At 35.7% G+C, this 57,671-nt stretch carries 68 protein-coding genes (2 of these 68 only partly in view); 18 read left to right on the top strand and 50 right to left on the bottom strand.

Features of this window, described 5'->3' with window-relative positions; genetic code table 11:
* Both MKX66_RS27690 and MKX66_RS27685 read left to right on the top strand, forming a co-directional pair.
* A protein-coding gene (locus tag MKX66_RS27690) for a site-specific integrase (RefSeq protein WP_341087516.1) crosses the window boundary here: on the top strand, positions 1-666 show its 3' portion. 465 nt of this gene lie to the left of the window's left edge; only the last 666 of its 1,131 coding nucleotides appear in the window; its start codon lies off the left edge, out of view; it ends in the stop codon at positions 664-666.
* Positions 667-800: 134 nt separating this feature from the next.
* The gene (locus tag MKX66_RS27685) at positions 801-2,042 is read left to right on the top strand and encodes a nucleotidyltransferase (RefSeq protein WP_164081469.1); all 1,242 of its coding nucleotides are present in this window, start codon (positions 801-803) and stop codon (positions 2,040-2,042) included.
* 26 nt (positions 2,043-2,068) lie between these two features.
* Here MKX66_RS27685 and MKX66_RS27680 read toward each other — a convergent pair whose 3' ends face one another.
* The gene (locus MKX66_RS27680) at positions 2,069-3,094 is read right to left on the bottom strand and encodes a SepM family pheromone-processing serine protease (RefSeq protein ID WP_002088283.1); all 1,026 of its coding nucleotides are present in this window, start codon (positions 3,092-3,094) and stop codon (positions 2,069-2,071) included.
* Positions 3,087-3,878 (bottom strand): patatin-like phospholipase family protein, encoded by a 792-nt coding sequence (locus MKX66_RS27675; protein WP_002138096.1) that lies wholly within the window; start codon positions 3,876-3,878, stop codon positions 3,087-3,089. Before MKX66_RS27675 ends, MKX66_RS27680 begins: the two co-directional genes overlap by 8 nt.
* A 112-nt stretch (positions 3,879-3,990) precedes the next feature.
* Here MKX66_RS27675 and ylbJ point away from each other — a divergent pair, with 112 nt between their 5' ends.
* Positions 3,991-5,220 (top strand): sporulation integral membrane protein YlbJ, encoded by a 1,230-nt coding sequence (gene ylbJ, locus MKX66_RS27670; protein ID WP_002033736.1) that lies wholly within the window; start codon positions 3,991-3,993, stop codon positions 5,218-5,220.
* Here the strand turns inward: ylbJ and coaD are convergent.
* The gene (gene coaD, locus MKX66_RS27665; protein WP_002142952.1) at positions 5,212-5,703 is read right to left on the bottom strand and encodes a pantetheine-phosphate adenylyltransferase; all 492 of its coding nucleotides are present in this window, start codon (positions 5,701-5,703) and stop codon (positions 5,212-5,214) included. The two genes, ylbJ and coaD, sit on opposite strands and share 9 nt — an antisense overlap.
* Complete coding sequence (gene rsmD / locus MKX66_RS27660) at positions 5,700-6,266, bottom strand: 16S rRNA (guanine(966)-N(2))-methyltransferase RsmD (protein WP_001266992.1); 567 nt, start codon at positions 6,264-6,266, stop codon at positions 5,700-5,702. Before rsmD ends, coaD begins: the two co-directional genes overlap by 4 nt.
* A gap of 529 nt (positions 6,267-6,795) precedes the next feature.
* Here rsmD and MKX66_RS27655 point away from each other — a divergent pair.
* Positions 6,796-7,185, top strand: coding sequence for a DUF7147 family protein (locus MKX66_RS27655; RefSeq protein WP_002014762.1), 390 nt, complete (start codon positions 6,796-6,798; stop codon positions 7,183-7,185).
* 54 nt (positions 7,186-7,239) lie between these two features.
* Here MKX66_RS27655 and MKX66_RS27650 read toward each other — a convergent pair whose 3' ends face one another.
* The 6 genes from MKX66_RS27650 to MKX66_RS27625 all read right to left on the bottom strand — a co-directional run bounded on the left by MKX66_RS27650 (position 7,240) and on the right by MKX66_RS27625 (position 10,755).
* Positions 7,240-7,506 carry a YlbG family protein gene (locus tag MKX66_RS27650; protein WP_002088292.1) on the bottom strand — a complete coding sequence of 89 codons (267 nt, stop codon included), beginning with the start codon at positions 7,504-7,506 and terminating at the stop codon, positions 7,240-7,242.
* A gap of 127 nt (positions 7,507-7,633) precedes the next feature.
* Entirely contained in the window at positions 7,634-8,086 is a 453-nt protein-coding gene (locus MKX66_RS27645) for a YlbF family regulator (protein WP_002014765.1), read from the bottom strand.
* Between the two features lie 116 nt (positions 8,087-8,202).
* Positions 8,203-8,775: a histidine phosphatase family protein gene (locus MKX66_RS27640; RefSeq protein WP_002014767.1), complete on the bottom strand. Its 573-nt coding sequence runs from the start codon at positions 8,773-8,775 to the stop codon at positions 8,203-8,205.
* A gap of 77 nt (positions 8,776-8,852) precedes the next feature.
* Positions 8,853-9,098: a YlbE-like family protein gene (locus tag MKX66_RS27635; protein ID WP_002014770.1), complete on the bottom strand. Its 246-nt coding sequence runs from the start codon at positions 9,096-9,098 to the stop codon at positions 8,853-8,855.
* A gap of 11 nt (positions 9,099-9,109) precedes the next feature.
* Positions 9,110-9,547 carry a YlbD family protein gene (locus tag MKX66_RS27630; protein WP_002014771.1) on the bottom strand — a complete coding sequence of 146 codons (438 nt, stop codon included), beginning with the start codon at positions 9,545-9,547 and terminating at the stop codon, positions 9,110-9,112.
* A gap of 173 nt (positions 9,548-9,720) precedes the next feature.
* Positions 9,721-10,755 (bottom strand): CAP domain-containing protein, encoded by a 1,035-nt coding sequence (locus tag MKX66_RS27625; RefSeq protein WP_215590123.1) that lies wholly within the window; start codon positions 10,753-10,755, stop codon positions 9,721-9,723.
* Between the two features lie 208 nt (positions 10,756-10,963).
* Here MKX66_RS27625 and MKX66_RS27620 point away from each other — a divergent pair, with 208 nt between their 5' ends.
* A complete protein-coding gene (locus MKX66_RS27620; RefSeq protein WP_002014773.1) occupies positions 10,964-11,329 on the top strand; it encodes a YugN family protein in 366 nt (121 codons plus the stop codon).
* A 37-nt stretch (positions 11,330-11,366) separates the two neighbouring features.
* Here the strand turns inward: MKX66_RS27620 and ctaG are convergent, their stop codons facing one another.
* The 6 genes from ctaG to cyoE form a co-directional block, all read right to left on the bottom strand.
* Positions 11,367-12,272 carry a cytochrome c oxidase assembly factor CtaG gene (gene ctaG, locus MKX66_RS27615; protein ID WP_012261616.1) on the bottom strand — a complete coding sequence of 302 codons (906 nt, stop codon included), beginning with the start codon at positions 12,270-12,272 and terminating at the stop codon, positions 11,367-11,369.
* 81 nt (positions 12,273-12,353) lie between these two features.
* Positions 12,354-12,686 (bottom strand): cytochrome c oxidase subunit IVB, encoded by a 333-nt coding sequence (ctaF, locus tag MKX66_RS27610; protein WP_002014776.1) that lies wholly within the window; start codon positions 12,684-12,686, stop codon positions 12,354-12,356.
* 3 nt (positions 12,687-12,689) lie between these two features.
* Positions 12,690-13,313 (bottom strand): cytochrome c oxidase subunit III, encoded by a 624-nt coding sequence (gene ctaE / locus MKX66_RS27605; RefSeq protein ID WP_000557861.1) that lies wholly within the window; start codon positions 13,311-13,313, stop codon positions 12,690-12,692.
* A complete protein-coding gene (gene ctaD / locus MKX66_RS27600; RefSeq protein ID WP_176126945.1) occupies positions 13,313-15,148 on the bottom strand; it encodes a cytochrome c oxidase subunit I in 1,836 nt (611 codons plus the stop codon). The genes ctaE and ctaD overlap by 1 nt, the downstream gene beginning before the upstream one ends.
* Positions 15,149-15,208: 60 nt before the next feature.
* Positions 15,209-16,258, bottom strand: coding sequence for a cytochrome c oxidase subunit II (coxB, locus tag MKX66_RS27595; RefSeq protein ID WP_002088304.1), 1,050 nt, complete (start codon positions 16,256-16,258; stop codon positions 15,209-15,211).
* A 93-nt stretch (positions 16,259-16,351) separates the two neighbouring features.
* Positions 16,352-17,275, bottom strand: coding sequence for a heme o synthase (gene cyoE, locus MKX66_RS27590; protein WP_002033731.1), 924 nt, complete (start codon positions 17,273-17,275; stop codon positions 16,352-16,354).
* 497 nt (positions 17,276-17,772) lie between these two features.
* On the opposite strand from cyoE, the gene ctaA reads away from it, so the two are divergent.
* Positions 17,773-18,708, top strand: a complete 936-nt coding sequence (gene ctaA / locus MKX66_RS27585; protein ID WP_002088309.1) for a heme A synthase — start codon at positions 17,773-17,775, stop codon at positions 18,706-18,708.
* Positions 18,709-18,794: 86 nt separating this feature from the next.
* Here the strand turns inward: ctaA and pyc are convergent, their stop codons facing one another.
* From pyc to MKX66_RS27570, 3 genes are all read right to left on the bottom strand, one after another.
* A complete protein-coding gene (pyc, locus tag MKX66_RS27580) occupies positions 18,795-22,241 on the bottom strand; it encodes a pyruvate carboxylase (protein ID WP_012261618.1) in 3,447 nt (1,148 codons plus the stop codon).
* A 333-nt stretch (positions 22,242-22,574) separates the two neighbouring features.
* On the bottom strand, positions 22,575-23,756 hold the full coding sequence (locus MKX66_RS27575; RefSeq protein WP_002033727.1) for an FtsW/RodA/SpoVE family cell cycle protein: 1,182 nt from the start codon (positions 23,754-23,756) through the stop codon (positions 22,575-22,577).
* A gap of 125 nt (positions 23,757-23,881) precedes the next feature.
* Entirely contained in the window at positions 23,882-24,169 is a 288-nt protein-coding gene (locus MKX66_RS27570) for a YlaN family protein (RefSeq protein ID WP_002190534.1), read from the bottom strand.
* A 150-nt stretch (positions 24,170-24,319) separates the two neighbouring features.
* Between MKX66_RS27570 and MKX66_RS27565 the strand changes: the two genes are divergently transcribed.
* Positions 24,320-24,817 (top strand): hypothetical protein, encoded by a 498-nt coding sequence (locus MKX66_RS27565; protein ID WP_016100695.1) that lies wholly within the window; start codon positions 24,320-24,322, stop codon positions 24,815-24,817.
* 49 nt (positions 24,818-24,866) lie between these two features.
* Here MKX66_RS27565 and MKX66_RS27560 read toward each other — a convergent pair whose 3' ends face one another.
* Both MKX66_RS27560 and MKX66_RS27555 read right to left on the bottom strand, forming a co-directional pair.
* Positions 24,867-26,195 carry a PhoH family protein gene (locus MKX66_RS27560; RefSeq protein ID WP_002088317.1) on the bottom strand — a complete coding sequence of 443 codons (1,329 nt, stop codon included), beginning with the start codon at positions 26,193-26,195 and terminating at the stop codon, positions 24,867-24,869.
* Between the two features lie 246 nt (positions 26,196-26,441).
* Complete coding sequence (locus tag MKX66_RS27555; RefSeq protein WP_002033724.1) at positions 26,442-26,897, bottom strand: pyridoxamine 5'-phosphate oxidase family protein; 456 nt, start codon at positions 26,895-26,897, stop codon at positions 26,442-26,444.
* A gap of 145 nt (positions 26,898-27,042) precedes the next feature.
* Between MKX66_RS27555 and MKX66_RS27550 the strand changes: the two genes are divergently transcribed.
* A complete protein-coding gene (locus tag MKX66_RS27550) occupies positions 27,043-27,243 on the top strand; it encodes a YlaI family protein (protein ID WP_002094429.1) in 201 nt (66 codons plus the stop codon).
* A gap of 35 nt (positions 27,244-27,278) precedes the next feature.
* Here the strand turns inward: MKX66_RS27550 and MKX66_RS27545 are convergent, their stop codons facing one another.
* The 3 genes from MKX66_RS27545 to typA form a co-directional block, all read right to left on the bottom strand.
* Positions 27,279-27,554 carry a hypothetical protein gene (locus MKX66_RS27545; protein ID WP_002033723.1) on the bottom strand — a complete coding sequence of 92 codons (276 nt, stop codon included), beginning with the start codon at positions 27,552-27,554 and terminating at the stop codon, positions 27,279-27,281.
* Positions 27,555-27,568: 14 nt separating this feature from the next.
* The gene (locus tag MKX66_RS27540) at positions 27,569-27,871 is read right to left on the bottom strand and encodes a YlaH-like family protein (RefSeq protein ID WP_000893662.1); all 303 of its coding nucleotides are present in this window, start codon (positions 27,869-27,871) and stop codon (positions 27,569-27,571) included.
* A gap of 157 nt (positions 27,872-28,028) precedes the next feature.
* Complete coding sequence (gene typA / locus MKX66_RS27535) at positions 28,029-29,873, bottom strand: translational GTPase TypA (RefSeq protein ID WP_002014867.1); 1,845 nt, start codon at positions 29,871-29,873, stop codon at positions 28,029-28,031.
* Positions 29,874-30,013: 140 nt separating this feature from the next.
* Between typA and MKX66_RS27530 the strand changes: the two genes are divergently transcribed.
* Positions 30,014-30,193: a DUF5325 family protein gene (locus MKX66_RS27530; RefSeq protein ID WP_000400127.1), complete on the top strand. Its 180-nt coding sequence runs from the start codon at positions 30,014-30,016 to the stop codon at positions 30,191-30,193.
* 44 nt (positions 30,194-30,237) lie between these two features.
* On the opposite strand, the gene MKX66_RS27525 is transcribed toward MKX66_RS27530, so the two are convergent.
* Positions 30,238-31,029, bottom strand: coding sequence for an inositol monophosphatase family protein (locus MKX66_RS27525; protein WP_002033721.1), 792 nt, complete (start codon positions 31,027-31,029; stop codon positions 30,238-30,240).
* A gap of 88 nt (positions 31,030-31,117) precedes the next feature.
* Positions 31,118-31,306, bottom strand: a complete 189-nt coding sequence (locus MKX66_RS27520) for a hypothetical protein (protein ID WP_002121995.1) — start codon at positions 31,304-31,306, stop codon at positions 31,118-31,120.
* 205 nt (positions 31,307-31,511) lie between these two features.
* Here MKX66_RS27520 and MKX66_RS27515 point away from each other — a divergent pair, with 205 nt between their 5' ends.
* Positions 31,512-32,138, top strand: coding sequence for a YktB family protein (locus MKX66_RS27515; RefSeq protein WP_002014864.1), 627 nt, complete (start codon positions 31,512-31,514; stop codon positions 32,136-32,138).
* An 80-nt stretch (positions 32,139-32,218) separates the two neighbouring features.
* Here the strand turns inward: MKX66_RS27515 and MKX66_RS27510 are convergent, their stop codons facing one another.
* Positions 32,219-32,488 carry a UPF0223 family protein gene (locus tag MKX66_RS27510; protein WP_002014862.1) on the bottom strand — a complete coding sequence of 90 codons (270 nt, stop codon included), beginning with the start codon at positions 32,486-32,488 and terminating at the stop codon, positions 32,219-32,221.
* 383 nt (positions 32,489-32,871) lie between these two features.
* Between MKX66_RS27510 and speA the strand changes: the two genes are divergently transcribed.
* Together speA and MKX66_RS27500 are read left to right on the top strand one after the other, a co-directional pair.
* Positions 32,872-34,344, top strand: coding sequence for an arginine decarboxylase (gene speA / locus MKX66_RS27505; RefSeq protein WP_002128878.1), 1,473 nt, complete (start codon positions 32,872-32,874; stop codon positions 34,342-34,344).
* Between the two features lie 618 nt (positions 34,345-34,962).
* On the top strand, positions 34,963-35,793 hold the full coding sequence (locus MKX66_RS27500) for a protein-glutamine gamma-glutamyltransferase (RefSeq protein WP_002066931.1): 831 nt from the start codon (positions 34,963-34,965) through the stop codon (positions 35,791-35,793).
* A gap of 37 nt (positions 35,794-35,830) precedes the next feature.
* Here the strand turns inward: MKX66_RS27500 and MKX66_RS27495 are convergent, their stop codons facing one another.
* The 4 genes from MKX66_RS27495 to MKX66_RS27480 form a co-directional block, all read right to left on the bottom strand.
* Entirely contained in the window at positions 35,831-35,959 is a 129-nt protein-coding gene (locus MKX66_RS27495; protein ID WP_002142969.1) for a GapA-binding peptide SR1P, read from the bottom strand.
* A 44-nt stretch (positions 35,960-36,003) separates the two neighbouring features.
* Positions 36,004-36,132, bottom strand: coding sequence for a GapA-binding peptide SR1P (locus MKX66_RS27490; RefSeq protein ID WP_002033839.1), 129 nt, complete (start codon positions 36,130-36,132; stop codon positions 36,004-36,006).
* 59 nt (positions 36,133-36,191) lie between these two features.
* Positions 36,192-36,320, bottom strand: coding sequence for a GapA-binding peptide SR1P (locus MKX66_RS27485; RefSeq protein ID WP_000536778.1), 129 nt, complete (start codon positions 36,318-36,320; stop codon positions 36,192-36,194).
* Positions 36,321-36,515: 195 nt separating this feature from the next.
* Positions 36,516-36,812 (bottom strand): DUF3055 domain-containing protein, encoded by a 297-nt coding sequence (locus MKX66_RS27480; protein ID WP_000462037.1) that lies wholly within the window; start codon positions 36,810-36,812, stop codon positions 36,516-36,518.
* A gap of 134 nt (positions 36,813-36,946) precedes the next feature.
* On the opposite strand from MKX66_RS27480, the gene MKX66_RS27475 reads away from it, so the two are divergent.
* Positions 36,947-37,339 (top strand): DUF1885 family protein, encoded by a 393-nt coding sequence (locus MKX66_RS27475; protein WP_002014853.1) that lies wholly within the window; start codon positions 36,947-36,949, stop codon positions 37,337-37,339.
* A gap of 1 nt (position 37,340) precedes the next feature.
* On the opposite strand, the gene MKX66_RS27470 is transcribed toward MKX66_RS27475, so the two are convergent.
* The 5 genes from MKX66_RS27470 to pdhA all read right to left on the bottom strand — a co-directional run bounded on the left by MKX66_RS27470 (position 37,341) and on the right by pdhA (position 42,681).
* A complete protein-coding gene (locus MKX66_RS27470; protein ID WP_002088334.1) occupies positions 37,341-37,568 on the bottom strand; it encodes a hypothetical protein in 228 nt (75 codons plus the stop codon).
* Between the two features lie 212 nt (positions 37,569-37,780).
* Positions 37,781-39,193 carry a dihydrolipoyl dehydrogenase gene (gene lpdA / locus MKX66_RS27465; protein WP_002014851.1) on the bottom strand — a complete coding sequence of 471 codons (1,413 nt, stop codon included), beginning with the start codon at positions 39,191-39,193 and terminating at the stop codon, positions 37,781-37,783.
* Between the two features lie 5 nt (positions 39,194-39,198).
* Positions 39,199-40,491 carry a pyruvate dehydrogenase complex dihydrolipoyllysine-residue acetyltransferase gene (gene pdhC, locus MKX66_RS27460; protein WP_002033838.1) on the bottom strand — a complete coding sequence of 431 codons (1,293 nt, stop codon included), beginning with the start codon at positions 40,489-40,491 and terminating at the stop codon, positions 39,199-39,201.
* Between the two features lie 93 nt (positions 40,492-40,584).
* On the bottom strand, positions 40,585-41,562 hold the full coding sequence (gene pdhB, locus MKX66_RS27455; protein WP_002033837.1) for a pyruvate dehydrogenase complex E1 component subunit beta: 978 nt from the start codon (positions 41,560-41,562) through the stop codon (positions 40,585-40,587).
* A 3-nt stretch (positions 41,563-41,565) separates the two neighbouring features.
* Entirely contained in the window at positions 41,566-42,681 is a 1,116-nt protein-coding gene (pdhA, locus tag MKX66_RS27450; RefSeq protein WP_000536893.1) for a pyruvate dehydrogenase E1 component subunit alpha, read from the bottom strand.
* A gap of 513 nt (positions 42,682-43,194) precedes the next feature.
* Between pdhA and MKX66_RS27445 the strand changes: the two genes are divergently transcribed.
* Entirely contained in the window at positions 43,195-43,344 is a 150-nt protein-coding gene (locus MKX66_RS27445; RefSeq protein WP_002014847.1) for a YjcZ family sporulation protein, read from the top strand.
* A gap of 167 nt (positions 43,345-43,511) precedes the next feature.
* Positions 43,512-44,066 (top strand): peptide deformylase, encoded by a 555-nt coding sequence (gene def, locus MKX66_RS27440; protein WP_002014846.1) that lies wholly within the window; start codon positions 43,512-43,514, stop codon positions 44,064-44,066.
* Positions 44,067-44,128: 62 nt separating this feature from the next.
* Here def and MKX66_RS27435 read toward each other — a convergent pair whose 3' ends face one another.
* A complete protein-coding gene (locus tag MKX66_RS27435) occupies positions 44,129-44,902 on the bottom strand; it encodes a Cof-type HAD-IIB family hydrolase (RefSeq protein WP_215590125.1) in 774 nt (257 codons plus the stop codon).
* A 548-nt stretch (positions 44,903-45,450) separates the two neighbouring features.
* Between MKX66_RS27435 and MKX66_RS27430 the strand changes: the two genes are divergently transcribed.
* Together MKX66_RS27430 and rnjA are read left to right on the top strand one after the other, a co-directional pair.
* The gene (locus MKX66_RS27430; RefSeq protein WP_000576436.1) at positions 45,451-45,663 is read left to right on the top strand and encodes a DNA-dependent RNA polymerase subunit epsilon; all 213 of its coding nucleotides are present in this window, start codon (positions 45,451-45,453) and stop codon (positions 45,661-45,663) included.
* A 4-nt stretch (positions 45,664-45,667) separates the two neighbouring features.
* Positions 45,668-47,335 (top strand): ribonuclease J1, encoded by a 1,668-nt coding sequence (rnjA, locus tag MKX66_RS27425; protein WP_002033834.1) that lies wholly within the window; start codon positions 45,668-45,670, stop codon positions 47,333-47,335.
* Positions 47,336-47,373: 38 nt separating this feature from the next.
* On the opposite strand, the gene MKX66_RS27420 is transcribed toward rnjA, so the two are convergent.
* The 10 genes from MKX66_RS27420 to MKX66_RS27375 all read right to left on the bottom strand — a co-directional run bounded on the left by MKX66_RS27420 (position 47,374) and on the right by MKX66_RS27375 (position 54,407).
* Complete coding sequence (locus MKX66_RS27420; protein ID WP_000504033.1) at positions 47,374-48,039, bottom strand: potassium channel family protein; 666 nt, start codon at positions 48,037-48,039, stop codon at positions 47,374-47,376.
* A gap of 83 nt (positions 48,040-48,122) precedes the next feature.
* Complete coding sequence (locus MKX66_RS27415) at positions 48,123-48,989, bottom strand: hypothetical protein (protein WP_002014843.1); 867 nt, start codon at positions 48,987-48,989, stop codon at positions 48,123-48,125.
* Positions 48,990-49,262: 273 nt separating this feature from the next.
* Entirely contained in the window at positions 49,263-50,393 is a 1,131-nt protein-coding gene (locus MKX66_RS27410; RefSeq protein WP_215590126.1) for an N-acetyldiaminopimelate deacetylase, read from the bottom strand.
* Between the two features lie 61 nt (positions 50,394-50,454).
* Positions 50,455-51,177: a 2,3,4,5-tetrahydropyridine-2,6-dicarboxylate N-acetyltransferase gene (dapD, locus tag MKX66_RS27405; RefSeq protein WP_002014841.1), complete on the bottom strand. Its 723-nt coding sequence runs from the start codon at positions 51,175-51,177 to the stop codon at positions 50,455-50,457.
* A gap of 71 nt (positions 51,178-51,248) precedes the next feature.
* The gene (locus MKX66_RS27400) at positions 51,249-52,133 is read right to left on the bottom strand and encodes a LysR family transcriptional regulator (RefSeq protein WP_002014840.1); all 885 of its coding nucleotides are present in this window, start codon (positions 52,131-52,133) and stop codon (positions 51,249-51,251) included.
* Between the two features lie 177 nt (positions 52,134-52,310).
* Positions 52,311-52,754: a cyclic-di-AMP-binding protein CbpB gene (cbpB, locus tag MKX66_RS27395; RefSeq protein WP_002014839.1), complete on the bottom strand. Its 444-nt coding sequence runs from the start codon at positions 52,752-52,754 to the stop codon at positions 52,311-52,313.
* Positions 52,755-52,923: 169 nt separating this feature from the next.
* A complete protein-coding gene (gene abbA, locus MKX66_RS27390; RefSeq protein ID WP_215590127.1) occupies positions 52,924-53,115 on the bottom strand; it encodes an antirepressor AbbA in 192 nt (63 codons plus the stop codon).
* 127 nt (positions 53,116-53,242) lie between these two features.
* The gene (locus tag MKX66_RS27385; protein WP_341087507.1) at positions 53,243-53,761 is read right to left on the bottom strand and encodes a ribonuclease H-like YkuK family protein; all 519 of its coding nucleotides are present in this window, start codon (positions 53,759-53,761) and stop codon (positions 53,243-53,245) included.
* Positions 53,762-53,835: 74 nt separating this feature from the next.
* Positions 53,836-53,985, bottom strand: coding sequence for a hypothetical protein (locus tag MKX66_RS27380; protein WP_002033828.1), 150 nt, complete (start codon positions 53,983-53,985; stop codon positions 53,836-53,838).
* A 185-nt stretch (positions 53,986-54,170) separates the two neighbouring features.
* Positions 54,171-54,407 (bottom strand): YkuJ family protein, encoded by a 237-nt coding sequence (locus MKX66_RS27375; protein ID WP_000055151.1) that lies wholly within the window; start codon positions 54,405-54,407, stop codon positions 54,171-54,173.
* Positions 54,408-54,639: 232 nt separating this feature from the next.
* On the opposite strand from MKX66_RS27375, the gene MKX66_RS27370 reads away from it, so the two are divergent.
* Positions 54,640-54,876, top strand: coding sequence for a glutaredoxin domain-containing protein (locus tag MKX66_RS27370; protein ID WP_341087506.1), 237 nt, complete (start codon positions 54,640-54,642; stop codon positions 54,874-54,876).
* A gap of 25 nt (positions 54,877-54,901) precedes the next feature.
* On the opposite strand, the gene MKX66_RS27365 is transcribed toward MKX66_RS27370, so the two are convergent.
* From MKX66_RS27365 to fadH, 3 genes are all read right to left on the bottom strand, one after another.
* Entirely contained in the window at positions 54,902-55,390 is a 489-nt protein-coding gene (locus MKX66_RS27365; RefSeq protein ID WP_002014834.1) for a DUF3993 domain-containing protein, read from the bottom strand.
* 183 nt (positions 55,391-55,573) lie between these two features.
* Positions 55,574-56,791 carry an EAL domain-containing protein gene (locus MKX66_RS27360; protein ID WP_002033827.1) on the bottom strand — a complete coding sequence of 406 codons (1,218 nt, stop codon included), beginning with the start codon at positions 56,789-56,791 and terminating at the stop codon, positions 55,574-55,576.
* Positions 56,792-57,047: 256 nt separating this feature from the next.
* A protein-coding gene (gene fadH, locus MKX66_RS27355; protein WP_002142976.1) for a 2,4-dienoyl-CoA reductase crosses the window boundary here: on the bottom strand, positions 57,048-57,671 show its 3' portion. 141 nt of this gene lie beyond the right edge of the window; the window shows 624 of its 765 coding nt (coding positions 142-765); the start codon falls outside the window, past its right edge; its stop codon occupies positions 57,048-57,050.

Genomic DNA, 57,671 nt, shown 5'->3' with positions numbered 1-57,671 from the left:
GCAAAGCGGCCAAAAGTTAAAAAGAAAGCGCAAGCTAGTTGGACAGTTGAAGAAGCAATGAAGTTTATGGAGTATGCAAAAATACAAGGAAGCTACTATATTGCATTTGTTTTAGCTTTGCATACAGGTATGCGTATCGGTGAAGTATTAGCTTTACAGTGGGATGATATTAATTTCGAAAACAAGACTACTCATGTACAACGAACGTTAACACTCGTGGATGGTAAATATGAATTAGGTGAAACAAAAACAGAAGCATCAAATCGTGTGATTCCGATGACGGAAGAGTTAATGGAAGAATTACTAGGATATCAAAACCAAAAAAAAGAAAATCCCTTTGATTTATTAATTTGTACGAGAAATAAAAAAATCGTGCATCCATATACGATACGTTATCAAATGAAAGCTTTGTGCGAAGCAATAGACGTACCGTATATTAGATTCCACGATATCCGAAGAACGTTTACAACTATTTTAATCGATTCTGGTGCAAATGCAAAGGTTGTTTCAAAATTACTTGGTCATACAAATGTTTCTACAACTTTAAATATTTATACTGATGTTTATGAAGAACGTCAAATTGAGGTAACTGAAATGCTAGGAAATGTACTAAAAAGTGGTCGAAGTGGTCAAAAAGTGGTCAGTGATGAAACCAAAGAGGGTTAAACCCCATGTTATAAGTGATATAATGCATTTATAGTGTAAGTTTTTTCTTTACACTATAATGAAGTCATCATAGGAAATAATATATAGACTATCACGTTTTCCAAAAAGATGCTACATCGAAAGGAGAGATTACCATAAAATCCAGTGGTATTGTTGTTGAATATAACCCTTTTCATAACGGTCATGCTTATCATGTGCAACAAACAAAAAAGTTAACACAGTCTGATATTATTATCGCCGTTATGAGTGGTCCTTTTTTGCAGCGTGGTGAGCCCGCACTCATCTCCAAATGGTATCGTACCAAAATGGCCTTAACAAACGGCGTAGACCTCGTTGTAGAGCTTCCATATGCATTCGCAACACAAAAGGCCGAAACTTTCGCAAATGGCGCAATTTCGATTTTAAACGCCCTTGGTGTTTCTGAAATTTGTTTCGGTAGTGAAGATGGACAAGCTGAAAATTTCTACAATACCATCGCTATACAAAAAAATGAAGAAGAGACTTTTAATCGTCTTGTGAAGCAATTTATGAATGCAGGTAATAGTTATGCGAAAGCTACATCTGAAGCCTTTCTACACATCTTACCACCCGAAAAAAACGTAGATATGTCACAACCAAATAACATTTTAGGCTTACAGTACATTAAAGCAATTCTCTTACAAAACAGTTCGATGCAAGCACAAACTATAAAAAGATTCGCCTCTCATTATCATGATGAAACATTTCACGATCAACATATTGCAAGTGCAACAAGTATTCGCAAACAGCTATTTAATGAAAACAGTTCCTCTACAACTATTGAGCCTTTTATCCCGAAAATGACTGCTTCTCTTTTAGAAAACTACAAGCAAAACTACGGGACGTTACATAACTGGGAAAAATACTTTTCATTTTTTAAATACAAACTTATGACGATGTCTTCAGAGGACTTACAACATATATATGAAATGGAAGAAGGTTTAGAGCATCGTATTTTATCAAAAATACAAAACAGTTCATCTTTCTATTCATTCATGGAAGCATTAAAAACAAAACGTTATACATGGACTAGATTGCAAAGAGCTTGTACACATATTTTAACAAATACAACGAAGGAAGAAATACACAAAGCAAATATAGAGCAACATGCGCCGTATATCCGTCTTCTCGGAATGTCACAAAAAGGACAAACTTATCTTTCTAGAAATAAGAAAAAAATAGAACTCCCAATCCTTACTCATACAAAAACATTCGAACATCCAACTTTAGACATAGAACGAAAATCAAATGCTGTATATTTCTCCATAATGCAAGAACCTTTGCGGACACAACTGCTAAAACAAGACGCAACGCATCATCCAATTCGTTATGATGAAATAACGAAAAAATTCCTATAAGAAAAACCTCTCTTCTTCAGAGAGGTTTACTTTGTTTTACCCATTTTTTCCAAATAAGTTAATGCATCATCCAGTGTGTCCACCGGTACAATTTTCATCTTCGTTTTAATATCTTTCGCAGCTTCAAGAGCATCTTTATAATTCGATTTCTCTACACCTTTTTCATTTGGCGCAAAAAACACTTCAGCTCCCGCATCACTAGCAGCTACTACTTTTTGCTGAATACCACCAATTGGACCAATTTCTCCTTTATCATTGATTGTACCTGTTCCAGCTATTTCATGTCCGTTTGTTAAATCTTCTTCAACGAGCTGATTATAAATTTCTAGTGTAAACATTAACCCCGCTGATGGACCGCCGATTTCATGGGAATCGATTTTCACTTTCGGGTCTACTACTAACTCTCTTTCCGTAACGATAGAGACCCCTATACCGACGCGTCCATTCCCATTAGGGATCGTCTTTACATTTAAATTTTCTTTAAACTGTTTTCCGCCCCGCTTGTATTCAATATTTACTGTGTCCCCTTCTTTTTTCCCTGTCATATACTCAATAAATTGTTCCGTCTTGTCGAATATTTTTCCATCGACAGCTATAATAACATCTCCAAGCTTAAGCTTTCCCTCTGACGGCATACCCTTTGCTACACCAGCAACTAGTACACCTTTATTTTCAAAAGAAACAGAGCGATTTGCACGTTTATAAGCATTATAGATTGCTGCATTTTGCGAATCTTTCATTGCATAATTTTGGCGAAATTGATATTCTTCATCACTCTCGCCTTTTTGCAATATTTCTTCCGCCTTCGAAACGTGTGTATATTTATTAAATTGCGCGGCTATTAAGTTCACCACATTAGCAGGTCCCATTGAGACAGTGACAAGCATGAAATCACCAGACTCTTTAGTTCCACCGTCAACTTGCACATACGGCGCTAATTTCGCGGCCATACCTGGTTTTGTCACATAATACGGCAAGCGCACATAAACAAGTAGCATCGCCAATATAACCCCTATTAAAATTGCATATATAAACCGAAAACGCTTAAACATTATGTTTCTCCTTCCACTGCTCAATTAGTAAATAAATGTTTGAAATATGTTGTTCCGCTTCCACTTCTCCGACCCTAATAATGTCTTCAATATGTGTAAAAGCACGCGAACTAAATTGTTCCACTGCTGGCCGCATCATTAAATCTGATGCTATTTGCCGATTCATCACAAGTTCATGTTGCATAATTTCAATACTTTGCATAATTACATCATAAATCGATGTAACCTCTCCATTCACCTTAATTGGAGATACATCAACAGCAATAACAATATCAGCACCTAAATCTTTTACAACCGATACGGGAATACGGTCAATTACCCCTCCATCCACTAATAAGCGGCCATCTATTTTTTCTGGAACAAACACCCCTGGTACAGATATACTAGCTCGAACCGCCTCCGCAATCGGACCACTTGTAAAAACAACTTTCTCCCCCTTCAAAATGTCAGTAGCCACAACAGCTGTCGGGATATCTAACTCTTCTAAATTTTTATTATATGTAAACATTTTAATCATATCTTTAATACGTTTTCCAGCAATAAATCCCATTTTAGGAACTGTAAAATCCAAATAATATTTCCTTTTAAAAACAGCGGCCAATCTATACAGTCTTTCAACGTCACAACTCGCTGCATAAAATGTACCAATTAACGCTCCTATACTACTACCTGCTATCATGTGAATAGGGATGCCAGCTTCCCTTAACACTTTTATTACCCCTATGTGAGCAAAACCTTTTGCACCTCCGGATCCAAGCGCTAAACCGATTTTTGGTTCCTTCATTTTTCTCACCCTTTAATTTTTTTCATTCCTTTTTCATACTTATGGTCTAAATTCACCACATATCCACGTATACTGAAATGAACGTTTTTGGGACAAAGGGGGATTTTCTTACATGTACGAAAAATGGAAAACTGCTTTTCTTACCATATCAATGTTGTTTTTAACCTTTTCTCTTGTACTTCACCCCCAAGATGCTTTGCAAGCTTCAATTCGCGGGTTAAATATATGGTGGGAAGTTGTATTCCCTTCACTACTACCGTTTTTCATCATTGCGGAACTTCTAATCAGTATTGGTATTGTAAAATTTATCGGTGTTATATTAGAACCACTAATGCGTCCACTGTTTCGTGTTCCAGGGGTAGGCGGATTTGTTTGGGCAATGGGAATGGCTTCAGGATTCCCCGCTGGCGCCAAATTAAGCGCTAGACTACGCAAGAGCAATCAACTAACACAAATTGAAGCGGAACGACTCGTATCTTTCACAAATTCTTCTAATCCACTTTTTATTTTCGGAGCGGTTTCTATTGGTTTTTTCAATAATCCGAAATTAGGACTCGTATTAGCAGCAGCACATTATATAAGTAACTTTATCGTCGGATTACTTATGCGCTTTTATGGTAATAACGATACTTACATAAAAGACAAACATACAAATCAAAAGCGTGCCTTTCAAAACCCTTTTTCCATCCTCCACCAAACACGTATGCAAGAAAAAAGACCAATCGGAAAACTACTCGGTGACGCTATCGTTTCTTCTATTCAAACATTGCTCATGATTGGTGGGTTTATTATTTTATTCTCTGTTTTAAATAAAATGATTACTGTTTTCAAAATTACAGAAGCGCTTTCTTTTATTATGCAACATATTTTATCATTCTTCCAACTTACATCCCAATTTAGTATTCCGATATTATCCGGTATTTTTGAAATGACGCTTGGAAGCCAAATGATTAGTCAAATTAATGAATCAACACTTCTTCAACAAGCGATGGTAACAAGCTTCATTTTAGCATTTAGCGGTCTTTCTATTCAGGCACAAGTAGCAAGCATATTAGCGGAGACAGATATCCGCTTTAAACCATATTTTTTAGCTCGAATTATCCAAAGTATTCTCGCTCCTATTTTCACTTTTATATTTTGGGGACCATTTTATGAAAAAGTTCATTCTTTCTCGCCTACGCAAGAAGATCTTCCCGTATTTTTATTGAATCATTCTTATACACTAACTGATATTTGGACATCATTTATACACTACGGACCAATCTTCACCTTATTTTGTTTATATTTGTATGTCATCTTATTGTTTTTACGCATTCATAAAGAAAAACCCCGTTCACTTTAACGGGGTTTTAAACTTTTCTTTTAAAGCACGCTCTACAATCGGAGGAACAAGGTCTACTACACTCCCACCATATCTCGCAACTTCTTTCACAATACTTGAACTTAAAAATGAATATTGATTATTTGTCATAATGAAGAAGGTTTCGATACTTTCGTCTAGTTTTCGATTCATTGAAGTAATTTGCATCTCATATTCAAAATCAGAAACTGCTCGTAAACCACGTAATATTGCATTTGCATTACGCATTTTTGCATATTCCACCAATAATCCACTATGTGAATCAACTTTTACATTCGGAATATCCTTTGTCGCCTCTCGAATTAACTCTAGGCGTTCTTCTACCGAAAAGAATGGTTTTTTTGATGAATTGTTTAAAACAACTACATATACTTCATCAAATACTTTTGCTCCCCTTTTAATAATATCCAAATGTCCAAGGGTAATTGGATCAAAACTCCCTGAAGAAATAGCTATACTTGTCATTCTGTCCCCTCACCTTCATACTTATAAATCGAAATTGCTGTAATCCCGTAGTTTTCTGCCCGTACTTTTACAAGTTCTCCTATAGAATCAGGTAAAACCACGTCATCCCCATGCTCTGCCATAATGATGCCATCTTTATTTAACAATCCATGTTGATCCATTACACTAACTAAAGACACAATTTTTTGAGCTTTATATGGAGGGTCTATTAGTATAAGATCGAATGAGATTTCACGCTTTATAAGCGCCTTTACCGCACGCTCTGCATCATTTCGGTACACTTCAGCTTGTTCTTGTAGTCTACAGCTTTCTAAATTTTGATGAATGACTTTTATCGCTTTACTATCTCGGTCAACAAAAATCGCTTTATCAATCCCTCTACTTATGGCCTCAATTCCAAGACCACCGCTACCACCAAATAAATCAAGAGCGATACCACCATCATAATAAGGACCTATCATATTAAAAATAGATTCTTTCACTTTATCTGTCGTTGGACGCGTTGTATTACCAGGTACCGCTTTAAGTGGGTGCCCTTTACATTTTCCTGAAACTACTCTCATCTGTTGTCACTACCTTTATTTCAATCTATAGAGCGATTACAGCAAATTCATTTCAATTCGGTAACCGCTACCGATTCATACTATTTCATACATTTTTTCATTAATCTGTTATTTAACTAATTGAAAACCTCAGTTAAAATAATCGCTCGCTATTTCTTTCATATCCATTTCACTATTTGCAAGCAACAACCCTCTATGTACATCAGTTCCACTTTACCTTTTTTATCCTATCATAAAATAAAAAAAAGAAAAATAAAAAGCCTAACATAAATTTTAATTTCATTATGTATATCTTCATTTTAGATTGGACATAAATAAATATAACAACATCATTTTCGATGTTGTTGCCAACCGCGGAGAAGACTTACGTTTCCCCATAAGTTCTTCCTCCGGTTTCTCCTCTCCCTTTGCCTTCTTACTAGTAGTACATACTAGTATTAGAAGGGCCCTGCTTTGCAGGGTTTTTTTATTTGTCTACTTTTCATTTAAAAAGTGAGGTGGTACAGTAAAAGAAAGAGGAGGAAAAAATATGATTCAACGCTTTATAGAACTCGGAGAAGGCTACTCTGACTTATATGAATTACTTGAAATTGCCAAAACAAACCAAGAACGTGTAACACATATGTTACAATTCGAAACTGTAAAAAACGAAAAAAAAGTGTGTTCACTTGTTGTAATACTAAAACCGACAACTACTGGTGATTTCCAACCATTATACATATGTCGTGAAGGCATTCCTGTACTTGAAAATAAAAAAAGTAAACGTGTCGTTTTATTTGAAGAAATGGCGGAACAAATAGGGAAAAAGGTTACTCCCTTTACTGTAAAACCATCAACAACTTTCCCTGAAAAAGAACTATTTTTTAATCATCTAATTGGTATTTTACGAATGAACAATTTCATTCCTCCAATGAAATAACACGTTATTTCAAGTGAAAAATCCCCTGCTAAATTTAGCAGGGGATTTTTTTACTTAGCTATAATCGTATTCTTTTGCCCGATCAGGACGCGAATTTTCGAATTCCGTTTTTAAAAATGGGCGATACGACTGTTCTACTTTTTTTACAAAAGGAAGTTTATTCAATTTTTGCATCATATGCTCAATTTGTTCCATATCACAATATACAACGGCATATTTCAAACGTTTTGATATGTAATGAATGTTACCATATTTCCTTAAAATCTTGGCATGTTTCAATGAATGTAAATAAACAATCATACTTTGTCGTTGCCCGAACATAATCTTCTCCATCTTCTCCTTTTAAAAACTTATATTCTTATATTTTATGAAAACCAATCATAAATTTATGACATTAAAGAACAAACTCTGTATACGTTTTCTTCTATATTCTAAAAAACGGGGTAAATTACCCCGTTTTTTTACAACCACAACCGCCTCCGGTACCACAACCACCGCCACAGCCACCCGCATCAAAAAACGGATTTCCTGTTGGAACTTTAACGGAAGAAGATACCTCAGAACCAATTGCTACACTAACTTCATCTAATAACTTCTGTAAAGCTGTTTCTGCTCTTTTAAAAGTTGCAACCTTATCATGCATATCTACAGAACGCTTTAATTCCCTCATTTTCGTCGAAACGAAAGTATAATCAGGATGATATTTACCAAAACGTTGCACTTCTTCGTATCGCTCTTTCATCGCTGTAAATTGCTGAATTAGCGTCTGGACTTCTATATCTTCTTGTAAATCCTTATAATACTTACGGTAATCTTCTGCTATATCTGAACAGATGATCGCTTTTGCAAGCTGCTCTGCCTTATCTAAAATCAATACGCTTTCCAGCGTCGCTACAATCATGAGAGACACCTCCGAGTATTCATCATAACACATTTGGAACAGAACTACTAATTGAAGTGTCTCACCTAAAAGAAAGATATGATTCTAATTACTTTTCATACAATCTCCTTGCACTCTTATACACTAATATGCTCCGCAATATTATATTTAAGAACATCCCATTTCCCGCTATTCTCTTTCACGTAGCTAATACATGCGTTTTTTAACGGCGTTTTAAATGTAATTTCATTTGGTGCAATTGCGTGTAAAATAGCTTTTATTGCATGTGAATGCGCAACAATGATAATACGTTTATCTCCATGTGCTGCTGCAACCTGTTGTAAAGCCGTAAAACAGCGCTCTACGATTTCTTCATCCTGTTCCATTCCTTCTACATTACCTTCTGTAATTAACTCTCTAACGGCCGCAACTGGTTTCCCAGAAGCTTCCCCAAAATTACGTTCCATAAATCGCTCATCTAATAAAATAGATGGTAATCCAATAGCCCCAGCAATTTCCTTAGCTGTTTCTTGCGCTCTAATTAACGGGCTACTTATAATTATATCCCACGATTCCGCTTGCAAGGCAGCTGCACTTTGACTCGCTTGCTTCTTCCCAACTTCATTGAGTGGAATATCTTCGCGCCCTTGAATAATCTCTTGAAAGTTCCAATCAGTTTGTCCATGTCGTACTAAACAAATTTCCGTCATGCTGCAACTCCTTTTTTAAATAATCCGATTCTATTGTAACAAAAGTTTTGCATAACGGACATAGTTTTCCCTTCCAATTACGTCGTATTTTGCTGCTTCATATACTGGAACATATCAATCATAATTGAAGCAACGGCCAATTGATTTTGAAATTTTTCCACTTTATCTGGTATCGTTTTTTTGAAATGCTGCATGGCAGCTAACTCAAAAGCTTCTTTTTCTTCTGGGTTACGCGTCAATTTCCGGTACCAGTATGGCTGTTCCCGAATATAGCGAGCTAAATCCTCATCAGCTTTTATAAACTCCATAAGCTCTGCTCTCATTCTCTTTCCCCCTAATCCTTTTGAAAGAAAAAAGGATTATTTTCAGAAGTACTTTGTTCTTGCTGCGCACGGTTTCCTTGAAATTGTTGAATAACTTGTTGCACGCTACCAATCGCACTCGTTACATTTGCTAAATGATGTTGCATTTGTTCTACGTCTAGCTTTTTAAAGAAAGAAAGCATTTGCCCCATCACATCAGCAGTTTTTTCCTCTTCTGTTCGATTTTCTTTTTCTTCTTTATTTTCTTTTACCGAAGAAAAAGCAGGTGCTCCATCAGGTCTATATGCTGTCCATATTTGATCTTCTTCACCAAGTAAGTACCATTCTTCATAAAATTGCTGCCAAGTTTTTTGACCACCTCTAACCTCATGAACCATTTTAGGGTGATGGTTTACAAACTCTTTAAACTGTTGAACCGATGGATGTAACGGCCCTTTTGTTGTTGGCATAATCCTCACCTCTTCATGTATATCTACTATATTGTAAGAAAAAAAAGGCACATGGTTCGCCTATTTTTAGACGATTCATGCACCTTTTTATCTTCCTATTTGTGGACAATTAAAGCCCGATTGGTGAAGACTAATAATCAATGAAGGATGCCCCGACTGATTAAAGTTTCATTTTATTTTCGGATAAAGTTTTGAGTATAAAATTTATCATATACCCCAACACCTAATCCAGTAAATTGTTCGTTTAATAAATTCTTTCTATGCCCCTCACTATTTAACCAACCCTGTACCGCCGCAATTCCATCACTATGTTGCGCCGCTATATTCTCACCAGCAAGTTGAAAAGCCACTTGCCCACGTTGCAAGCGATCTCCTAACGTACCAAAAGTAGGTGAATCGTGCGAAAAATAATTATTATCCTTCATATCTTTACTATGGCCAAATGCAACATCTGCAGTTTGTTGATCCAATGTTAACAACGGTAATTGATGACGACTCCGAATAATATTTGTTAAATCGAGAATTTGTTGCATATTTCCATTTTCTACTTGCTTCATTTTTTCTGGCGTCAGCGACTGTTCCGCTATTAATTCACCTGAATAAACAAGTTGATATGGTCTTTGTCGTAATAACGTTTCATCATCCATATAACGAAGACCAACAAGCTCATGTGTAAAGTGATCAAAGTATAATTGTGCCCATCCATCTTCTACAGGTACTAGCGGTTGTTCCATTACTTCCGTATCAGATAACTCAAATTGATAACTATTCTTTCCTCTTTTTAATGAAATCTCATGTGAAAGTGGATTCTTTTTATATACCTCTTCATACTTTTCATTTATATAATAGGGAGCCACCTTAACTTGCTCACCAGCAACATACGCCGTTACAACTTTACGTTCAGCAACTCCAAATTGAACATACTGAGCTAAATCTTGATTATACACCCACCATTCATATCCATAAGCAGACGGCTCTATTCGAGATGGTTCGCCCCACTTCGCTAATAAATTCTCAGAGTCCCCGCCAAGCATATTTAAAACAGTGTCTGTGGATTCTTCATTTACTTGCTTCTTCTTTTTCACAATTTTATTTTCTTGCTTAGAGTGAGATGGGGTTAATATATATTGTGACACGAGTAACTTCCCGTATAAATCAACAGCTAAAATTAAAAATGTAATCATTACGATACGCAATAATTTCTTCAAACGATATACCTCCTGAACAAAGCATAAAATCGAGATATACACAAATCCTTTTATTTCCTTTTTTTGTGTGTACCGTACTCTTTTCACTATATCATATTTTCATGAAAAAAGTCTGGATTATCCCTTTTCTCGCAATACGAATTGCACTTTCTTATTATTCGTACTATTATAAAAATAATGAACTAACATTAAAATAAGGAGGTATTCTATGCAATTTACAAATACAAACTTTACTGATGCAGTCGTTGATCTAACTCTTTTAACTGAGATTATGGAAAACAATCATTTTGTACTTGCCGGACAATGGGACTACGAACGCGTTACATATGATTATAAATTTGAAATATTAAAGGATATTTATTATTTACGTGTACAAGGATTTGCTGTTGAAGGTGACATCGGCGGCAGACACGCTCAAGTAAAACTATTGCCACCCTTATTAGGAAAACATTATTATCCTCATGGCGTTGAATATGGCGATGATGAGATTTTTCCAACGAATGTACTTCAAAAAAGCGAACAACTCCTACAAAATATTGAAAAAGAGTTAAAAGAATTTCAAATTATTGAATAACAAAAAAAACTAGCGCATTAACACGATGCGCTAGTTTTTATTTCGTCTGCAAATAAGGAGGTAACTCTTGCAGCTGCTCTTTATCCTTTTCACGCTCTCTACGTGCCCATTTAAAGAACACATAACCGATAATCGTACCGTACACTATTTCCTGGACAATTTTCATAATAATACCACCTGTTTGCTGGTCTTGTACTACCGGCATCCAATGTAAAAATTCTGGTCCAGTTATATTTAAATCTGATAAAGTACCCGCCGGTACACAGAGTTCCATTGCCTTCATCCAAGCTGCCGAATCTGTATATGTTGCAAATAATGGTGCAGTCGCAAAAATTATTAACGCACAAGCTGGCGTTAATAAAATACCATTAGCAAACATGTAACCAAGCTTCTTAATATCACTTAAAGTTTGATATTCTGGCAGTGGATTTAACATCGGCCACCACATCATCATTGCTGCAAAAAACAATATAGCAAGGCAAATAGGATGCGCTATTTGACTTTGTTTTACTGCATCAAAAACAATTGGCAAATGATAAAAAGAAAACAGGCCATTAAATACAAACAACGCAATAAGCGGCTTAGCAAAAAACTTTATCACAATTTGAACGAACTTAAAAGAAGTAATATATCGATATAACCAAACAGGTATACCAAGCAGTAATAACGGAGGCACCGCAATATACATTACTGCCATCTCAAACATATGTGCACTAAATATGATATGACCAATTAAATCAATAGGTCCTCCCTTTACAACATACAAAAGAACAATCCCGGTCGTAAAATAAAAAATTTGCTTCTTACTTACCTTCGTCGCATTTTCAAATCGCGTTCTATACGGTCCAATAATTAAAAAATAACTAATAAGAATCGAGATCATAAATAATAAAAAAATTGGACTCCATAAAGCTTGAAAACCAAATACCCATAAGTTTTCCATTTCCACACCTACCTTTTCAAAATTCTTATATTTCATATAAAAAGAGGGCTTTGATATATCAGAGCCCCCTACTATCACTGTTTAAATCCACACAATTGTCATAAAGGCTAATATTGTTAATAAACCAATTAACAATCCAGAGTACAAGAAGAAACTCGCCGCTTCATGCCCTTTATGACTCATATGCATGAAATAATATAACTGAAATATAACTTGAATGACTGCTAACAATAATATAAATGGAACCGAAAAAATCGGGCTAAATGTTTTCGGATATGCCACCGCTGCAAATGCAACTAATGTTAAAAAAATCATTAGTGAAAATGTAACAACTTGGTGCTTCATTTCCTCTGCACTTTTTCTCTTCCGATAAACAAGATCCACCTTAGGATTATTCGTTTGCTTAACCGCCATTGTTTATCCCACCATTCCCATCAAATATACTACAGTGAAAATAAACACCCAAACTACGTCAATAAAGTGCCAATAAATTGATGCAACATAAAACTTTGGTGCGTTGTATAAATTTAAGCCTCTCTTCGCGTTTCTAAAGATTAATGTTAAAATCCAACATAATCCAAACAACACGTGGAGCCCGTGTGTACCAACAAGAGCATAAAATGCAGAACCAAATGCACTACTTCTCATAGTATGCTTAAATTCATGCGTATAATGATAAAACTCATATATTTCAAACCCCAAAAACCCTAAGCCAAGCAACACTGTTACAAGTAACCAAAGTTGCATTTTCTTAAAATTAAAATTTTTCATATGATACATTGCGTATACACTCGTTAAACTACTTGTTAACAAAAGCATCGTCATAATGAAAACGAGTGGCATTTGAAACATCTCTTGAGATGTTGGTCCACCATTTGTAGAGTTCTTTAACGCTAAATATGTGCCAAATAAGGAAGCGAACAACACTGTTTCGCCTCCAAGAAATAACCAAAAACCAACAAACTTATTTTTCCCCTCAAGGGTTGCTTTTTCAGGCTCTGCTGGAAATGTTTCATTCGTTAATTTCTCATCTACATGCATTACGCCTTGCCCCCCTTATCATCTAAATCTTCCTTATGAATATGATATCCATGATCATCAATTACTGAACGAAGGAACATTGTACCAAACGTAATGATTAAACCGATAATCGCTACTAATAACCAAAATTTATCTTTGCCACCCTGCATATACATCGCACCGAATGCTGCTATGAATAAGCCTAGAGAAATGATAAATGGTGAAAATGAAGCATTTGGCATATGAATATCACCGGCCGGTTCCGCTGCTGTCATCTCTTTATTACCTTCACGTTTTTCAATCCAAAACGGATCTAACCCGCGAACAAATGGCAATTGTTTAAAATTGTATTCCGGTGTAGGTGCTGGCATTGTCCATTCTAATGTACGTCCATCCCATGGATCACGGCCAGCCTTCTCTTTTGATACCGTTGTTTTTATTACATTGAATAAAAGAACAATCGTTCCAAGAGCCATAAACACAGCTCCGATAGAACTAATCATATTCCCCATTTCCAACCCTTGGCCCTCAAGATATGTGTAGTAACGACGTGGCATACCGATTAGACCTAGAAAATGCTGAATAAAGAATGTTAAATGGAAACCGATAAAGAATAACCAAAATGTTATCTTACCTAATGTTTCATTTAATACTTTATTAAACATAAGTGGCCAATAATAATGCGCACCTGCAAGTAAACCAAATACAACACCACCAACAATTACATAATGAAAGTGTGCTACTACGAAATAGTTATCATGAAACTGATAATCAGCTGGTGCAGAAGCAAGCATAACACCTGTAACTCCACCCATAACGAAGGATGGAATAAAAGCTACCGCCCACATCATTGGTGTTGTAAACCTAATACTTCCACCCCACATTGTAAAGAGCCAGTTAAATATTTTAATACCCGTTGGAACTGCAATCGCCATTGTTGCAACCGAGAAGATAGCATTTGCAACAGGCCCAAGACCAACAGTAAACATATGATGCGCCCATACCATAAATCCTAAAAACCCTATTAATACTGTCGCGAACACCATAGAGGAATAACCGAATAATCGTTTTTTCGAAAATGTGGCGAAGATTTCTGAGAATATTCCGAAAGCTGGGAGTATAAGAATGTATACTTCCGGATGACCGAAGATCCAGAATAAATGCTCCCATATAATCGTGTTCCCGCCTAGTGCCGGATTAAAGAAACTTGTGCCAAATAAACGATCTAACATTAAAAGTCCTAATCCTACAGTTAATGGTGGAAATGCAAATAAAATAAGTGAAGATGTTACAAATGTTGTCCATGTAAACATCGGCATGCGCATGTACGTCATCCCTGGCGCGCGCATATTAATAATTGTAACAAGGAAGTTAATACCTCCAATTAATGTACCAATACCTGATATTTGCAAGCCGAGTACATAAAAATCAACACCATGTCCTTTAGAGGCTAAAGCTAAAGATGCATACGATGTCCACCCTGCATCAGGCGCTCCTCCTAAAAACCAACTTAAATTTAAAAATAATCCACCAAAGAAAAATAACCAAAATCCGAGCGAATTCAAAAACGGGAACGCCACATCACGTGCTCCAATTTGAAGTGGTACAGCGGCGTTCATAAATGCAAACACGAGTGGCATAGCTGCGAGGAAAATCATTGTTGTACCGTGCATCGTTAATACTTGATTATAAGCATCCCCAACAAGAAAAGCATTGTTAGGAATCGCTAACTGCAGGCGAATAAATAGTGCTTCTATTCCACCTATTACAAAAAACAATCCACCTGCAATTAAATAGAGAATGGCAATCTTTTTATGGTCTACTGTCGTTAAATAATCCCATATGACAGCACCCATCCCCTGTTTTTTTGCTACAGAACTCACGTTTTCAACCTCCCCTTCGCAAATGATCCCTCTTTATTTTTCAATCTTTAACGTTTGTAAATATGCATTTAATGCATTAATTTGATCATCCGTTAAGTTGCCATATTTACCAGTCATTTTATTACCTGGTTTCATATTTTCAGGATCTTTGAGCCATTTTTTTAAGTTCTCTTCATTATTTTCGGCAATACCAGCAACCATATCGCGATCTGCGAAGTTTGCTAAGTTCGGTGCGATACGAGCAGAAGGTGGTCTACTATCATTTGATCCAACTGCATGACAACCAATACAGCTTTTATTAAATATTTCTTGACCCTCTTGCGCCTTTGTAGAAGCTACTTCTTTTTTTCCATCAATCTTCTTCATGTCAGCAAGCCACTTTTTGTACTCGCTTTCATCCAGAGCTTTCACTTTGAACTGCATTAAAGAATGTGATGGGCCACAAAACTCTGTACAAAAACCATTATAAGTGCCCGATTTATCTGCCTTTAACCACATTTTGTTTACATTATCTGTATTTGTATCCATTTTCCCAGCTAAAGATGGAACCCAAAACGAATGTTTAATATCGGCACCCTTCAAATTCAAATACACTTTCTTACCTGTGGGGATAACTAAATCTTGAGAAGTTACTATTTTTTCTGATTTATAAGAAAATTCCCACCAATAAAGATTCGCTGTTACATCAACAACGATAGTATCTTTATCAATATTCTTTTTCTCCATCGCACTTACATCAGCAAGCTTGAATGTATATGTAACAGTCGGAACAGCCAAGATTAACAAAAGAATAATCGGAATGACTGTCCATATAATTTCTAGTTTGTGATTTCCTTCAACTTGCTCTGGAATATAATCTTCCTCACCCTTTTTTTGTCGGAAACGCACAATTACATATAAGAAAATAATAGTAACTACAAGTACTACTCCTACCATGATTGCACTCGCTAGCAAGAGCAAATCATATTGCATTTTTGCTACTTCCCCTTGCGGAATTAAAGTAGACTGAAAAGCTTTACCGCATCCCCCTAACAGTAAAGCCAGCAGTGAAACGAACGAAAGCAGTCGCCACTGTTTCTTCATACAAACAACCCCCACTTTCTTTGTGAATTAGATTGTACTTTATAGTTAAGTAAAGTAAATCTCAACGTAAAGAAATCCAATCATGTCGTTGTCTTAGAAGAATGTAACTACAATCATTGACACAAATAAGATTGTTAAGTAATTCAGGGAATAAACAAACATTTTTACGGACCACTTGATGTCATCTTGCTGACGGAAGCCATAAAGCCCTAATGCGATCCATCCGATGTTAAGCAATGTTGCAATTACCATGAATGTTATTCCAAGTCCACTCATATAAAATGGTAGTGGTAATAAACATACTGTCCAAATCATAATCTGACGTTTCGTAATATCAAATCCCTGTACAACAGGAAGCATTGGGATTCCTGCATTTCGATATTCATCAACACGCTTCATCGCTAATGCGAGGAAATGTGGGATTTGCCAAATAAACATAATTAAAAATAACATCCAAGCAATTGGATGATTTAAAGACGGATCAATTGCCGCCCATCCAATTAAAGGTGGAACTGCTCCTGATATACTACCTACAACAGTATTTAACGTATATTTTCTCTTCGTCCATAACGTATATAAAACAACATATGTGAAGGCACCAATAAATGAGATTAACACTGCCATCGGTGTAGTAAGTAATAAAAATGCAAAGCCAAGAAGTAAAATTACAAGTCCAAATGCAAGTGCAAAGCCAGGTTTATATTTACCTGTTACCGTTGGACGATTTTTTGTTCTTTCCATTAATGGATCGATATCTCGGTCAATGTAGTTATTTAAACAACATACCCCTGCCATAATTAATGCCGAACCAACGATTGTGAAAAATAACTTATCTAGATTGTCCATAACACTCAATCCATTAAAATGTAAAGCCAACCAAAATCCTGTAAATACAGTAAGTGTATTTGAGTTTACAATCCCCATTTTAACGAGCGCTGATAAATCTTGTAACCGAGTTGTTTCCGGTACAATTGAAACAGCTGACTCATCATGCAGCTCACTTGTTGCATGGTTCATCACTTTAACCCCCTCTTAAACCTATCATCTTTCTAAGCATATATTTCATGTGAAATATTTCGCTTCTATATAGCAATATTATTACAGTAGAAATATTGTTAACCCATTCTACTACTAATCTACGCCCATACTCCAATATATTAAATCACATTTCCCGAACATTTTGTGAAGAAAACATGAACTTTTTGTGTCAAACATTAAAAAACTTTATTCTAATTTATCCTTATCATAACATGATGTTATCTTCTATAATAAACTATTTTGTCATATTTAGCATGTATTCTCCCCATTTCTTTTCAAAATAGCCTGAATTCCTCCTAAAATATGTATTTTAAATCCCATTTTTTTCTTTATAATACGTACGTTGTCCTCGCCCTCCATTTCTTTGCTATTTTATTATTTTTTATATATCATAGGACTGTAGCACGTTTTATTCTATACATAATGGAATGAAAATATTTCGCAATAACTTCATAGCAGAAAGATGGTGAAAGAGATTGCAACGCTTTATTAAATGGTTAGCAGTCATTACAAGTCTCGATTTATTAGTAGTTTTACTAGGAGGCGCTTTAGTTACAAAAACGGGTTCAGGCCAAGGATGCGGCAAATCATGGCCTCTTTGTAACGGTGAATTTGTTCCATCTAATTTATCAATGGAGACTATTATTGAGCTAAGTCACCGCTTAACATCTGGATCAGCCGGAATCCTTGTTACTCTTCTTTGTATCTTGTCCTGGAAATATTATAAACATGTGCGCGAAACAAAGACGTTAGCAATTTTATCCTTCGTATTTTTAGTTGCACAAGCATTAATGGGGGCGGCGGCGGTTGTTTGGGGTCAAATGCCTGCTGTATTAGCTATTCATTTCGGTATTTCCTTAATTTCATTTGCTTCTGTCATCTTGTTAACGTGTCTTATTTTTGAAATTGATCAGAAATTTGATGCACGTTCACTTATTATGGACAAAAAAATGAAATTTCATATTTATGGTGTAACAATTTACAGTTATATCGTTGTCTACACAGGAGCTTTAGTACGTCACGAACGAGCTACCTTAGCCTGTCCAGACTTCCCTTTATGTAGCAAAAGTAGACCTATGCCAACTCAACTACATGAGTGGGTTCAAATGGGACATAGAGTTGCAGCGATGTTAATTTTCGCTTGGATACTATATGCGATGATTATCGCTATTCGCCATTACAAGCAGCAGCGTGTAGTATACTGGGGATGGATTATTTCATTTATCCTTGTTACACTTCAAGCTATAGTAGGGATTTTGGTCGTATTTACAAATGCTAGTTTAGCAATGGCATTATTACATTCGCTCTTCATTTCTTGCCTGTTTGCTGTACTATGCTATTTAGTTATGATAGGTACAAGAAGTACAGTCAATGCAAAAGAAACTGAATCAACTTCTAAGCAAACAAAATAAAGTAAAACTATAATACCTTGCCAATTCGGCAAGGTATTATTTACACACAAAAAAGAGCTGCTTTCGCACAGCTCTTTTTCTTTATTTTAATGATCTAATTCAATGAGTAAATCTCCCGTTTGAATTGCATCCCCATCATTTACATATACTTTTTTCACTTTACCACTAAATGGCGCTTGAACCGTCGTTTCCATTTTCATAGCTTCTGTAATTGCCATGGAATCACCTTTTTTCACTTCATCGCCTTCTTTTACAACTACTTTAATAACAGTTCCCGGCATCGTTGCGCTAATATGATTTGGATTTTCACGATTCCCCTTCACACGCTGTGCAACAGTTGATTTCACGTTTTCATCTTTCACTACGATTTCACGCGGTTGTCCATTAAACTCCAGGTAAAGCACACGATTTCCATCTGGCTGTGGCTCCCCAATGGAAACTAGTTTAACCATCAATGTTTTACCTTGCTCGATTTCCACATCAATTTCTTCACCAAGTCTCATACCATAGAAGAATGTCGGTGTATCAAGCACAGATACATTTCCATAAATCCCAGCAACTTTTTCGTAGTCCATAAATACTTTTGGATACAATGCATATGCGACTACATCAAAAATTGTTACTTCGCGTCCAAGTTTGTGGAATAACTCTTCTTTTAAAGCATCGAAATCTACTGGTTCTAATAATTCACCCGGTCTTACTGTTAATGGCTCTTTCCCTTTTAAAATAATTTTTTGTAATTCTTTCGGGAAACCACCATATGGTTGTCCTAAATCTCCAGAGAACATTTCAACAACAGATCCTGGGAAGTCCATAGCATGTCCACGTTCTAAAATATCTTGTTCTGTTAGGTGATTTTGAACCATAAATAATGCCATATCACCGACAACTTTAGATGATGGTGTTACTTTTACAATGTCGCCAAACATATCATTAACACGGCGATACATCACTTTAACTTCATCAAAGCGATCTCCTAAGCCAACCGCTTTTGCTTGTTGTTGAAGATTACTATACTGTCCACCCGGCATTTCATGCATATATACCTCTGTGTGAGGAGCATTCATACCACTTTCAAATGGAGCATAATATTTTCGTACATCTTCCCAATAATGAGATAGTTTTTCTAATGAGTCTATATTAACATCTGGCTGTCTTTCGTTTCCACCTAACGCATAGTATAGTGTATTCGCACTTGGTTGTGACGTTTGACCAGCCATTGAACTCACCGCTACATCGACAATATCAACACCTGCTTCAATTGCCTTCGTATACGTTAAAATACCATTTCCGCTCGTATCGTGTGTGTGCAGGTGAATTGGAATCGACACCGTCTCTTTTAATGCTGAAACTAAATCATATGCTGCGTTTGGCTTTAGTAAGCCCGCCATATCTTTAATTCCTAAAATGTGAGCTCCTGATGCTTCCAACTCTTTTGCTAAATTTTTATAATAATTTAAATCATATTTACTGCGTAACGGATCATGAATGTCTCCTGTGTAACACATTGTTGCTTCTGCAATCTTACCAGTATCTCGTACAGCATCAATTGCAACTCTCATGCCTTCTACCCAGTTTAAGCTATCAAAAATACGGAACACATCAATTCCGGCTTGCGCGGAACATTCTACAAATTTTTGAATTAAATTATCTGGATAGTTTTTGTATCCAACTGCGTTTGAAGAACGAAGTAACATTTGGAATAAAACGTTTGGCATTTTTTCACGAAGATCTAGTAATCGTTCCCATGGATCTTCTTTCAAGAAACGATATGCAACATCAAACGTTGCACCGCCCCACATTTCTGCTGAGAATAAGTTTGGTAACATTCTCGCTGTCGGCTCTGCAATGTGATGTAAATCTTTTGTACGAACACGAGTTGCAAGTAATGACTGATGTGCATCACGGAATGTTGTATCAGTTAAAAGTACACGCTTTTGATCTTGTACCCACTTTACTAATCCATCCGCTCCACGCTCATCCAAAATTTGTTTCGTTCCATTTTGCATTGGCTCTGAGTGTATCACATTTGGTATACGAGCATCTGGGAAAATTGGTTTCTCTTTTTTCCCTACTCCAGGGAAGCCATTTACTGTTACTGTACCAATATAATTTAACATTTTTGTTCCGCGGTCTTTACGTTTCGGGAACAAGAATAGTTCAGGTGACGCGTCAATAAATGAAGTGTCATATTCTCCTGATAAGAAGTTTTTATGTTTTACTACATTCTCTAGGAATGGAATATTTGTTTTAATACCACGAATACGGAATTCTTTTAAGTTACGTTCCATTTTTGCAGCGGCTTGTTCAAAAGTAAGTGCCCAAGTAGTAACTTTTACAAGTAAAGAATCGTAGTACGGTGTAATAACTGCACCTTGGAAACTATTACCTGTATCAAGACGAACACCAAAACCACCGCCTGATCGGTACGCCATAATCTTTCCTGTATCAGGCATAAAGTTATTAAGTGGGTCTTCTGTTGTTACACGAGATTGGATTGCAAATCCATGCACAACCACTTCCTCTTGCTTAGGAACACCTACCATTTTGCTATGTAATGCATGTCCATCAGCTATTAAAATTTGCGATTGAACGATATCCACTCCTGTAATCATCTCTGTAATCGTATGTTCAACTTGAACACGTGGGTTTACTTCAATGAAGTAAAACTCATCACCTTTTACAAGGAATTCTACCGTTCCAGCATTTAAATAATTTACATTTTTCGTTAACTTTACTGCAGCATCACAAATACGCTGACGCAAATCATCTGAAAGCGACACGCTCGGTGCAATTTCAACTACTTTTTGATGGCGTCGTTGTACAGAGCAATCACGCTCATACAAATGAACAACATTACCTTCTTCATCTGCTAAAATTTGTACTTCTATATGTTTAGGTTTTTCAACGAATTTTTCAACGTACACTTCATCATTACCAAAGGCTGCTTTTGCTTCTGATTTCGCGCGATTATACGATTCTCTTAACTCTTCACTAGCACGTACAATACGCATACCGCGACCGCCGCCACCAAGGGATGCTTTAATAATAATCGGGTAATCATACTTTTCAGCAAATTCTTCAACTTCTTCTATTGAATTTACTGGACCATCACTACCAGGAATAATTGGAATTTGTGCTAGCTGCGCTTGTGTTCTTGCTTTAACTTTATCTCCAAACATGTCTAAATGCTTACTTTTTGGACCGATAAAGATAATCCCTTCTTCTTCACAACGTTTTGCAAATTGAATATTTTCTGACAAGAAACCATATCCAGGGTGGATTGCATCTACATGATTACTTTTCGCAATCTCAATAATGCCTTCAATATCTAGATAAGCATCAATTGGCTTTTTCCCTTCCCCAACTAAATAGGACTCATCGGCTTTATAGCGATGATAAGAACCGCTATCCTCTTTAGAATAGATCGCAACTGTGTTTAATCCAAGTTCTGAACATGCTCGGAACACACGAATTGCTATCTCTCCACGGTTAGCTACCAATACTTTTTGAATACGTTGCAGCTTTGTCATGATTTTCCCCCTCTATTTTCCTACCACTCTAGAGATAAAATACATACACACTCTAAAGAGCGTGAAGTTCTTCACTTTCTACATTATATTATACTTAGAAAGCTTCACTTTATTTTTATCCATCATACCTTATTTTTCAACAAATGATAAGTTTTCTGATCGATTTGTTTCACAAAAATAGTATAGCATACCTCTTCCTTTTCTAACAACAATATTGTATATCACATTCACTTAAATGTAATATACTTTTCGTTTTATAACAATCAATATTGTATCACATTTAAAATCTAACAAAATAAAAAACACATTGAACTCTAGAGCTCAATGTGTTTTTTATTTTACAACAACAAGATGCGGTCCACCTTGTTCTATTTCGTTAGTCAATTTGTTTTGTTGTTTCTCTTGTCGTTTTACATAACTAGCAATATTTAACAGTATACCCATTGCAAGTAAATTAGCCAATAAAGAACTACCACCATAACTTATAAACGGTAATGGTACCCCTGTAAGCGGTATTAACCCAGACATACCACCAACATTTATAAAAGTTTGAACTCCAAACAAACTTGCAATTCCAATTGCTATTAAACTTCCAAACGGATCTCTGCACTTTTGTGCAACCCTAAATGCCCGAATAATAATAAGTAGTAAACAGATTAAAATGACAGCTACGCCTATAAATCCAAGTTCTTCAGATATAATTGCCATAATAAAATCTGTTTGCGGTTCTGGTAAGTATCCATATTTTTGCACACTGTTCCCTAACCCTCGACCATTTAGCCCTCCTGAAGCAATTCCAATAAAAGAATTTATTAATTGGAACCCATCATTTTGAGGATCGTTAAATGGATCAAGAAAAACTGAAAACCGAGCTTTTTGGTACTGACTTAACTTATAGTTCCCAATAAAATATAACGCTGGAATCCATATTATAGACGTTAAGAGGAATCGCTTTATACTTAAATTAACATTAACTCCTGAACAAAAGAACATAATCAGTACAGTTCCACCTATTAGTATATCGGTCCCTAAGTCATTTTGAAGTAAAATTAATCCCATCGCTCCACCGACAACAGCTAGAGGAGGAATTATCCCTTGTACAAAAGCTGTTTGCGTTTCTTGTTTCTTAGCAAAAAAGTTTGCTAGCGTAATAATAACCGTTATTTTCACAAACTCAGCTGGTTGTATACCTAATATCCATCCTTTTGCACCATTTATGACCTGACCGAAAAGAAAGGCTGCTGCTAATAGACCAATACTCCCTATTCCCATTGCGATCAAAACTATTCGCTTTCTCCACAACTTATAAGGAATGGCAACTATAATCGCTAACATTATCGTTCCAACAGCTAGAGCAAATAATTGTTTTTTAAAAAAGTAATCTGCTGGCCAGTTATGTCTCGACGAAATCGCAACAATGGAACTAGAACTATATACCATTATTACTCCCAGCACACATAAGATAACAAGAGGAAGTAATAAGGAATAATCCATCGATTTCCATACTTTTTTCATTTCATTTCCTCTTTCTGTTTCAATTTAATTATTGTTGTATTCCATATGTATATAGGTTCTTCCTTCTTTATTATACAAATAAAAAGCCCAAACTATTTCAGTTTGAGCCCCCTTATTTGAACCCGTTATTGTTGTTTGTTTGTAAATGCTTCATGAAGTGCAGACAACTCACGTTCGAGCTCTCCTAACATTGCTTTCCCTTGTTCTTCTCCAATAAGATCAAGGCGAACCGCAAAATCGACCTCGCGGGATAGTCCAAACATTTGTGTGTCTAAAACTTCTTCATATAATGGACATTGCGGCATTGTAAGATTGTCCATTTGTACCTTAATAAGTCTTAAAATCTTCTCTGCATCCGCTTGTAGAAGGGCTAGTGCCTTTTCCTGATGATTTGATACTGTCTCAGACGCCAAATTGATTCCCTCCGTTTCCGTCCTACTCTCTCATATCTATTAATATTAGCGATAGTTTTAATAAATTGCAATAGAAACATTTTTTGTGACAACAGTGCCTAATACTATTATACTGAAAAGTGGGAGTATAACACAAATGGGGGAACAACAATGAGCGAAATTTTATTTATTAATGGAAAAGTTCGTTTTCCAATCACTATCGATCCAACTGTATGGATTTTCGATGATCGAAAAATAGATTTGACAACTTACTTTGATGAAACTAGAGAAGACTCATCCGAATTAGAAACATACTTAAAACATACTTCAGAGCATTGGGATCGCGAAATCCGTGATGGTGCTGCCTTCCCGCCAATACAACAAAGTGTAAAGAAATATAAAAAAGAACAGCTTATTAACGGGACATTTGGCATACCACTTCATCCATTTCTAAAAAATGCTGAAATTTTAGAAGATGCTACTCATGTCGAAATTGCAACCACAGACAATACAATTACACTTCCGTTAGAAACAGCCCATAAAGCTATTCTCGGTTTTTCAAAAGAAGGTAAACCATTACGAGAAGACGGGCCTGTTCATCTATATTTCCATGATGGATCTAATAGACAAAATCCGATTCGTAACATCCGTAAATTTACAATCATTTAAATTGTATAATTAAAAGGCAAAAAAGGAGTGAGCTTAAGCTCACTCCTTTTTATAATAAATCCGCTGCTAGTTGTGCTAAATTAGAACGCTCTCCTTTAACAAACTTTACATGACCACTAATACGTTGTTCTTTAAACTTCTCTACAACATATGTTAAACCGTTATTATATTCATCTAAATACGGGTGATCAATTTGCTGAGGATCCCCCATTAATACAATCTTACTTTTTTCGCCTACCCTTGTTAATATCGTCTTTACTTCATGCTTCGTTAAATTTTGTGCCTCGTCAATTATAATGAATTGGTCTGGAATACTTCTCCCGCGTATATAGGTAAGCGCTTCTACTTCAATCGAACCCATTCCAGCTAAAATAGCATCTAGCTCCCCAGGCTTTTTCGTATTGAATAAATACTCTAGATTATCAAAAATCGGCTGCATCCACGGTCTTAATTTTTCCTCTTTCTCTCCTGGTAAATAGCCTATATCTTTCCCTACCGGTACAATTGGTCTCGCGACAAGTAGCTTTTTATATAATCCTAAATCTTCCGTTTGCATTAGTCCCGAAGCTAATGCAAGTAACGTTTTTCCTGTACCGGCTTTCCCTGTTAACGTTACAAGTGGAATATCTTCCCGAAGTAGCAATTCTAATCCCATAATTTGCTGCACGTTTCGTGGGCGTATCCCCCACACTTGTTCATTGTGAAAAATAAGTTTTTTTACCTTCTTACCTAAATGATCCACAATCCCAAGTGCAGAACTAGAACCCCCTAGTGCATCTTTCATTACAACAAACTGATTTGGATAAAAAGGATGATTTGCGATTTCAGATAAAGGCAGTTCACCTTTTTCATAAAAATAATCTAACTGTTCTTTTGATATATACCCTTCTAAAAATCCTGAATATATATTTTCCACTTCGATTACTCGGTCACTTAAATAATCTTCGGCCTGCAATCCGATTGCATCAGCTTTTACCCTTACGAGTACATCTTTACTTACTAAAATAACTGATTTCCCGTCCTCTTTTTCTTGTTCTTCTAAAGAGAGGTTTTTCGCTACCGCTAAAATTCGATTATCATTTGTTTTTTCTACAAAAATATCTTGCAGTTGAACAAACGAGCGATGATTTAATTCAATACGAAATGTACCGCCGTTTTCTAACGGAATACTTTCATGCAGCTTCCCTATTTCGCGAAATTTGTCGATTAACTTAGATACATAGCGAGCATTTCGTCCTACTTCATCCATATAACGTTTTTTCGAATCAACCTCTTCTAATACAACTGCTGGAATCACTACTTCATTTGTTGCAAATGAAAAAATAGATAAAGGATCCTGCAAAAGTACATTCGTATCTAACACATAAATTTTATCCAACCTGTTACCCCCTGACTCCACTTTTAAATTTGTAGAACAAGGGTTTCATCCATAAAATATGGACGAACCATTGTTATAATTATATGTACCGTAAAAACGAGGTAGAATCGAAACTCATAGAAATTAAACCTTTTCTTTATTTTTTATTCATTTCTATTCAATATATTACTTTTTATTATAATTTTTCACATTAAATCACAATACTCACTTGTAAAAGTTTATGAACGATGTTCCTATTCATCTTCTTTATAATTCTTTCATTCCTACTAATACTTGGTTATCAAGCTTTTTAGCTGCTCGAAGATCATATGTTTTTTCATATGTTGGTTCAGTAGCAAGTTTCGCACCATAAAACATAACATCACGAACTTCTTGTACATTCACTTCTACTACCGTTAATTTTAGAGGAATCCCTTCCATTCTATCTGTTAAAATTTTACTTTCGCCACTTATGGAAAATACGGATTCATTCGCCATTATAGTCAATACAACCCCTGCACTATGCCGTATATTCCCCACAATACGTGAGCGTTGATCTACCGCAAATCGAATACTAGTTTCACTCACTGCATATACCCAAGAAATAGCACTTACGTTAGGAATTTGTTTTTCGAAATCTGTTGTTGCTATCATAACGATACACTCTTTACGCAAAGATTGTACTAAATCACCTGTCAATGTAGGCTCAACTACATTCGCCATATTTCCACCTCCAAATATTATTTATATATCCTTATCATAACCTATTTTTCGAATTGCGAAAATATTATTTTTTCCCGCTATTATTCAAAAACATTATGCTTCCATGATATACTTATACTGATAGAATTCGTATTGAGGTGACGAAATGAGAGTCAGATGTATGATTTGTGATAAAAAAGATATGTTAGATGACGAAAATCCTATGGCAAAAAAACTGCGTAATCGCCCTATTCATACATATATGTGCATGGAATGTACGGAACGCATTGCAGAGCGTACTATGGAACGCCATGCAAGTGGTAATTTCCGATTATATCGTGATAAAAAAGTAGAAGACGATTGGTAAACCGTAAATAAGTCCTTAATCATATAGATAAGGACTTATTTGTATTTTTCTGGTTCACGATTCATCTGATCCAAAAAACAATCAATGGCTTCTACTGGAAATCTTGCACACCTTATTTCTCCATCAATTTCATATGTAATTAAATACATTTCCTCGTTCTTTTCCACTTCTACATTTCGTAATTTATGCTCTTCATATATCATATTTCGAAATAATACATACGTTTCTTGTGCAGCGCTATCATCTGGACGCGCTTCCGCAACCGTTTTAATTGTTAACCAATTATATAGTGCATCTTGTACCGAGCGCATGAAACTCCCCCTTTTCACCCTGCCTTTTGTTGTTTCGCTTGACGTAAACGTAATCTATAAATTCCAAGTACAATCGCCGCTACAACGAGCCCCTCTCCAACTGGTAAAAAAACTGCAAAGAAAGTTAATACCGTGCATCCAATTGCTAAAGATATGTATATTACTATATTTTTTAGCACTGATAGCTTCCTTGCAAATCCTAAATTATATACAAGTGCACTCAATATAATAATTGTTCCATAAAGTAACCACATCCCTAGTTCTGGATTTTCATCAACTTTGCACAATTTCGCGAAAAATGACATTCTTTCTAACACTATCTTTCCTCCCTTCTCATAAAAACAAATTTTCTTTATGTACTTAATACAAGAGTAACTCGCAAAAAAAATACTGTCCACAAAAAAGAATAAATATTCTAAAAATAAACAAAATAAAAAAACAACTACCTTTATAAAGGTAGTTGTTTTTTTATTTTTACGCTTCTACAGATTTCTTTTTCTTAGCAGCTCTTTCGCGCTCACTCTTATCAAGAATCTTTTTACGTAGACGAATTGATTCTGGAGTTACTTCACAGAACTCATCATCGTTTAAGTACTCTAATGACTCTTCTAAAGTCATTAAGCGTGGTTTTTTCATTGTTGAAGTTTGATCTTTCGTTGCAGAACGAATATTCGTTTGTTGTTTCATTTTTACAACGTTAACTGTTAAATCATTCTCACGTGTATGTTCTCCAACGATCATACCAGCATATACTTCTGTACCTGGTTCAACGAAGATTACACCACGGTCTTCAACTTGCATAATACCGTATTGTGATGCTTTTCCTGCTTCAAGTGAAACTAGAACACCTTGACGACGTCCACCCACTTGTCCAGCATGTACTGGTTGGTAGCAATCAAATGTGTGGTTTAAAATACCATAACCACGAGTTAATGTTAGGAATTCTGTTGTGTAACCAATTAACCCACGTGCTGGAACCATGAAAGTAAGGCGAACTTGACCGTTTCCGTTATTCACCATATCTAACATTTCACCTTTACGTGCGCCCATTGATTCCATAATAGAACCAGTGTATTCTTCAGGAACATCGATTTGTACGCGCTCTACAGGCTCACTTCTTACGCCATCGACATCTTTAATAATTACTTCAGGCTTAGATACTTGTAGTTCATAACCTTCACGACGCATGTTTTCAATTAAGATAGATAAATGTAACTCTCCGCGTCCAGATACGATCCATGCATCAGGAGAATCTGTATTATCTACACGTAAACTTACATCTGTCTCTAATTGTGAACGAAGACGCTCTTCAATTTTACGAGAAGTAATGAATTTACCTTCACGACCTGCAAATGGGCTGTTATTTACAAGGAATGTCATTTGTAATGTTGGCTCATCAATACGTAATAATGGTAAAGCCTCTTCATGCTCAACCGGACATACCGTTTCACCTACGTTAATGTCTTCCATACCTGAAACAGCTACTAAATCTCCAGCTTTTGCTTCTTCAATTTCTTGACGTTTTAATCCAATGTAACCAAATAATTTAGTTACACGGAATTGTTTTACACTTCCGTCAACTTTCATTAATGCAACTTGTTGTCCTACTTTCATTGTACCGCGGAATACGCGTCCAACCCCAATACGACCAACATAGTCATTGTAATCAAGAAGTGCTACTTGGAATTGAAGTGGCTCTTCGCTGTTATCAATTGGTGCTGGAATATGTTCAATGATTGTGTCAAACAATGATTTCATATTCTCTTCTTGATTTGCTGGATTTGAATCTAAGCTTGCTGTTCCGTTCATTGCTGATGCAAATACAACTGGGAACTCTAATTGATCTTCGTTTGCACCAAGTTCGATGAATAAGTCAACTACTTCATCAACTACTTCATCAGGGCGAGCGAAGTCACGGTCAATTTTGTTTACAACAACGATTGGAGTTAAGTTTTGCTCAAGAGCTTTCTTTAAAACAAATCGTGTTTGTGGCATACAACCTTCATATGCATCAACTACAAGTAGAACACCATCAACCATTTTCATGATACGTTCTACTTCTCCACCGAAGTCAGCGTGACCAGGTGTATCTAAAATGTTAATTCTTTTATCTTCATAGTGAATCGCAGTATTCTTCGCTAAAATTGTAATACCACGTTCTCTTTCTAGATCATTTGAGTCCATTGCGCGTTCTTCAATATGTTCATTCGCACGGAACGTCCCCGCTTGACGTAATAACTGGTCAACAAGTGTTGTTTTACCATGGTCAACGTGGGCAATAATTGCTATATTTCGTAAATCTTGTCGTTTTTTCAACATGTCCAACTCCTAATGTCTTTTTAATCCTTCTCTATTATAAGAGCGAAGGGGATACAATGGCAATCAAAATAAAATCAAGAATGAAAATATAGTTGTATTCTTACTTTTGTGAAAGTAAAATAAGATTGGAGGGTGAAGAAATGGAACACATTCAATATCGCTTTTTATTAACAGCAATTATCGGTGTTATCTTCTTAATTGGTATCGGAATTATGATTGCTGAAAATAGTCCCATCGGCATTATTATTTGCATTATCGGCACATTTGTTACAGTTGGATACGGTTTTGTAACAAAAAGAAAAATGCGTAAATCGCAATAACATTAAAAAGTAAGAAGCTTCTTTATGCCTCTTACTTTTTTTCATTATTGCGATACAAATGGTAATAATTCTTCGTATACTCCTGGTTTTGCCACTAACACACTGCTTTTCTCTACAATAGAAAGAGGCGTTCCCAAGAACGTTGTCACTTTACCGCCAACTTCCTCTACAATAATCTGTCCCCCGCCAAAGTCCCATGGCGATAAGCGCGGTGTTACATATGCGTCTAATCTTCCTGTGGCAACATATACCATTTCTAACGCTGCACAACCATATGACCTCGTACCTCTCGCCTTCTTAACGAGCATCATCATTTTTTCCATATTAAGCAATGGATTATCAGTAAGCCATATCGCATTCAAAGCTATAACTCCATGCTCTACCGTTCCTTTTTCCAACATGGGAATAGCTAAATCATTGCAAAAAGCCCCTTCTCCCTTTACCGCATGATATAGTTCGTCATGAACTGGATCATAAATAAGACCAATCTTTCCGATACCGTTCTCATAAATCCCGATTGAGATTGCGAAATTTCTTTTTTGATGAACAAAGTTCATCGTGCCATCAATTGGATCAATTAACCAAACAACCCCATTAGAAGAGGTAATCTCATCTCCATAGCCTTCTTCTCCTAAAATATTATGAGCCGGGAATGTTTCTTTAATTTTCCCAATTAAAAACTGCTCCGTTTCTCGGTCCATATTTGTTACTAGATCAGCTGCATTTGACTTTGTTTCTATAATAAGTGTTTTTTTCAGTGACGCCATTAATTGTTCTCCGGCTTCTCGAATCCACTGTTTCGCGTGTGTATCGATGTCTTTCCATACTTCTTGCATGTTTAAACACTCCGATCTATACTGTTCACAGAAAAAACGAACCCTTTATAAGGTTCGCACCAACTAATTATTTATACATATACTATTATTACGCTTCTAAACGGATCATTTCAAGTCTTAACACTTCTAATTTTTGTACGCACTCTTCTTTTTTCTGTTTGTCGTTATCCATCATCGCATCATATAAAGTTGCTAATTCATAATCTAGCTCCAAACGTAGCACCGGAATTCTCTTTTCAGCATCTGTTCTCTTTAACGCATTAATCACCTGTCTCATTTTTTTGCCTCCTCCCAATATTCGTCTGCCCTCGGACTAGAATTGATTCAATTTTCTGATTTTTTGTTTTATACTATACTATGTTGGATAAATCATCTATGCAACAAAATTATATTTTTTTATTTAAATTTTTTTGTGATGTTTTTTTTATGAATAGTACAAGCTATGCTAAAATTAAAACAAAATAGGAGTTGGAGGAACAATCATGACACTACAAACATTCACATCAACTGATTTTGAAGTCTTTACTGTTGATGGTCTTGAAGAACGAATGAGCGCAATTAAAACGAATATTCATCCTAAGCTAGAAGCTTTAGGGGAACAATTTGCAGAATATTTATCACAACAAACTGATGAAAACTTTTTCTACCATGTAGCAAAACATGCACGCCGCAAAGTCAATCCACCAAACGATACTTGGGTTGCTTTTTCAACAAATAAACGTGGATATAAAATGTTACCACACTTTCAAATTGGTTTATGGGGTACTCACGCCTTCATATACTTTGGTTTAATCTATGAGTGTCCACAAAAAGTGGAGACGGCTCACGCCTTCTTAGAACATTTAAATGATTTAAAAACAAATATTCCAAATGACTTCGTTTGGTCCATTGACCATACTAAACCAGGTGTAAAACTACATAAAACGCTTGAAACGGAAGACTTACAAAAGATGATTGAACGTTTAGCTACTGTGAAAAAAGCAGAGTTATTAGTCGGTATTCATATATCACCAGAGGAGTTTTCAGCAATGACCAACGAACAATTCCTTGCTAAGATTGAATCTACGATGCAACCACTCCTTCCTTTATATGCACTTTGTAATCGATAGTAGAAAACGGACAATTTATATTGTCCGTTTTTAGTTGTTATCACATTATAGCACTTTGCATTTTAATTTTCAAAATATTTTTACATTTTTACAATCTTTTTTTCCGCTACTTCTTTTGCTCTTTGAATCGTACGATATATAGAATATCCACTTACTTCTTGAAATTCTTTATCAATTTTTTTCTCCGCTGCCTTCGATGGCACAATCTCTTTAAAACGACGATATAATTCCATCAAATCTTCTCTCAAAACTCCTTTTTCATATACCTTTTCAATCGCTTCATAAAACTTTACAACTGCTACCATTTCTTCATTTGACCAATTGTAATCAAGTGGATATTGATATTCCATTTTTGCACCTCATTCAGTATTCTTTCTTTTTCCATTATGCTACCTTTAAGACAACCTTTTATTCTTCACTATAGCCACTCTGCATTATACACCATTTATCCATTTCAATGGAATTGTCTTCCTCTTTGCAGTATTTAAAATATAACTATTAAACATACTCACCTTGAAAATGCGATTTTTCTATACATCTATAATTATTGGTGATATAATGCTTTTGTTTTATAGAGAATAAAGTGAGACTACCATCCCAAAAAAGGCTTTTGCGAATGGCAGAAAAACAAGTCAAGTTCTAAAAGTTTGTCATCTTAATTTCCTTTTAGAATCAGATGAAATCATATAAAACAAACTCTAATAAATATTACGAAGAAGAAGGGGTGTATAGATTGTCCCAATACGAAACACCATTGTTTACCGCTTTAGTTGAGCACAGTAAGCGAAATCCAGTTCAATTCCATATTCCTGGTCATAAAAAAGGACAGGGCATGGATCCTACATTTCGCGAATTTATTGGGCATAATGCATTAGCAATTGATTTAATTAATATTGCGCCGCTCGATGATTTACATCATCCAAAAGGTATGATTAAAGAAGCACAGGATTTAGCAGCCGCTGCTTTCGGTGCAGATCATACGTTCTTTTCTATTCAAGGTACAAGTGGTGCAATTATGACAATGGTGATGAGCGTGTGCGGTCCTGGGGATAAAATCCTCGTGCCACGGAATGTGCATAAATCAGTAATGTCAGCTATTATTTTCTCAGGTGCAAAACCAATTTTCATGCATCCTGAGATTGATCCGAAGCTCGGTATTTCACATGGGATCACAATTCAATCTGTCAAAAAGGCTCTTGAAGAGCACTCAGATGCGAAAGGCTTACTTGTTATAAATCCAACATATTTTGGGTTTGCTGCAGATTTAGAGCAGATTGTAGAATTAGCTCATTCTTACGATATTCCTGTACTTGTTGATGAGGCTCACGGTGTTCATATCCATTTTCATGATGAACTACCAATATCAGCTATGCAAGCAGGTGCAGATATGGCAGCAACAAGTGTTCACAAATTAGGTGGGTCTTTAACCCAAAGCTCTATTCTTAATGTAAAAGAAGGTCTTGTGAACGTAAAGCATGTCCAATCCATTATTAGCATGCTTACGACTACATCAACTTCTTACATTTTGTTAGCATCCCTTGATGTTGCTAGAAAACGTCTTGCTACAGAAGGAACAGCTCTCATAGAACAAACAATACAATTAGCTGAGCATGTTCGTGATGCTATTAATGCTATTGAGCATCTTTATTGTCCCGGAAAAGAAATGCTAGGAACAGATGCTACTTTTAACTATGATCCTACAAAGATAATTGTATCTGTAAAAGATTTAGGTATTACAGGCCATCAGGCTGAAGTATGGCTTAGAGAACATTACAACATTGAAGTAGAACTCTCTGATTTATATAACATACTTTGTCTTATCACATTTGGAGATACAGAAAGTGAAACAGATACACTTATTACAGCATTACAAGATTTAGCAGCAACATATAGAAATAGAGCAGACAAAGGTGTTCAAGTACAAGTAGAAATACCTGAAATACCTGTGCTAGCACTTTCTCCTAGAGATGCCTTTTATTCAGAAACAGAAGTCATTCCATTTGAAAACGCAGCAGGTCGTATTATAGCTGATTTTGTTATGGTTTATCCGCCAGGGATTCCAATCTTTACTCCGGGGGAAATTATTACACAAGATAACTTAGAGTATATTCTTAAAAATTTAGAAGCTGGGTTACCTGTACAAGGTCCTGAAGATATGACATTACAAACATTACGTGTTATTAAAGAGTACAAGCCTATCAGTTGATAGGCTTTTCTTTCACCTTTTTTCTCTTTTTTTCATACGATACTAAAGAATTTGACATTCCCACCCTAATGGGGCAAGCTGACTAACATCAGTGGGATTCTTGCTACCTAAGGCGAAGTCCATTTCTGGTATCGCTGACGTGCAAGATTGCGGTGTGCCATCACCACTCTCACAACAGACCGTATAGGTTCGTGAGCTACTGTACTATACCATACCGTACAGATTCGTGTTCAGGTGTTTTAGCGTCTTGTTCTTGACGACACATATCATTTTACCGATAGCTTGAATTCGGCTATCGAACTCCCTATGCTATCTTTTTTCAAAGAACACATTGGCGTTTTAAAGACTTGTACTTGTCTGTAGTTAAAGTCTACCAAAATATAAAGTGAAACTTTAATCAGTGGGGTTTTGTTCATCCCCACTGATTATTAGCCTTCACCAATCGGGCGTTTACGGGCAGCAGGGCTCCAGCCGAATTTTGAGGTGGAATTCTTACTGCCCGCAAATAGCGGGATAAATGTTTTTCTATGAAAAAGCGATACTTTCATCCTATGTCTAAAGTCCAATATAGGCTTTCCCGTATCGCGAAATCTGTAACGTATAGGTGGGGATACCATTATGATTGTGATAGGCCGTTCTATTGTACACCCTTATATCACAAATGAATATGAGCCATTTGCAGCTGAAAAACAACAGATTTTATCCATAATGGCGGGAAATCAAGAAGTTTATTCCTTCCGAACAGCCGATGAACTCAGCTTTGATCTTAATTTACGAGTTAATATTATTACTTCCGCGCTAGAACTTTTTCAAAGTGGATTTCAGTTTCGTACGTTTCAACAATCTTTTTGCAACCCTCAGTTTTGGGAAAGAACATCACTTGGCGGATTTCAACTACTCCCAAACATAGCCCCTTCCATTGCCATCCAAGATATTTTTAAAAACGGAAAACTATATGGAACTGAATGTGCCACCGCAATGATTATCATTTTTTACAAAGCATTACTATCATTATATGAGGAAAAAACTTTCAACCGTCTATTCGCAAACCTCTTACTTTATACATGGGACTACGATCGCGACTTAAAGCTCATAACAAAAACGAGTGGCGATATCGTTCCAGGTGACCTCGTTTACTTTAAAAATCCACAAGTTAATCCAGCTACGATTGAGTGGCAAGGAGAAAATACAATCTATCTAGGAAACTTCTTTTTTTACGGACATGGCGTAGGCGTAAAAACGAAAGAGGAAATTATTTATTCATTAAATGAACGAAGGATTCCTTATGCTTTTATTTCAGCTTATTTAACCGATTTTATTACTCGTATTGATAGCCGTATGATGAGTCAATATGCCCCTCCTAACACACCACAAACATCAATAGGATTTATTCCTATTAGAGATGATGCAATTGTTGCAACAGTCGGGCATACAACTACAATCTATTAAAAAAACGCCTACATGTGTAGGCGTTTTTTCTTAATTATTAAGCTTTTGTATGTTCTGTATGGTCACATTCGCAATGAGATCCACATTTCCCATAAAGTACTGTTGATTTTTCATCTTCAAAATGTGCGATTGTTCCTTCACAAACTTGGCATACGATTGTTCCCATTTTCATTTCCCCCTGAGTTTAAAGAATAATCTACTTATATATGATTAAGCTTTCGCATTGTCTCTACTAGCACAGTCACAATTGGAACCACATTTCCCATAAAGTACTGTCGTTTTCTCATCTTCAAAATGTCCGATTGTTCCTTCACAAACTTGGCATACGATTGTTCCCATTTTTCATTTCCCCCTAAGTTTATGGTCCTAAAAACTTTTAGCTGTCAATTTCCTATCAATTATTGGGCTTTTGTATGTTCTGTGTGATCACATCCGCAAGATCCACATTTCCCGTAAAGTACCGTTACTTTCTCATCCTCGAAGTGTGCAATTGTACCTTCACAATCTTGACATACGATTGTTCCCATTTTTCATTTCCCCCTAAGTTTATAATCCCAAAAACTTTTGTAACCGCTTAACTTTCTGTCTTTATTTTAATATGTTATACTTTTTACGTCAATAGGTTTTTAGTATAACACATTAAATATTTTAAAATTAAATTAGTATGCGATATTAACACAAAAAAACAGCCATATCTCATACGTACGACTGTTTCTTGTTAATTATTCTTCATACTCCGCATGCAAAGAAGTAGACGGAACAAGAAATTTAAAAAACTGAGCTAACTCCTCCGCCTCCTCTTCCGATCCTAACTTAAAAGTTTCCTGTATATATGGAACATTTTCTACATCATCTCTCCCAAGCAAAGTAGATCTCCCTGTTTGCATACAAACAATAAGTGGCTTTCCAAAAAACATATTTGTATAAATAACTCCAAAATCATAACGTGTATCATGCGTCATAAATCCTAAAAATCGTACCTTCACACTTTCATGCTCATCATACAATTTTTCAAACATGAGTTTCCACCTTTCTAAATAACACTTCCTACTCATTAATATATTAAACAAAAAAAGTAATACTCCTTTTAATTGTCAAAAAATTCAGTAGGATGTAGAATGATATTATTCTACTAAGCTAAGGGGGAATTTGTATGCAACACGCCTTTATCACACTTGTACCTAAATCCAATCAACAATCTGTTTCAATAGAAGATGTTAAACACCTTTTTCATAACTATAAAACCGTTACTTCCAAGACTGGTGATCAAATTAATTATGCTTATACAAATACAGCTTTTCCTTATGAAATATTAGATACATCAGCAACAACATTAAAACTCCAATCGAGTCACGATCGATATGATTCTATTTATGTTGGGATTGGAATAGAAAAGGAACAATCTTTTATTCAGGTTTCTTTGCCTACTACAGCAACATTTGGTGATAAAGGAAAAGCAAATGAATTTAGCCGTTTTCTAGCGAAGAAATTAGAAGGAGAGTTACAACTATTTAATGGAAGAACAATGTATTTCTATAAACGTTAATTTAAAAAATAGAGAATATGATTAAAAAAAGTATGCAATTTGAACACGTAAGGAATAATGCCTGCTTTCTTACGTGTAATACAAAACATGCAATCACATATGCCAAATAAAGAAATACGAAAAAGAGAATTACTTTATAATGAAACTTATCACCATTCGATAATGTTAATACAATGGAAAAACCACTCCATAATAGAAAATGATAAAATATAACATGTAATATTCTCATGGAACCTTCTCCTTTGACATGCTCTATTTTATTAATATATGGGATTAAGTTTGAATCAATTACATATTATATAACGGCATATATGCTAACGGTTCATTTAAAGTATTATATATTCATTCGACAAGTACATATAAAGACCTTGCAAGTCATTTTATGAAAATAAAAATACCCCATCTCTTTAAATAAGAGATGGGGTATTTACATTACTTAAATTATTTTACAATGTGAATTGGCATTCCAAGAGCAACTTCCGCTGCTTCCATTGTGATTTCACCTAATGTTGGGTGAGCATGGATTGTTTGAGCGATATCTTCAGCTGTCATTCCAGCTTCGATAGCTAAACCAATCTCAGAGATAATATCAGAAGCACCTGCACCTGCAACTTGTGCACCTACAAGAAGACCATCTTCTTTACGCGTTACAAGTTGTAAGAAACCGTCAGTGCTGTTTAATGATAACGCACGACCGTTTGCAGCGAATGGGAACTTAGATACAGCTACTGTCATTCCTGCTTCTTCAGCTTGTTTCTTAGTGTAACCAACAGATGCTAATTCTGGATCAGTGAAGCATACTGCAGGAATTCCGATGTAATCGATTGCTGATGCATGGCCACTAATTACTTCAACAGCTACTTTACCTTCGTAAGAAGCTTTGTGAGCTAATGGTGGTCCAGGAACGATATCACCGATTGCATAGATGTTTGAAATATTTGTACGGCATTGCTCATCAATTTCGATAATGCCACGGTCAGTCATTTTAATTCCAACTTGCTCAAGACCGATTTCTTGAGTGTTTGGACGACGACCTACAGTTACTAATACGTAATCTGCTTCTACAGTTTGGATTTCACCGTTAACTTCAAAGCTAACTTTTACGCCAGTTTCTGTTTCTTCAACGCCTTTAGCCATAGCTTTTGTATGGATATTTACGTTACCTTTTTTCTGTAGAGCACGTTTAACAACAGAGCTCATAGCTTTTTCGAAACCAGCTAAGATTTCGTCGCCAGCTTCTACTACAGTAACTTCTGTACCGAAGTTAGCATATGCAGTACCTAATTCCATACCGATGTAACCGCCGCCGATTACAACAAGTTTTTTAGGAATTTCAGGTAAGCTTAAAGCGCCTGTAGAGTTGATAACACGTTTAGAGTATTTGAATCCTGGAATTTCGATTGGTGTAGAACCAGTTGCAAGAACAGCATTTTTAAACGTATAAGTTTGTGCTGCATCTTCAGTCATTACGCGTAATGTGTTAGCATCTACGAAGTAAGCTTCACCGCGAATGATTTCAACTTTGTTACCTTTAAGAAGGCCTTCAACACCGCCAGTTAATTTCTTAACTACGCCGTTTTTCCATTCTTGAACTTTTGTAAAGTCAACTTTTACGTTCTCTGCAGTGATACCCATGTCATCAGAATGCATTGCATTCTCATAACGATGACCTGCATTGATTAACGCTTTTGAAGGAATACATCCAACGTTTAAGCATACGCCACCAAGGTTAGATTTTTCAATAATCGCTACCTTTTGACCTAATTGTGCTGCACGAATTGCCGCAACGTATCCACCAGGACCTGCACCAACAACGACTGTATCTAATTCAATTGGGAAATCTCCTACTACCATTGTTATTACGCCTCCATTACTAATAATTGTGGGTCATTCAATAGACGTTTAATTTGGTTTAATGCTTTTTGAGCAGTTGCGCCGTCAATTAAACGATGGTCAAAGCTTAGAGATAATGCTAATACTGGAGCTGCAACGATTTCACCGTTTTTCACAACTGGTTTCTCAGCGATACGGCCGATACCAAGGATTGCTACTTCTGGGTGATTGATAACTGGAGTGAACCATTGTCCACCTGCAGAACCAATGTTTGTAATTGTGCAAGAAGCACCTTTCATTTCAGTTGGAGCTAAACGACCATCACGTGCTTTACCAGCAAGTTCATTGATCTCGTTAGAGATAGTAAAGATAGATTTACGATCTGTATCTTTAACAACTGGTACTAATAGACCTTTGTCTGTATCAGCTGCGATACCGATGTTGAAGTAATGTTTATGAACGATTTCTTGAGAAGCATCGTCTAAAGCAGTATTCAACATTGGGAATTCACGTAATGCAGATGTTAAAGCTTTTACAACGTATGGAAGGTAAGTTAATTTAATACCTTTGTCAGCTGCAACAGCTTTGAACTTCTTACGGTGAGCAACAAGTTCTGTTACATCTACTTCATCCATTAATGTTACGTGAGGAGCTGTATGCTTAGAGTTAACCATTGCTTTCGCAATCGCTTTACGGATACCACTCATTTTCTCACGAGTTTCTGGATATTCACCAGCTGGGATTGGTTGTGCTTTTGGTGCTTCTTCTTTCGCTGCTGCTGCTGGAGTAGCTTCTACTGCTGCTGGAGCCTCAGTTGCTGCTACAGTTTGTCCACCATTTGCAAATGCATCGATGTCAGTTTTCACAACACGGCCGTTCTTACCAGAACCAGCTACTTTATGAATGTCTACACCTTTTTCACGAGCATATTTACGAACAGATGGCATAGCGATTACACGCTCATTTACTACTTCTGCAGTTGCTGCTGGAGTAGTTTCCGCTGCTGGAGCTTCTACTGCTGCTTCTTCAGCTTTTGGAGCTTCATCATGATCGTCACCTTTAAATTTAAGGTTTTCGTATCCAGGAGCATCAAATTTAATTAATGTATCTCCTACAATTGCAACTGTTCCTTCTTCTACAAGTACTTCAAGTACTTTACCTTTAACAGGAGAAGGGATTTCTACTACTGCTTTATCATTTTGTACTTCAAGAAGTACATCATCTTCATTTACTTCATCGCCTGGTTTAATAAACCATTTTACGATTTCACCTTCGTGGATACCTTCACCGATATCTGGTAGTTTAAATTCAAATGCCACGGAATTCAGCCCCCTGATTCATTTCATTATTATGGAATATGTACAAAAGAAACCAGCATGTGCTGATTTCTTTTGCACATGAAAAACTAAAAATTAGAAGTTCATTACTTTGTTAACAGCTTCAACAATATCTTTATGGTTTGGTAACCATACGCTCTCAGCTTGAGAGAATGGGAATACTGTATCAGCAGCTGCAACACGTACAACTGGAGCTTCTAAGTTTAAGATTGCACGGTCGTTAATTTCCGCTACAACGTTAGCTGCAATACCAGCTTGTTTTTGAGCTTCTTGAACTACAACTACGCGGCCTGTTTTTTCAACAGAAGCGATGATTGTTTCGATATCTAATGGTTGAACTGTACGTAAGTCAACAACCTCTAAAGAGATACCTTCTTTTTCAAGTTCTTCAGCAGCTTTTAATGCAGCATGAACCATAGCACCATAAGCGATAACAGATACATCTGTACCTTCACGTTTGATGTCAGCTTTGCCTAAATCAATTGTGTAATCACCTTCTGGTACATCTTGACGGAATGAACGGTACAATTTCATATGCTCTAAGTAGATAACTGGATCGTTGTCACGAATCGCAGAGATTAAAAGACCTTTTGCATCGTATGGAGTAGATGGAATAACAACTTTTAGACCAGGTTGTTGTGCCACTAATCCTTCTAAGCTATCAGCATGTAGTTCAGGAGTATGAACACCACCACCGAATGGAGAACGAATTGTTACTGGAGCAGTCCAACGTCCACCAGAACGGTAACGCATACGAGCTAATTGACCAGAAACTGAATCCATTACTTCAAAAATGAAACCGAAGAATTGGATTTCTGGAACTGGACGGAAGCCTTCAAGTGCAAGTCCAACTGCAAGTCCACCAATACCAGACTCTGCAAGTGGAGTATCCATTACACGATCTTCACCGAATTCAGCTTGTAAACCTTCAGTAGCACGGAATACTCCGCCGTTTACACCAACGTCTTCACCAAACACAAGTACGTTAGGATCATTTTTCATTTCAACGCGTAAAGCATCAGTGATTGCTTGAATCATTGTCATTTGAGCCATGGCTTACTTCGACTCCTTTTCTTTGTAAATTTCATATTGTTCAGCTAAGTTGTAAGGCATTTTTTCGTACATGATTTCCATTAAATCAGTAACTTTTTGTTTTGGAGCTTGGTCAGCCTTAGCAATTGCTTGTTTGATATCTTCTTTTGCTTCTTCGATAACTTTCTCTTCAACTTCTTGAGACCATAGGCCTTTGTTTTCTAAGAATGCACGGAAGCGTACGATTGGATCTTTTTGTTCCCATTCGTTTTCGATATCTTTTGTACGGTAACGAGTTGGGTCATCACCAGCCATTGTATGTGGACCATAACGGAATGTTAAAGTCTCGATTAAAGTAGGACCTTCGCCATTTACTGCGCGCTCACGAGCGAAAGCAGTTGCTGCGTATACAGCTAATGGATCCATACCGTCTACTTGAATTCCGTAAATACCTGCTGCTACTGCTTTTTGTGCTACAGTTTTAGCTGCAGATTGCTTTTCTACTGGAGTAGAGATTGCATAACGGTTGTTTTGTACAACGAAGATTGCTGGAGCTTTGAATGCACCCGCAAAGTTCATACCTTCGTAGAAGTCACCTTGTGAAGCACCACCGTCACCAGTGTAAGTAATTGCAACAGATTTTTTACCACGTAATTTCATACCTAACGCAACACCAGCAGTTTGGATGATTTGCGCACCGATAATGATTTGTGGAGCAAGTGCATTTACATTCTCAGGCATTTGGTTACCCATGAAATGTCCACGAGAGAATAAGAATGCTTGGTATAATGGTAGGCCGTGCCACACTAATTGTGGAACGTCACGATATCCTGGTAAGATGAAATCTTCTGCTTCAAGTGCGAAATGACTTGCTAATTGAGAAGCCTCTTGTCCAGCAGTTGGTGCGTAGAAACCTAAACGTCCTTGACGGTTTAAAGAAATAGAACGTTGATCTAGTACGCGAGTATACACCATACGGCGCATTAATTCTTTTAATTGATCATCAGATAATTCAGGCATAGCTGCTTCATTCACAACTTCGCCTTTTTCATTTAAAATTTGTAATGTTTCAAATTGAGCTGCGATAGCTTTCATTTGCTCATCAACATTAAATAGGGTCTTTTTTGTTTTAGTACCCATTCCGTTCACCTCTTCCTCTCTTGAACCATATTCTGAAACGCTTTCACTATCTATTAGCTAGACTGAAAGCGCAACAATGTAAACCAACAAATTTGTTTGTCGGTTGAGAATAATTTTGTGTACCTAACAATCTGTACTAATGTTTTTTCAAAAACATATTAATACAATCTTGATCACGTTTTTTAGTTTACAACTATTCTAATTACGATGTCAATTACTTTGAATACGTTTTTTTATAAATAATATGCCGGTTTCCTCTACACAAACGTGTTTTTATTTTTCACATCTGTATTAGTAAGCAATAACCTGCTGTTATATTATTCCCTTTTTAACTTATTTTTTCTCTTAGAATAATATGTAAACGATTTAATTCTCCTTAGTTTTTCTCTCTTCTCAAGAAAATTATACAAACACTTCTTCCTTTTATAGGTAAATACCTATACATTTCTGATCATTCCTCCATACATTATAGTAACCGCAGTATTAGCGGGAAATGATAAAGGAGGTCATCTCATGTACGGATACTCATATTGCTATCCAACAACTTGTTCATATCCTTCCTACGGTTATGGCGGTTCTTGTGGCGGATCTGGAAGCGGCTTCGCCTTAATCGTTGTGTTGTTTATCCTTTTAATTATCGTTGGTGCTGCTTGCATTCGCTAATTAATGTAAAATGAAACAACTATGGAAAGAAACAGACGGCTTTGCCGTCTTTTCTTTTTATTACATAACTTATCTGTAGAAGATTTGTTTCCAAGTAGCTCTTCCTTACTTGCCGATGACTTTTTTTATCTCCTTTGGTAGACTAAAGGAGAAAGGAGAGATTACATATGCTTACAATGAATGAGGTAATTCGTGAAGGAAATCCTATTTTGCGCGACGTCGCAGAAGAGGTCTCCTTACCTGCTAGCGAGGAAGATACAAATACTCTTAAAGAAATGATTGAATTTGTAATAAATAGCCAGGACCCTGAAATGGCTGAAAAATATAATTTACGCCCCGGAATCGGATTAGCGGCTCCGCAAATCGGTATTTCAAAGAAAATGATTGCGGTTCATGTAACTGATACGAACGATACGTTATATAGCTACGCATTATTTAACCCAAAAATCATTAGTCATTCTGTTGAACGTACATATTTACAAAATGGTGAAGGCTGTCTATCTGTAGACCGTGAAGTACCTGGTTATGTCCCTCGTTACACGAGAATTACAGTAAAGGCAACAACGATTAACGGTGAAGACGTAAAACTGCGATTAAAAGGTTTACCAGCAATTGTATTCCAACATGAAATCGACCATTTAAACGGTGTTATGTTCTATGACCATATTAATAAAGACAATCCATTTGTGGCTCCCGATGATTCAAAACCTCTCGAGCGATAATAGTAAAAAGGCGGAAGTTAACCTTCCGCCTTTTTATTATATGAAATGGGTTCCACACTTACTTATAACAAGCCAGCCCACTTTAATCCATGATAAATACCGTCTTCATTAACATCTTTTGTCACATAATTAGCAAGTTTTTTCAAATCCTCATGACCATTCCCCATCACAATGCCCGTTCCTACTGCTTCAATCATTTCTAAATCATTTAATCCGTCCCCAAATGCATATACTTGTTCACGATTAAATCCTATTTTCTCAATAAACTTCTCAATCCCTTTTGCCTTAGAACCACCATTAGGGATAATATCCATTGAATATGCATGCCAGCGTATAAAATGAAAATCTGGATAATGATGCATAAACTTTTCTTCTTCGTTTACTTCACAAAAAAGAAGCGTTTGATAAATATCGCGTTTCTCATAAAAATCAGGTTCATATGCCGGATGATCGAATTGTAAGCTTCCAAAACCTTCTTTTACATAATCATGATATTCCACTGACGCTCTCATTTCTTGATGGTCAAGATATACAAGTGGATATCCTTCTTGTTTTGCAAACTGAGTAAACTTATGTAGAGCATCAGGATGTAATGGATTATTAAATAATACCTCATCCTCAAATACAACATACTGCCCGTTAAAACTAACATAATTATGTATATTGAGTTCCTCACGAATATCTTCAAACATAAATGGCGCACGCCCTGTCGCAATCGCTACATGCACACCTTTTTCTTGTAAATCTCTTACTGCATCTCTTGTAGATTGCGGAATTTTCTTATCATGATCTAATAATGTTCCATCAATATCAAAAAAGACAATTTTATCATTCATTTGTCAAAATCCTTTCTGGCACTCTATATTCCTATTTTGATTATCACTTTTCAAATTTCAAAAAAAAGTATAACATATTAAACATCTGTGAAGAAAGCGTTCACTTTCTGACCTTATTTATGAAATGTGCATATACTATTAGTGAAAAAATGTGGATACTTGTTCGGATGAATTTTCTTTTCTATTCTTCCTCATACTATATCTATAACTAACGGCTACTAATCGTTACTACAAGATAACTTACACTATACTAAAAAGAACAAGATTCACTATTCACTTCTAATCTTCTTTCTTGTATGGGAGACAGAGTTATCATTAGTAATATGCATGTTTTAAATAAGGAAAGGAAGGAGTAATCATGCTGAAGAAGCTGAAGAAAAAGCTCAAGCGTTATTTAAACGATTTAGTCCGTAAGAAGACAATCGCTTAAATTGTGCCCATTTCGGGCTTTTTCTTCATTCTCATTCGAAAAAACATGAAAATCGTGACTGTTTGCTTTATAATAAGTAACAGATAATGCAAAACATAGACAAGGAGAGGTTTTCCAAATGATTTTTAAAGTATTTTATCAAGAAAAATTAACTGAGGTCCCAGTACGTGAAAATACAAAAGTTTTATATTTAGAGGCTACGTCTCAAAAGGATGTTCGTAAAAAATTAAATAAGTTCGCATATAATATCGAGTTCGTTCAGTCTGTTACTGGTGCTCATCTTGAATATGAAAAACAAAACGCTGATTTAATATTAGCGGAGATCGTATAGTCATATGAAATTCCTAAAAAATGATCAAGCTGCCGTTTTTGCCCTCGGTGGTCTTGGTGAAATCGGTAAAAATACATATGCTGTTCAATTTCAAGATGAAATTATTATAATTGATGCTGGAATTAAATTTCCAGAAGACGAACTCCTCGGGATCGATTATGTAATACCAGATTACACTTATTTTGTGCGAAACGAAGATAAAATTAAAGGATTATTCATTACACATGGTCACGAAGATCATATCGGTGGAATTCCTTATCTATTACGTCAAGTAAACATTCCAATTTACGGCGGAAAATTAGCAATTGCCCTAATAAAAAACAAATTAGAAGAGCACGGATTACTTCGTAAAGCAAAACTTTATGAAATTCAAGAAGATGATGTTATTAAATTTAAAAAGACATCTGTTTCCTTCTTCCGTACAACTCACAGTATTCCGGATTCATACGGAGTTGTTGTGAAAACACCTCAAGGACAAGTCGTTCATACAGGTGATTTCAAATTTGATTTCACACCAGTAGGTGAGCCAGCAGATTTAACAAAAATGGCCGAAATCGGAAAAGACGGTGTACTTTGTCTCTTATCTGATAGTACAAACAGTGAAGTGCCAAACTTTACGATGTCTGAGCGCCGCGTTGGTGATAGTATTCAAGATATATTCCGCAAAGTAGACGGTCGTATTATATTCGCAACCTTTGCATCGAATATCCATCGCTTACAACAAGTTGTTGAGGCTGCTGTTGAAAACAATCGTAAAGTAGCTGTATTCGGTCGAAGTATGGAAGCGGCTATTGAAATCGGACAAAACCTTGGTTATATCCGGTGTCCAAAGGATACATTCATAGACACAGCTCAGCTAAACCGCCTACCAGCTAATAAAGTTGTTATGTTATGTACAGGTAGTCAAGGGGAGCCGATGGCAGCACTTTCACGTATTGCCAATGGTACACATCGTCAAATTCAAATTATCCCTGGCGATACAGTTGTTTTCTCTTCTTCACCAATCCCAGGCAATACAATTAGTGTAAGTCGTACAATTAACATGTTGTACCGCGCTGGTGCTGATGTAATCCATGGTAAACTCTCAAATATTCATACGAGTGGACACGGTGGACAAGAAGAACAAAAGTTAATGCTACGTCTTATTAAGCCCAAATATTTCATGCCAATTCATGGTGAATATCGTATGCAACGTATGCATATGAAATTAGCGAATGATTGTGGTATTCCAGAAGAAAATTGTTTCATTATGGATAATGGAGATGTTCTTGCTTTACGTTCTGATGAAGCAAGCGTAGCTGGGAAAATCCCATCTGGCTCTGTCTATATCGATGGAAATGGTATTGGAGATATCGGTAATATCGTATTACGTGATCGTCGCATTCTTTCTGAAGAAGGACTTGTTATTGTAGTTGTAAGCATTGATATGAAAGAATTTAAAGTTGCAGCAGGACCTGATATCATCTCGCGTGGTTTCGTTTATATGCGTGAAAGCAGCGATTTAATCAACGATGCTCAAACATTAATTACAACACATTTAGAAAAAGTAATGGAGCGAAAAACAACACAATGGTCTGAAATTAAAAATGAGATTACAGACACATTAGCACCATTCCTATACGAAAAAACGAAACGTCGTCCAATGATTTTACCAATCATTATGGAAATATAAGAAAAAGGACAATGCCTCCTCGGCATTGTCCTTTTCTCTTATCTTAAAAAATGCTTAAAACGATCTACTTCATCGTCATGACCAATTACAATTAATATATCTCCCGCCTGAACGTTTTCTGTAGCTCGAGGAGATACGATAACTTCTTTCCCACGTTTAATTGCTACAATGTTCAAACCAAACTTCGCACGAATATCTAATTCAATTAAAGAGTGCCCATCAATTTTTTTATTTGCGATAATCTCTACAATACTATGCTCATCTGAAAGCTCTAGGTAATCTAACACATTACTTGATGCGATATTATTAGCAATCCTTTTTCCCATATCTCGTTCTGGATGCACAATATGATCTGCCCCTATTTTACTTAACACTTTTTCATGATAGTCATTTTGAGCTTTTACAGTAATATTTTTCACACCTAATTCTTTCAAAATTAACGTTGTTAAAATACTTGAATTCAAATTATCTCCAATAGCAACGACTACATGATCAAAATTACGAATACCAAGACTTTTTAATACCATCTCATCTGTTGAATCTGCAATTACAGCATGCGAAGCTATATTTGCAAACTCATTAATTTTATCCTCATCTGAGTCAATTGCCATTACTTCCATACCTAATTGAGCTAATTCACGGCAAATACTTCCACCAAAACGGCCAAGCCCAATAACAGCAAATTCTTTCTCTTTTTCGCCCACAGGAATTCCTCCAATAACATCAAATACTATGTACTTTTATTGTAACATACTTTAAATTCGCTACAAAAACCTGTATATACTTCTTATTTTTGTTTTTGCATATAAAAATACTGTTGTAAATAAAACGCGATACCGAAAATTAACATACCAAATACAAATATATTTCCAAATGAACTAAATGTTTCAAAAACGAACAATAGCGTTTCTTGTCCGAAAAAAGCAAATAAAAGTTGTGTAAATGCGAATAACAGTGCCAATATGTAATGATGTTGATGAAATAAATAATGTGTTGCGCCTAAAAAAGCTACAAGCGAAACAATGAAGATCCACCAAGTTTCTAAAAACAATTGCCAATTAGTAAATTGATATCCATTTACTAATATCGCAATAATTCCTATAACTGCCATCGTCGGCACACTCCATAATAATGCACGCCCTCTAAAGAAGTGCGCACCTTTTGCATCTCCTTTTTCATTTGCGATGTATGTTAGCACGACAGTACTTATATACAAAACAGAGAGGATTGTTAAAACAATGATAAGCCAAAAATGTAATTGATAATATTCATGTTCTATATTCGTCACAATTGCAGCTAACATACATGGAATAAACATCCCTGTCCAACCATCTATTTTTCTTTCGTTCCAAAACACCGTATTACCAATCCGAATTCCTAATAGCATAAAAATAATGATACCTAGTACAAATAACGTAGTCTTATTCCCTACTAAACTCGTTGAGAAAGCAATTAATCCAATAAATAAAAAAAGAACAAATCCATTCATAATTTCTAGTACAGGTGACAAATATCTTTTCACCCATTTGTATGTTTCTTCATATTCACTATTATTTGCTAAACGATAGGCGTAAAAACTTATCCCAAAATAAACCGCCGCAATAATAACATATGCATATAAGACGAAACATAAAATCGCACTGCTAATTTGCACGTAATTCCCCACCCTTTTTTCTATGTATCACATTGATTTTACACACTTTTCATACTAAAAGTAAACATATATAGGGTAGTTAAATAATTATCTTCCCTATTAGCAATAATTAATAATGAGCAGTGGCTAAAAACCCCCTGCTCATTATTAAGACGTCAAATTTAACTTTACTCATTTGTATGAAGATGTCTAACACTAACGAATACGAAAGATGTTTTCGTCTCTGAACTAAGAAGTCCCCACTCTAAAGTATTGCACAATTAGCGAGTAAGTTCACTTTCTATTTCCCTTCCACTTCACATATTGATTTAAAAATACAATTGCTTTCTCAATAACCTCTTCGTCTGGTTTTAATTTCGCATGATGTAAACCATATTCTGAATTTACTCCAAGCCAAAACATAAATCCAGGTATCTCTCGAAGCATATAACCAAAGTCTTCACCTGTCATTGCCTCCGTACACGTAATTACGTCCATAGTCGTTTGTTCACGTGTAAATTGCATAAACTCTCTCGTTAGCTCCTCATGGTTATACACTTGATGATACATCGCTCCGTAGTCAATAACAGCTTCACATTGAAAAGAAGCTTCTATTCCCGCAACAATTGCCTCAATTCGGCTTTTAACACGTTTCATTGATTCCACTGATAGCGTTCGAATTGTTCCTTCTAAACGAGATTTTTCTGCGATAATGTTTTGAACTGTACCACCTGTAATTTTCCCAATTGTAATTACCGCACTGTCAAGAGGGTTCACATTACGACTAATAACTGATTGAAGTTGTGTAACGAGATGACTCGCTGCAACAATCATATCATTTGCTGTATGCGGATATGCAGCATGTCCACCTTTTCCTTTTAAATCAACGTATAGCTCTGATGTATTCGCAAATAATAAACCTTCTTTTGTCGCAATTGTTCCCACAGAGTATTCAGGCGCAATATGAAGTCCAAGAATCATATCAGGCTTCCATTCTTTTAACTCATCGCTTTCTAACATAGGAAGTGCACCACCTGGACCTTCTTCAGCTGGTTGGAATATAAACACAAGATCATCATCTATTCTTTCGCTTACAGCCGCTGTTAGAAGTCCTAAACCGATTGTTGCATGCAAATCATGTCCACATGCATGCATCATTCCTTCATGGACAGAAGAGAATTCATATCCAGTTTCCTCTGTAATTGGTAGACCGTCTATATCTGCACGATAACCTATTATTTTTTCTGGATTTTTTCCATTTACTTTAACAATTACACCTGTTTTCCATGTTTTCACTTCCAAATATTCATTAGGAAGCGTTCCTATATAATCTAAAATATACTGTTGTGTTTTCCACTCTTTAAATCCGATCTCCGGAATTTTATGTAAATCTCTACGAACTTGGACAAATTTGCTTACTGTCATTTTTGCACCTCTATCTATAAAAAGCGTAAGAGCACATTCATGCTCTTACGCTTTTTATTTTTTATTTCTCTGGGTTTAATTGACGAAGCTCTTGTTTAATTTCAGTTTTTGCTTTTGTCTTCTCATCAATTTCTTTAATTACACGTGCCGGAGTTCCCGCAACAACTGTATATGGAGGCACATCTTCTGTTACAACAGCTCCTGCTGCTACAACTGCACCTTTACCTACTGTAACGCCTTCTAGAACAACTACATTTGCACCAATTACAACATCATCTTCAACGATAACTGGTTTTGCAGAAGGTGGCTCAATAACACCGGCAAGTACAGCACCTGCACCTACGTGACAGTTCTTACCAACTGTTGCACGTCCACCAAGCACTGCGTTCATGTCGATCATAGTACCTTCACCAATTACAGCACCAATGTTAATTGTTGCATTCATCATGATAACAGCGTTGTCACCAATTTCTACATGGTCACGAATAATCGCGCCTGGCTCAATACGAGCTTTAATACCTTTTAAATCAAGCATTGGAATTGCAGAATTACGACGGTCATTCTCAACTACATAGTCAACAATGTGCTTGTTATTTTCATCAAGAATTGTCTTAATTTCAGACCATTCTCCGAATAATACACCAGATTTTTTATTTACAAATGCTTGTACTGTTTCAGGGAATGTTACCTCTTTTAAATCCCCTTTTATGTATACCTTTACAGGAGTTTTCTTTTCACTGTTTTGAATAAACGAAATAATTTCGTTAGCGTCCATCATTTTCATTCTTGTTGCCTCCTAAATCCATTTATAATGTTACTCTACCAAACGATAGAGCGAGTAGCAAGACAATAATCTTATTTTTCCATTTGAATTTCTTCTATAATTTCTAAAAATGCTTGTACTTGCTTCAACTGCCTTGCCGAGTCACTCGTCAATAACCATGTTTCTCTCGTTAATTGAACAGGTGTTTTATACATATTTTCCTGCACTTCTTTTAAAACAGTCGAAGGTAAAAGAGCATAACCTATTCCATTTAAAACAAGCTGTTTGCACGTTTCAATTTGGTCAACTACAATCGTTCGCTTAGGTGGATTTGAAAATAATCCATACCACCAATTTTGTATTTGTCCATAGTAGGTCGAATCACTTTTAAATTGAATAAATGGTCTATTTGTCTCTTTTAACATCGAAATATCTTTTATTTCTTTATCAACTAAATATAATTCATCTTCAAATAATTGTTGTTTCTGCCCTTTGTATTCTTGTGATCCTCTCAGTATAGCAACATGAACGTCTCCTTCATAAAATTGCTTTTGCACTTCACTACTCCAGCCAGTAAACAGAGATATCTTCACAGAAGGATACTTATGCACAAATTTTTTCAAAACAGGTGGAAGCCAATATTGCCCAATGACTGATGCAACAGCTATTTTTAACGTACCGTATGTTTCGGTTCTAAAAAGAGCCAGTTCACTTTTAATACCCTCTTCCCGTTGTAACATTTCTTTTGCATAATTTGCAACTTTTTCCCCTTCAGGTGTAATTGTTAATCCTTTTTGTGAACGAATAAAAAATTTCATTCCCCATTGTTTCTCCATAGATTGTAATCGTTGACTAAGCGCAGGTTGGGAAACAAATAAACGTTCCGCCGCTTTTCTCATATTTGATTCCTGAGCTAACACAACCATCATTTGAAAATCATCAATTTGCAACTTTCTCCCTCTTTCCTTAGCTTCCATACACCTAATTTTAATAAGTATTTCATCCTTAATTTAATTGCATACTTTTATACATTAGAACGGTTTGTTAGTTCAAACTTTTCTTATGCTTTATGTCTTTTTAAATATAATACATACACAACTGATATGCACGAAAAAAAGTGACTTCGCCTTTTCTGTGAAGTCACTTTCCCTACGTTATCGATTATGCTGTCTCACTTTTTTATTCAACAATTTTAAAATAGCCCGCCGTGTTAAAATACCCTCGAAGTAACCTTCTTCATTGACAGCGCAAATAAAAGGATGATCAATTGTCATTTCTAAAGCTTTTGCAAAAGAATCTTCTAACGTAAGAACTGGAATCTCTTCCTTCATCACTTGTTCCACTTTCATATTCTCAAGTCTTTCAAACTCAATGCGCTCTAATCCTAAAATACCATCTAAAATCATAGCAGTACTAATTAACCCATGTAGTTTATACATAGGGTCTAAAACAGGAATCGCCGAATATCCAGATTTCACAAGAACGAGTAAAGCATGTTCTAGACCATTCCCTATTTGTACATGTGCTACTTTATCTGATGAAATCATTAAATCCTTCACAAGAATTTGTTGAAACTCGTCTTTCGGAATACTAATCATGTTACATCCCCCATTTTCCCTTTTTCCTGCTAATATTCTCCGATCCTATTCACATTTTATGATAGCGTTTTCATATTATTATTTTGTCCTGACATTCTTCTAATAAAAATAAAAATACATAACTATTTTAGCATATAACATAAAAAAAAGACTACCATTCCGGTAGTGCTTAATACCCTTTATTTTTTAATCGGTAAAACAATCTTGTGATTTTTTTATATTGCGTCACATCTGTCTGTTTTAAACCATTCTCAATGTCTGTAAGCTCCACCGCTAAAATTTCGCCCGCGTAATTTTGCTGAAACAGAATATCCAACAATAAATTTTCTTCTTCTCTTGTTAAAACAAATTCCTTTTCCATATGCTCCTCTCCTTGCACTCGCATCATCACTCTCATTATATAAATTTTTCAGTCTATTTAACAGATGTAATATTCAGTTTTTGTTAGAAATACTTAACGACTGCGAATATATAGACATCATTTCACATTATTTCGTATATCTGTTTGCATAACTAAATGCCGCATAAGCATCTGGTTTAATTTTTGCTGTTAATCCCATTGCTTGAATTTTCATCGTCATATCTAAAATAAATTCTTTTGTTAAACCATCATTCCCGATATCTAAATGAATTTCCATTATGAATCCTGCTCCATCTTGAGCGTATGGGTGCAATAAATCCCATATCGCTTGTATATGATTGGGAGTAAATAGATAGGCGATTTCTTGACTAAACTGTGTTTCTAAATATATTTTCTCTCGCAACGTTGCTGGTTTATTTTTCACTGATTTATGATGCAAACATCCCCATGCTCCTTTTCCAACACGATGAATATGTATCGCTGTAATAAACCTCGTATCCTTTTGATGCGCTTGTGAGTCTGTCCCAATAGATAATCGATATAAATTTCGCGGATCCTTTTCAATGAAACTACAAATACGGTTAAATACCATATCAAAATTCAAATGTCTCTCTGAAACATTATAAAATGTATGCGCACCGTCCACATAGTCACGTCCTTTCAATTAGACAGACTTTTCGTATTCTCATTGTATGGGACAAAAACAAAAATTATAACTTACTACCCTTTATTCGTTTCAATATTTCGAATTACATAATTACAAAATCTACATGTATATATTACATTTTGATTAGACTGGGCGGTTAATACGTGATTAATTTCAGCATGACTGTGACAATTAGGACAAATAACAATCGGTAAGCGTTCCATCCTTTGCACCTCCTATTAATATTTACTATCATTGTAGGAAAAATAAAAAATTCCTATACATATACATTTGTAAAAACTCTTTTATTTAATCGCGACTTAAATTACAACTTCTACTATCTATATAGCCCATTAATTAATATAACTAAAAAAGGTACCGCCATTTGGCAGTACCTTTTTTATATGTATCAAGAAATGATATCGTAAATCTCAATTGCAACCATATCGATGTTATCGAATTGATACACTTGAGGTTTTTCACCTTGTTGATACACTTCTAACTCATACATTTCACTTTTATCGAAAAATTTCACGCTACATTTGCGCTCACCGTTCACTTCAAAATAGCGTTGTGCTACTTCACCGCTTTCAGCTTGTTCTTGTAGACTAACAAGTCGAGTTAAAATTCCTTGGAGTAGAGACATGAAATCTCTCCTTTCTCTGATCTTCCTACCAATAGGTTTTACAGCTATACTCATTCTATCCGTCATAACAGAAAAAACGTTCCACAATCTAGGATAAAGGTTCTTGGCCAGAAACTCAACTAAAATTTGTCGAAATAAGAAGTAAAAAGATGAAAGATCATCTTTTTACTTCTTTATTGCGCTTTTTATACTGGCAGAATATAATAAACAACAGAAAAAGGGAGGAATTACAATGAAAAAAATTGAGGTTTATACACAACCTGATTGTCCGCCTTGTACCATTGTAAAAGAATTTTTAAAACATAATAACGTTGTATATGAAGAATTTGACATAAAAAAAGACGCTGCTGCACGCAATCGTCTTTTATATGACTATGAATCCTATTCAACTCCAACAGTTTTAATTGACGAAGAAGTTGTGGCAGGTTTTCAAATTGAAAAATTGCAACAGCTACTCGGTATAGAATAGGAATAGGCAACACCTATTCCTATTCTCATAATTGTTGTAACCTTTTTATTTCAGTCAATAGTTCCTGACTTTCATGATACCCTGCTAATTTCCATTTTCCATTATCCTTTTGCAATGTCACAATTTGATATTGTCCACTCTTTGTCCGCTCATAGACATATAAATTTTTATGTTCTTCATCATAAGACATTTTTGTTTCTGAATTAAAAGAAAACGGAGCTTCTTTTGCTGGAAGTAAATATTCACCACTTTGTTTTTCATTTCTACTGTTTTCATCTGTAAAAACTTGAAGGAAATTATTTGTAAAATATGGTGATAACGTCTCTATCATCTTATTCATAGGTATTTGCTTCCCGCGGATTGAAAATTGCGTCTCATAACCTTTTTGTATCGTTGTAAACACTTCTTTCCGATCCACTTTCACTTCTTCTTTTCCTAAAACAGTTGTGACACTATAGCCAACTAGAAAGGCAACACATATAAATAGAACAAACCATATTCCATATTTCTTCATTTTTTCACCTTCCTTTTAAAAGAGCTTGTCTTTGTAGTATTCATTGTAACAATGATTATGCAAAGAAAGGGATGATTTCGTTCGTAAAATCTTTACAACGATAGACAGCATTTTCATCATCATGTTCACTATTACCAATTTATGATAAAAACAAACAAAAAAATACACGAATCTCTTCGTGCATTAAAATAAAACATCTTCTTCATATAAATATTCGTACGATAAATCTATAAATAAAAAGTTTTCATCATCAATCGGGAATGAAAATGTTCGTACCATTTCACCAGTTTCGATATCAGCATATAAATCTGAAAGTCTTGCCTTATTCTCAAAACGCATTTTCATTATATTTTCTAGAAAATACGGGCGCCAGCTCCAGTTCTTCATATAATACTCTGGCATAATGATCCATCCACCATCTTTTTTCATAATATTACCCGATTGTTGAAAACCATCTTCATTACAAATAAATATCCGAAAACTATATTGTGATATGCTTTGGCTAAATTGTAATAACCAATCATTTATATCTTCATTCTTTTTTTGTTTTGACAGAACATCACCAATTCGATCACGTAACATCTCTGTTAAATTATAAATTTTTTGCAACTTCTTCTTCTCATGCAGAATAAATTGATGACATTCATTACCAAGTCGCTCTTTTAAAACATTCGTTTCAATAAAATCAGGTAAACATTCTTTCAAATAATTACCTTGATAATACCTACCACCGTTTTTCCAAGCATATTGTAGTTGATAAAAAGCATCAATTTCTTCATATAACAATGTCGCACCAATTCTTCTAGCAAGTAAAGATAAGGAATATAAAATATCTTGATAAGATTGTAAAAGTGCAGTTTGCCTTAAATTTGTTAAATCTACTTTTAAAATATCCGGTGCTAACACGCTAATACGCTCTAAATTACTTGTACCCGTTCCGACTTTATTAATCGAAATTTGAATACCATATGTACGATAATACATGAGTAAATGATTAAATTGTTCTATATCTTCTTTACATTCATGTTCTGTTATTTCCAGAACAATGCGTTGTAAGTTCAAACCTTGTTCTTCATACATCAGCAAAAGTTGAAGTAAACTTTCATCTTCATCATTCATTAATACATTAGCATTCCGATGTATAAATAATAATAATTTTTGATCCGTTTCTAAATACCTATTTAACGCTTTTTCTACGATGATGTTATCCGCTTCAAGTTGGAACTCACTCGGAATAGAATCATCATGGAAGAAAGATGCTAAACTTTGTATGCCCTCTTCTGTTTGAATTCGTCCTACAACTTCATATCCAATTATTGTATGCTCATCAGCACTAAAAATAGCTTGATAATAAGGAAGGACTTTATCCAAGTTACTCATTACATCTAATGCATCTATCAACGTGCTTCCCTCCCTTTACTTTTCAAAAATTATAACACGATATTTACGGAAAAATAATAAAAAATCCCTTCAGTTTTCCTGAAGGGATTAGAGGGGTAAAATGCTAAGGGGAATTAGCAATTCTACTATGAAGAAAAAAGAGGTCTTAAATATAACGTATATATCCCCTCTTGTAAACACATTTCTTTTAAGTGTCACAATTTCGTCATATTTTACCACAAAGAAATGAATAAATCATTCGTTTTTTTCATCCCTTTTAAAATGGATATTGATGCAAATGCTGGCCACCATCCATTGTCATACAAGTTCCATTTATGTATGCAGCTTCATCTGAACATAAATAATAAGCTAGACCCGCAATTTCTTCTGGTGTCCCCAGCCTACCAAGTGGGACACTTTGTATTGTACGCTTAGCCATTTCTTCTGAAATCCATAATTTATCGGCACCACCTGTACGTTCAATTGGTCCTGGTGCGATAGCGTTAACTCGTATTCCATATTTACGTCCCCACTCAACAGCAAGAGTTTTTGTCATCGCTAATACACCAGCTTTAGCTGCTGCCGAATGGATAACCCCTGGGCCTGCATCCCATGCATAAGTTGCCACCATGTTAATAATATTTCCTTTTATACCTTTTTCAATCCAATATTTCCCAATAGCCTGACTACAATAAAATGTACCATTTAATACAATATTAATTACCGAATTCCAGCCATTCACAGATAAGTCCTCTGCTGGACAAATAAAGTTTCCAGCTGCATTATTTATTAAAATATCAATTCGTCCAAACTTCTCATCAATATGTTCAATCATTTTTTGAATATCATCAGTATTTCGTACATCCATTTGTACAGATAATACTTGGCCTGGAAACTGTTC

The sequence above is a fragment of the Bacillus sp. FSL R9-9530 genome (assembly GCF_038008145.1).
GTDB lineage: Bacteria > Bacillota > Bacilli > Bacillales > Bacillaceae_G > Bacillus_A > Bacillus_A mycoides.
Note: the sequence above shows the minus strand (reverse complement) of the source record. Positions and strands in the feature narration are given on the sequence as shown.

Coding starts and splice junctions, on each gene's coding strand:
- MKX66_RS27680 (WP_002088283.1), bottom strand. CDS start 3,094: ATGTTTAAGCGTTTTCGGTTTATATATGCAATTTTAATAGGGGTTATA.
- MKX66_RS27675 (WP_002138096.1), bottom strand. CDS start 3,878: ATGAAGGAACCAAAAATCGGTTTAGCGCTTGGATCCGGAGGTGCAAAA.
- ylbJ (WP_002033736.1), top strand. CDS start 3,991: ATGTACGAAAAATGGAAAACTGCTTTTCTTACCATATCAATGTTGTTT.
- coaD (WP_002142952.1), bottom strand. CDS start 5,703: ATGACAAGTATAGCTATTTCTTCAGGGAGTTTTGATCCAATTACCCTT.
- rsmD (WP_001266992.1), bottom strand. CDS start 6,266: ATGAGAGTAGTTTCAGGAAAATGTAAAGGGCACCCACTTAAAGCGGTA.
- MKX66_RS27655 (WP_002014762.1), top strand. CDS start 6,796: ATGATTCAACGCTTTATAGAACTCGGAGAAGGCTACTCTGACTTATAT.
- MKX66_RS27650 (WP_002088292.1), bottom strand. CDS start 7,506: ATGTTCGGGCAACGACAAAGTATGATTGTTTATTTACATTCATTGAAA.
- MKX66_RS27645 (WP_002014765.1), bottom strand. CDS start 8,086: ATGATTGTAGCGACGCTGGAAAGCGTATTGATTTTAGATAAGGCAGAG.
- MKX66_RS27640 (WP_002014767.1), bottom strand. CDS start 8,775: ATGACGGAAATTTGTTTAGTACGACATGGACAAACTGATTGGAACTTT.
- MKX66_RS27635 (WP_002014770.1), bottom strand. CDS start 9,098: ATGAGAGCAGAGCTTATGGAGTTTATAAAAGCTGATGAGGATTTAGCT.
- MKX66_RS27630 (WP_002014771.1), bottom strand. CDS start 9,547: ATGCCAACAACAAAAGGGCCGTTACATCCATCGGTTCAACAGTTTAAA.
- MKX66_RS27620 (WP_002014773.1), top strand. CDS start 10,964: ATGCAATTTACAAATACAAACTTTACTGATGCAGTCGTTGATCTAACT.
- ctaG (WP_012261616.1), bottom strand. CDS start 12,272: ATGGAAAACTTATGGGTATTTGGTTTTCAAGCTTTATGGAGTCCAATT.
- ctaF (WP_002014776.1), bottom strand. CDS start 12,686: ATGGCGGTTAAGCAAACGAATAATCCTAAGGTGGATCTTGTTTATCGG.
- ctaE (WP_000557861.1), bottom strand. CDS start 13,313: ATGCATGTAGATGAGAAATTAACGAATGAAACATTTCCAGCAGAGCCT.
- ctaD (WP_176126945.1), bottom strand. CDS start 15,148: ATGGGTGCTGTCATATGGGATTATTTAACGACAGTAGACCATAAAAAG.
- coxB (WP_002088304.1), bottom strand. CDS start 16,258: ATGAAGAAACAGTGGCGACTGCTTTCGTTCGTTTCACTGCTGGCTTTA.
- cyoE (WP_002033731.1), bottom strand. CDS start 17,275: ATGAACCATGCAACAAGTGAGCTGCATGATGAGTCAGCTGTTTCAATT.
- pyc (WP_012261618.1), bottom strand. CDS start 22,241: ATGACAAAGCTGCAACGTATTCAAAAAGTATTGGTAGCTAACCGTGGA.
- MKX66_RS27575 (WP_002033727.1), bottom strand. CDS start 23,756: ATGAAAAAAGTATGGAAATCGATGGATTATTCCTTATTACTTCCTCTT.
- MKX66_RS27565 (WP_016100695.1), top strand. CDS start 24,320: ATGAGCGAAATTTTATTTATTAATGGAAAAGTTCGTTTTCCAATCACT.
- MKX66_RS27555 (WP_002033724.1), bottom strand. CDS start 26,897: ATGGCGAATGTAGTTGAGCCTACATTGACAGGTGATTTAGTACAATCT.
- MKX66_RS27550 (WP_002094429.1), top strand. CDS start 27,043: ATGAGAGTCAGATGTATGATTTGTGATAAAAAAGATATGTTAGATGAC.
- MKX66_RS27545 (WP_002033723.1), bottom strand. CDS start 27,554: ATGCGCTCGGTACAAGATGCACTATATAATTGGTTAACAATTAAAACG.
- typA (WP_002014867.1), bottom strand. CDS start 29,873: ATGTTGAAAAAACGACAAGATTTACGAAATATAGCAATTATTGCCCAC.
- MKX66_RS27530 (WP_000400127.1), top strand. CDS start 30,014: ATGGAACACATTCAATATCGCTTTTTATTAACAGCAATTATCGGTGTT.
- MKX66_RS27525 (WP_002033721.1), bottom strand. CDS start 31,029: ATGCAAGAAGTATGGAAAGACATCGATACACACGCGAAACAGTGGATT.
- MKX66_RS27520 (WP_002121995.1), bottom strand. CDS start 31,306: ATGAGACAGGTGATTAATGCGTTAAAGAGAACAGATGCTGAAAAGAGA.
- MKX66_RS27515 (WP_002014864.1), top strand. CDS start 31,512: ATGACACTACAAACATTCACATCAACTGATTTTGAAGTCTTTACTGTT.
- MKX66_RS27510 (WP_002014862.1), bottom strand. CDS start 32,488: ATGGAATATCAATATCCACTTGATTACAATTGGTCAAATGAAGAAATG.
- MKX66_RS27500 (WP_002066931.1), top strand. CDS start 34,963: ATGATTGTGATAGGCCGTTCTATTGTACACCCTTATATCACAAATGAA.
- MKX66_RS27495 (WP_002142969.1), bottom strand. CDS start 35,959: ATGGGAACAATCGTATGCCAAGTTTGTGAAGGAACAATCGCACATTTT.
- MKX66_RS27490 (WP_002033839.1), bottom strand. CDS start 36,132: ATGGGAACAATCGTATGCCAAGTTTGTGAAGGAACAATCGGACATTTT.
- MKX66_RS27485 (WP_000536778.1), bottom strand. CDS start 36,320: ATGGGAACAATCGTATGTCAAGATTGTGAAGGTACAATTGCACACTTC.
- MKX66_RS27480 (WP_000462037.1), bottom strand. CDS start 36,812: ATGTTTGAAAAATTGTATGATGAGCATGAAAGTGTGAAGGTACGATTT.
- MKX66_RS27475 (WP_002014853.1), top strand. CDS start 36,947: ATGCAACACGCCTTTATCACACTTGTACCTAAATCCAATCAACAATCT.
- MKX66_RS27470 (WP_002088334.1), bottom strand. CDS start 37,568: ATGAGAATATTACATGTTATATTTTATCATTTTCTATTATGGAGTGGT.
- lpdA (WP_002014851.1), bottom strand. CDS start 39,193: ATGGTAGTAGGAGATTTCCCAATTGAATTAGATACAGTCGTTGTTGGT.
- pdhB (WP_002033837.1), bottom strand. CDS start 41,562: ATGGCTCAAATGACAATGATTCAAGCAATCACTGATGCTTTACGCGTT.
- pdhA (WP_000536893.1), bottom strand. CDS start 42,681: ATGGGTACTAAAACAAAAAAGACCCTATTTAATGTTGATGAGCAAATG.
- MKX66_RS27445 (WP_002014847.1), top strand. CDS start 43,195: ATGTACGGATACTCATATTGCTATCCAACAACTTGTTCATATCCTTCC.
- def (WP_002014846.1), top strand. CDS start 43,512: ATGCTTACAATGAATGAGGTAATTCGTGAAGGAAATCCTATTTTGCGC.
- MKX66_RS27435 (WP_215590125.1), bottom strand. CDS start 44,902: ATGAATGATAAAATTGTCTTTTTTGATATTGATGGAACATTATTAGAT.
- MKX66_RS27430 (WP_000576436.1), top strand. CDS start 45,451: ATGATTTTTAAAGTATTTTATCAAGAAAAATTAACTGAGGTCCCAGTA.
- rnjA (WP_002033834.1), top strand. CDS start 45,668: ATGAAATTCCTAAAAAATGATCAAGCTGCCGTTTTTGCCCTCGGTGGT.
- MKX66_RS27410 (WP_215590126.1), bottom strand. CDS start 50,393: ATGACAGTAAGCAAATTTGTCCAAGTTCGTAGAGATTTACATAAAATT.
- dapD (WP_002014841.1), bottom strand. CDS start 51,177: ATGAAAATGATGGACGCTAACGAAATTATTTCGTTTATTCAAAACAGT.
- MKX66_RS27400 (WP_002014840.1), bottom strand. CDS start 52,133: ATGGAAGCTAAGGAAAGAGGGAGAAAGTTGCAAATTGATGATTTTCAA.
- cbpB (WP_002014839.1), bottom strand. CDS start 52,754: ATGATTAGTATTCCGAAAGACGAGTTTCAACAAATTCTTGTGAAGGAT.
- abbA (WP_215590127.1), bottom strand. CDS start 53,115: ATGGAAAAGGAATTTGTTTTAACAAGAGAAGAAGAAAATTTATTGTTG.
- MKX66_RS27380 (WP_002033828.1), bottom strand. CDS start 53,985: ATGGAACGCTTACCGATTGTTATTTGTCCTAATTGTCACAGTCATGCT.
- MKX66_RS27375 (WP_000055151.1), bottom strand. CDS start 54,407: ATGTCTCTACTCCAAGGAATTTTAACTCGACTTGTTAGTCTACAAGAA.
- MKX66_RS27370 (WP_341087506.1), top strand. CDS start 54,640: ATGAAAAAAATTGAGGTTTATACACAACCTGATTGTCCGCCTTGTACC.
- MKX66_RS27365 (WP_002014834.1), bottom strand. CDS start 55,390: ATGAAGAAATATGGAATATGGTTTGTTCTATTTATATGTGTTGCCTTT.